This is a genomic window from Rhizobacter sp. P2_D12 (assembly GCF_056404395.1).
This window is the reverse complement of the sequence record NZ_JBFUEB010000027.1, coordinates 1-56,400: the sequence shown is the minus strand read 5'-3', so window position 1 is coordinate 56,400 and position 56,400 is coordinate 1. Positions and strand designations below refer to the sequence as shown.

Annotated in this window: 52 protein-coding genes, 1 other RNA gene and 1 pseudogene (1 of these 54 only partly in view); 41 read left to right on the top strand and 13 right to left on the bottom strand. The window is 67.6% G+C overall.

The annotated features are described in order from the left end of the window. The 10 genes from AC1DYN_RS11780 to AC1DYN_RS11735 form a co-directional block, all read left to right on the top strand. Nucleotides 1–311, top strand: partial view of a type IV pilus inner membrane component PilO gene (locus tag AC1DYN_RS11780; protein ID WP_477959578.1) — the 3' portion only. The gene continues 379 nt to the left of window position 1, outside the view; 311 of the gene's 690 nt are visible here — the last part of the coding sequence; its start codon lies beyond the left edge, outside the window; it ends in the stop codon at nt 309–311. After that, nucleotides 308–856 (top strand): pilus assembly protein PilP, encoded by a 549-nt coding sequence (locus tag AC1DYN_RS11775; RefSeq protein WP_477959575.1) that lies wholly within the window; start codon nt 308–310, stop codon nt 854–856. The genes AC1DYN_RS11780 and AC1DYN_RS11775 overlap by 4 nt, the downstream gene beginning before the upstream one ends. A 23-nt stretch (nt 857–879) precedes the next feature. After that, nucleotides 880–3,030, top strand: a complete 2,151-nt coding sequence (locus AC1DYN_RS11770; RefSeq protein ID WP_477959573.1) for a type IV pilus secretin PilQ — start codon at nt 880–882, stop codon at nt 3,028–3,030. Between the two features lie 67 nt (nt 3,031–3,097). Continuing rightward, nucleotides 3,098–3,499: a hypothetical protein gene (locus tag AC1DYN_RS11765; RefSeq protein ID WP_477959571.1), complete on the top strand. Its 402-nt coding sequence runs from the start codon at nt 3,098–3,100 to the stop codon at nt 3,497–3,499. A gap of 69 nt (nt 3,500–3,568) precedes the next feature. Then, complete coding sequence (locus AC1DYN_RS11760) at nt 3,569–4,105, top strand: shikimate kinase (RefSeq protein ID WP_477959593.1); 537 nt, start codon at nt 3,569–3,571, stop codon at nt 4,103–4,105. 32 nt (nt 4,106–4,137) lie between these two features. Then, a complete protein-coding gene (gene aroB, locus AC1DYN_RS11755; protein WP_477959569.1) occupies nt 4,138–5,229 on the top strand; it encodes a 3-dehydroquinate synthase in 1,092 nt (363 codons plus the stop codon). 2 nt (nt 5,230–5,231) lie between these two features. After that, a complete protein-coding gene (locus AC1DYN_RS11750; protein WP_477959567.1) occupies nt 5,232–6,398 on the top strand; it encodes a deoxyguanosinetriphosphate triphosphohydrolase in 1,167 nt (388 codons plus the stop codon). A gap of 4 nt (nt 6,399–6,402) precedes the next feature. After that, the gene (locus AC1DYN_RS11745) at nt 6,403–7,068 is read left to right on the top strand and encodes a transposase (protein WP_477959565.1); all 666 of its coding nucleotides are present in this window, start codon (nt 6,403–6,405) and stop codon (nt 7,066–7,068) included. Nucleotides 7,069–7,209: 141 nt separating this feature from the next. Beyond that, on the top strand, nt 7,210–11,982 hold the full coding sequence (locus tag AC1DYN_RS11740; RefSeq protein ID WP_477959563.1) for a glutamate synthase-related protein: 4,773 nt from the start codon (nt 7,210–7,212) through the stop codon (nt 11,980–11,982). Nucleotides 11,983–12,020: 38 nt separating this feature from the next. Further along, nucleotides 12,021–13,499, top strand: a complete 1,479-nt coding sequence (locus AC1DYN_RS11735) for a glutamate synthase subunit beta (RefSeq protein ID WP_477959561.1) — start codon at nt 12,021–12,023, stop codon at nt 13,497–13,499. 83 nt (nt 13,500–13,582) lie between these two features. Here AC1DYN_RS11735 and AC1DYN_RS11730 read toward each other — a convergent pair whose 3' ends face one another. The 6 genes from AC1DYN_RS11730 to AC1DYN_RS11705 are packed head-to-tail and all read right to left on the bottom strand — an operon-like array spanning nt 13,583 to nt 20,609. Next, complete coding sequence (locus AC1DYN_RS11730) at nt 13,583–14,017, bottom strand: type IV pilin protein (RefSeq protein ID WP_477959559.1); 435 nt, start codon at nt 14,015–14,017, stop codon at nt 13,583–13,585. A gap of 53 nt (nt 14,018–14,070) precedes the next feature. Beyond that, nucleotides 14,071–17,892, bottom strand: a complete 3,822-nt coding sequence (locus AC1DYN_RS11725; protein ID WP_477959556.1) for a pilus assembly protein — start codon at nt 17,890–17,892, stop codon at nt 14,071–14,073. Between the two features lie 33 nt (nt 17,893–17,925). Further along, the gene (locus AC1DYN_RS11720; protein ID WP_477959554.1) at nt 17,926–18,390 is read right to left on the bottom strand and encodes a pilus assembly PilX family protein; all 465 of its coding nucleotides are present in this window, start codon (nt 18,388–18,390) and stop codon (nt 17,926–17,928) included. Next, nucleotides 18,387–19,556, bottom strand: a complete 1,170-nt coding sequence (locus AC1DYN_RS11715; protein WP_477959552.1) for a PilW family protein — start codon at nt 19,554–19,556, stop codon at nt 18,387–18,389. Before AC1DYN_RS11715 ends, AC1DYN_RS11720 begins: the two co-directional genes overlap by 4 nt. An 11-nt stretch (nt 19,557–19,567) precedes the next feature. Then, complete coding sequence (pilV, locus tag AC1DYN_RS11710; protein WP_477959550.1) at nt 19,568–20,020, bottom strand: type IV pilus modification protein PilV; 453 nt, start codon at nt 20,018–20,020, stop codon at nt 19,568–19,570. A gap of 16 nt (nt 20,021–20,036) precedes the next feature. Further along, on the bottom strand, nt 20,037–20,609 hold the full coding sequence (locus tag AC1DYN_RS11705; protein WP_477959548.1) for a GspH/FimT family pseudopilin: 573 nt from the start codon (nt 20,607–20,609) through the stop codon (nt 20,037–20,039). A 213-nt stretch (nt 20,610–20,822) separates the two neighbouring features. On the opposite strand from AC1DYN_RS11705, the gene AC1DYN_RS11700 reads away from it, so the two are divergent. The 6 genes from AC1DYN_RS11700 to AC1DYN_RS11675 all read left to right on the top strand — a co-directional run bounded on the left by AC1DYN_RS11700 (nt 20,823) and on the right by AC1DYN_RS11675 (nt 24,826). Beyond that, nucleotides 20,823–21,656 (top strand): ABC transporter ATP-binding protein, encoded by an 834-nt coding sequence (locus AC1DYN_RS11700; RefSeq protein ID WP_477959546.1) that lies wholly within the window; start codon nt 20,823–20,825, stop codon nt 21,654–21,656. Next, entirely contained in the window at nt 21,653–22,435 is a 783-nt protein-coding gene (gene mlaE / locus AC1DYN_RS11695) for a lipid asymmetry maintenance ABC transporter permease subunit MlaE (RefSeq protein ID WP_477959544.1), read from the top strand. Before AC1DYN_RS11700 ends, mlaE begins: the two co-directional genes overlap by 4 nt. A 14-nt stretch (nt 22,436–22,449) precedes the next feature. Then, nucleotides 22,450–22,953, top strand: coding sequence for an outer membrane lipid asymmetry maintenance protein MlaD (gene mlaD / locus AC1DYN_RS11690; protein WP_477959542.1), 504 nt, complete (start codon nt 22,450–22,452; stop codon nt 22,951–22,953). After that, complete coding sequence (locus tag AC1DYN_RS11685) at nt 22,950–23,771, top strand: MlaA family lipoprotein (RefSeq protein WP_477959540.1); 822 nt, start codon at nt 22,950–22,952, stop codon at nt 23,769–23,771. Before mlaD ends, AC1DYN_RS11685 begins: the two co-directional genes overlap by 4 nt. A gap of 151 nt (nt 23,772–23,922) precedes the next feature. Then, nucleotides 23,923–24,540, top strand: coding sequence for an MlaC/ttg2D family ABC transporter substrate-binding protein (locus tag AC1DYN_RS11680; RefSeq protein ID WP_477959538.1), 618 nt, complete (start codon nt 23,923–23,925; stop codon nt 24,538–24,540). Nucleotides 24,541–24,547: 7 nt separating this feature from the next. Further along, nucleotides 24,548–24,826 carry an STAS domain-containing protein gene (locus AC1DYN_RS11675; protein ID WP_477959536.1) on the top strand — a complete coding sequence of 93 codons (279 nt, stop codon included), beginning with the start codon at nt 24,548–24,550 and terminating at the stop codon, nt 24,824–24,826. A gap of 79 nt (nt 24,827–24,905) precedes the next feature. Here AC1DYN_RS11675 and AC1DYN_RS11670 read toward each other — a convergent pair whose 3' ends face one another. Together AC1DYN_RS11670 and zwf are read right to left on the bottom strand one after the other, a co-directional pair. Next, a complete protein-coding gene (locus AC1DYN_RS11670; RefSeq protein WP_477959534.1) occupies nt 24,906–25,775 on the bottom strand; it encodes a MurR/RpiR family transcriptional regulator in 870 nt (289 codons plus the stop codon). A 20-nt stretch (nt 25,776–25,795) separates the two neighbouring features. After that, complete coding sequence (gene zwf, locus AC1DYN_RS11665) at nt 25,796–27,241, bottom strand: glucose-6-phosphate dehydrogenase (protein ID WP_477959531.1); 1,446 nt, start codon at nt 27,239–27,241, stop codon at nt 25,796–25,798. 231 nt (nt 27,242–27,472) lie between these two features. Here zwf and tal point away from each other — a divergent pair, with 231 nt between their 5' ends. From tal to AC1DYN_RS11650, 3 genes are read left to right on the top strand one after another with little or no spacing between them, the layout of a single operon-like run. Next, nucleotides 27,473–28,423 (top strand): transaldolase, encoded by a 951-nt coding sequence (tal, locus tag AC1DYN_RS11660; RefSeq protein ID WP_477959530.1) that lies wholly within the window; start codon nt 27,473–27,475, stop codon nt 28,421–28,423. Next, a complete protein-coding gene (gene pgi / locus AC1DYN_RS11655) occupies nt 28,420–30,018 on the top strand; it encodes a glucose-6-phosphate isomerase (RefSeq protein ID WP_477959528.1) in 1,599 nt (532 codons plus the stop codon). Before tal ends, pgi begins: the two co-directional genes overlap by 4 nt. A gap of 10 nt (nt 30,019–30,028) precedes the next feature. After that, nucleotides 30,029–30,655: an HAD-IA family hydrolase gene (locus tag AC1DYN_RS11650; protein ID WP_477959526.1), complete on the top strand. Its 627-nt coding sequence runs from the start codon at nt 30,029–30,031 to the stop codon at nt 30,653–30,655. On the opposite strand, the gene AC1DYN_RS11645 is transcribed toward AC1DYN_RS11650, so the two are convergent. Further along, nucleotides 30,646–31,146 carry a glycine zipper 2TM domain-containing protein gene (locus AC1DYN_RS11645; protein ID WP_477959524.1) on the bottom strand — a complete coding sequence of 167 codons (501 nt, stop codon included), beginning with the start codon at nt 31,144–31,146 and terminating at the stop codon, nt 30,646–30,648. The two genes, AC1DYN_RS11650 and AC1DYN_RS11645, sit on opposite strands and share 10 nt — an antisense overlap. A gap of 96 nt (nt 31,147–31,242) precedes the next feature. Continuing rightward, nucleotides 31,243–31,800, bottom strand: coding sequence for an HNH endonuclease (locus AC1DYN_RS11640; RefSeq protein ID WP_477959522.1), 558 nt, complete (start codon nt 31,798–31,800; stop codon nt 31,243–31,245). Between the two features lie 270 nt (nt 31,801–32,070). Here AC1DYN_RS11640 and AC1DYN_RS11635 point away from each other — a divergent pair, with 270 nt between their 5' ends. From AC1DYN_RS11635 to AC1DYN_RS11595, 9 genes are read left to right on the top strand one after another with little or no spacing between them, the layout of a single operon-like run. Continuing rightward, nucleotides 32,071–32,763, top strand: a complete 693-nt coding sequence (locus AC1DYN_RS11635) for a TetR/AcrR family transcriptional regulator (protein ID WP_477959520.1) — start codon at nt 32,071–32,073, stop codon at nt 32,761–32,763. A 36-nt stretch (nt 32,764–32,799) separates the two neighbouring features. Then, on the top strand, nt 32,800–34,590 hold the full coding sequence (locus AC1DYN_RS11630; RefSeq protein ID WP_477959518.1) for an acyl-CoA dehydrogenase C-terminal domain-containing protein: 1,791 nt from the start codon (nt 32,800–32,802) through the stop codon (nt 34,588–34,590). 47 nt (nt 34,591–34,637) lie between these two features. Further along, nucleotides 34,638–35,081, top strand: a complete 444-nt coding sequence (locus AC1DYN_RS11625; protein WP_477959516.1) for a DUF2147 domain-containing protein — start codon at nt 34,638–34,640, stop codon at nt 35,079–35,081. 33 nt (nt 35,082–35,114) lie between these two features. After that, nucleotides 35,115–37,499 carry a 3-hydroxyacyl-CoA dehydrogenase/enoyl-CoA hydratase family protein gene (locus AC1DYN_RS11620; protein WP_477959514.1) on the top strand — a complete coding sequence of 795 codons (2,385 nt, stop codon included), beginning with the start codon at nt 35,115–35,117 and terminating at the stop codon, nt 37,497–37,499. A gap of 14 nt (nt 37,500–37,513) precedes the next feature. Continuing rightward, nucleotides 37,514–38,722: an acetyl-CoA C-acyltransferase gene (locus tag AC1DYN_RS11615; protein ID WP_477959512.1), complete on the top strand. Its 1,209-nt coding sequence runs from the start codon at nt 37,514–37,516 to the stop codon at nt 38,720–38,722. Nucleotides 38,723–38,758: 36 nt separating this feature from the next. After that, on the top strand, nt 38,759–39,643 hold the full coding sequence (locus AC1DYN_RS11610) for an alpha/beta hydrolase family protein (RefSeq protein WP_477959510.1): 885 nt from the start codon (nt 38,759–38,761) through the stop codon (nt 39,641–39,643). Continuing rightward, the gene (locus AC1DYN_RS11605) at nt 39,640–40,404 is read left to right on the top strand and encodes an enoyl-CoA hydratase (RefSeq protein ID WP_477959508.1); all 765 of its coding nucleotides are present in this window, start codon (nt 39,640–39,642) and stop codon (nt 40,402–40,404) included. Before AC1DYN_RS11610 ends, AC1DYN_RS11605 begins: the two co-directional genes overlap by 4 nt. Nucleotides 40,405–40,427: 23 nt before the next feature. After that, nucleotides 40,428–41,210: an SGNH/GDSL hydrolase family protein gene (locus AC1DYN_RS11600; RefSeq protein ID WP_477959506.1), complete on the top strand. Its 783-nt coding sequence runs from the start codon at nt 40,428–40,430 to the stop codon at nt 41,208–41,210. Continuing rightward, nucleotides 41,207–42,043, top strand: coding sequence for an SDR family oxidoreductase (locus AC1DYN_RS11595; RefSeq protein WP_477959504.1), 837 nt, complete (start codon nt 41,207–41,209; stop codon nt 42,041–42,043). Before AC1DYN_RS11600 ends, AC1DYN_RS11595 begins: the two co-directional genes overlap by 4 nt. Nucleotides 42,044–42,103: 60 nt before the next feature. Here the strand turns inward: AC1DYN_RS11595 and AC1DYN_RS11590 are convergent, their stop codons facing one another. Together AC1DYN_RS11590 and AC1DYN_RS11585 are read right to left on the bottom strand one after the other, a co-directional pair. Then, entirely contained in the window at nt 42,104–43,009 is a 906-nt protein-coding gene (locus AC1DYN_RS11590) for a delta(1)-pyrroline-2-carboxylate reductase family protein (RefSeq protein ID WP_477959502.1), read from the bottom strand. 2 nt (nt 43,010–43,011) lie between these two features. Then, nucleotides 43,012–43,356 carry an acyl-CoA thioesterase gene (locus AC1DYN_RS11585; protein WP_477959591.1) on the bottom strand — a complete coding sequence of 115 codons (345 nt, stop codon included), beginning with the start codon at nt 43,354–43,356 and terminating at the stop codon, nt 43,012–43,014. Nucleotides 43,357–43,492: 136 nt separating this feature from the next. On the opposite strand from AC1DYN_RS11585, the gene AC1DYN_RS11580 reads away from it, so the two are divergent. From AC1DYN_RS11580 to AC1DYN_RS11545, 8 genes are all read left to right on the top strand, one after another. Beyond that, nucleotides 43,493–45,319: an ABCB family ABC transporter ATP-binding protein/permease gene (locus AC1DYN_RS11580; RefSeq protein WP_477959500.1), complete on the top strand. Its 1,827-nt coding sequence runs from the start codon at nt 43,493–43,495 to the stop codon at nt 45,317–45,319. A 176-nt stretch (nt 45,320–45,495) separates the two neighbouring features. After that, nucleotides 45,496–45,975 (top strand): hypothetical protein, encoded by a 480-nt coding sequence (locus tag AC1DYN_RS11575; protein ID WP_477959498.1) that lies wholly within the window; start codon nt 45,496–45,498, stop codon nt 45,973–45,975. Between the two features lie 133 nt (nt 45,976–46,108). Next, nucleotides 46,109–47,032 (top strand): LysR substrate-binding domain-containing protein, encoded by a 924-nt coding sequence (locus AC1DYN_RS11570; RefSeq protein WP_477959496.1) that lies wholly within the window; start codon nt 46,109–46,111, stop codon nt 47,030–47,032. 302 nt (nt 47,033–47,334) lie between these two features. Then, nucleotides 47,335–48,213: an amino acid ABC transporter substrate-binding protein gene (locus tag AC1DYN_RS11565; RefSeq protein WP_477959589.1), complete on the top strand. Its 879-nt coding sequence runs from the start codon at nt 47,335–47,337 to the stop codon at nt 48,211–48,213. 108 nt (nt 48,214–48,321) lie between these two features. Beyond that, entirely contained in the window at nt 48,322–49,224 is a 903-nt protein-coding gene (locus AC1DYN_RS11560; RefSeq protein ID WP_477959495.1) for a transporter substrate-binding domain-containing protein, read from the top strand. A gap of 161 nt (nt 49,225–49,385) precedes the next feature. Beyond that, complete coding sequence (locus AC1DYN_RS11555; RefSeq protein ID WP_477959494.1) at nt 49,386–50,093, top strand: amino acid ABC transporter permease; 708 nt, start codon at nt 49,386–49,388, stop codon at nt 50,091–50,093. Continuing rightward, nucleotides 50,090–50,755 carry an amino acid ABC transporter permease gene (locus tag AC1DYN_RS11550; protein ID WP_477959493.1) on the top strand — a complete coding sequence of 222 codons (666 nt, stop codon included), beginning with the start codon at nt 50,090–50,092 and terminating at the stop codon, nt 50,753–50,755. Before AC1DYN_RS11555 ends, AC1DYN_RS11550 begins: the two co-directional genes overlap by 4 nt. Nucleotides 50,756–50,770: 15 nt before the next feature. Beyond that, the gene (locus tag AC1DYN_RS11545) at nt 50,771–51,505 is read left to right on the top strand and encodes an amino acid ABC transporter ATP-binding protein (RefSeq protein ID WP_477959492.1); all 735 of its coding nucleotides are present in this window, start codon (nt 50,771–50,773) and stop codon (nt 51,503–51,505) included. A gap of 520 nt (nt 51,506–52,025) precedes the next feature. On the opposite strand, the gene AC1DYN_RS11540 is transcribed toward AC1DYN_RS11545, so the two are convergent. After that, nucleotides 52,026–52,412, bottom strand: a complete 387-nt coding sequence (locus AC1DYN_RS11540) for a VOC family protein (protein ID WP_477959490.1) — start codon at nt 52,410–52,412, stop codon at nt 52,026–52,028. Nucleotides 52,413–52,498: 86 nt separating this feature from the next. Here AC1DYN_RS11540 and pyrC point away from each other — a divergent pair, with 86 nt between their 5' ends. The 5 genes and pseudogenes from pyrC to AC1DYN_RS11515 form a co-directional block, all read left to right on the top strand. Beyond that, complete coding sequence (gene pyrC / locus AC1DYN_RS11535) at nt 52,499–53,536, top strand: dihydroorotase (RefSeq protein WP_477959488.1); 1,038 nt, start codon at nt 52,499–52,501, stop codon at nt 53,534–53,536. Further along, nucleotides 53,533–54,384, top strand: a complete 852-nt coding sequence (locus AC1DYN_RS11530; RefSeq protein WP_477959486.1) for an NYN domain-containing protein — start codon at nt 53,533–53,535, stop codon at nt 54,382–54,384. The genes pyrC and AC1DYN_RS11530 overlap by 4 nt, the downstream gene beginning before the upstream one ends. Nucleotides 54,385–54,393: 9 nt before the next feature. Further along, nucleotides 54,394–54,739, top strand: an RNA gene (gene rnpB / locus AC1DYN_RS11525) — RNase P RNA component class A. A gap of 41 nt (nt 54,740–54,780) precedes the next feature. Beyond that, nucleotides 54,781–56,007, top strand: a complete 1,227-nt coding sequence (locus AC1DYN_RS11520; RefSeq protein ID WP_477959484.1) for a multidrug effflux MFS transporter — start codon at nt 54,781–54,783, stop codon at nt 56,005–56,007. A 55-nt stretch (nt 56,008–56,062) separates the two neighbouring features. Next, a pseudogene (locus AC1DYN_RS11515) lies at nt 56,063–56,400 on the top strand (hypothetical protein); the annotation flags it as partial.

The following is a 56,400-nucleotide window of genomic DNA, read 5'->3' as shown; positions in this document are numbered from 1 at the left end:
GCCTGGGCCGTGGCCTGCAGTTCGAGCTGTTTCGTCCGGGCCAGGTGCTGGTCAAGGACTACTACGCCGAACTTCCGATCTCGATCCGCGTGACCGGGCGGTACCACGACATCGGCGCCTTCGCGGCCGACGTCGCCAACCTGTCGCGCATCGTCACGCTTCACAACATGACAATCGCCAGCGCCGGCGGCAAGGATGCAACGGGGTTGCTGGGCATGGACGCCACGGCCAGAACCTATCGCTACCTCGACCCGGCCGAGGTCAGCGCACAGCGCCAGGCGGCAGCCAAGGCAGCGGGAGCGAAGAAATGACGGGCACCACAGTGCGCCTGGCAGCGGCAATGAGCGCATGCGCCTTCGCGGCGCTGTCCCTGACCGCCTGCGGCGATGCGCAGGATGAACTGCAGCAATGGATCGAGCAGCAGCGGCGGGAGGCGAAGCCGAGCGTGACGCCGCTGTCGCCGCCCAAGAAATTCAACCCGCAGCCCTACTTGGCTGGTGCCGGCGTCGAACCGTTCAGCACGCAGAAGCTGACGGTGGCCATCAAGCAGGAATCGCGGCAGCCCAATTCGCTGCTGGCGGCCGAAATCAATCGCCGCAAGGAGCCGCTCGAGGCGTATCCGCTGGACAGCATGTCGATGGTCGGCAGCGTGACCAAGCAGGGGCGCCCCTATGCGCTGCTGCGGGTCGACAACCTGCTGTACCAGGTCAAGGCGGGTGACTACCTGGGCCAGAACTACGGCAAGGTCACCAAGATTACCGAGACGGACATCTCGCTGCGCGAAATCGTGCAGGACGCAGCGGGCGAATGGATCGAGCGGACGAGTTCCCTTCAGCTTCAGGAACGGGCGCGGTGAAGAACATGCAGGAGAAACAGATCATGGGTAAGTGGCAAGTTCGAAGCGTTGCGCTCGCGTTGCTCTTCGGCGCGTCCTTGTCTGCCTGGGCGCAGAACGCCATCCAGTCCATCAACAGTTCGCAGCAGGCGGGCGCCGAGGTCGTGCGCATCGAGCTGTCTGAACCGTTGGCGGCCGTGCCGACCGGCTTCACGGTTCAGACGCCGCCGCGCATCGCGCTGGACCTGCCGGGTGTTGGCAATGCCATGGGCAAGTCCAACCTGGACATCAACCAGGGCAACATCCGCTCGGTCAACATTGCGCAGTCCGGCGATCGCACGCGCCTGGTGCTGAACCTGAAGCAGGCGTCCAACTACCGGGCCCAGCTCGAGGGCAAGGTGCTGGTGGTGGTGATGGAAACTGCAGCGCCCGCCGGTGCTGCGGTGGCTGCGGCGAAGCCCGGCATTTCCACCGAAACCCACTTCGCGGACAACCTCAACGACGCACCGCTGCCGCTGAAGGGCATCGACTTCCGCCGTGGCCAGGATGGTGCCGGACGGGTCGTCGTCGACTTGGCGAACAACCAGGTCGGCGTCGACATTCGCCAGCAGGGCCAGAGCCTGGTGGTCGAGTTCCTGCGCTCGAACCTGCCGGAGAACCTGCGCCGCAAGCTCGACGTGACCGACTTCGGCACGCCGGTCCAATCGGTCTCCACGTTCCAGAACGGCGATCGCGTCCGCATGGTGGTCGAGCCGCGTGGCGCCTGGGAGCACAGCGCCTACCAGACCGACAACCAGTTCGTGCTCGAAGTGCGCCAGCAGAAGCAGGACCCGAACAAGCTGGTCCAGGGCCCCGGCTATGCCGGCGAAAAGCTGTCGCTGAACTTCCAGAACATCGAAGTGCGCGCGCTCCTGCAGGTCATCGCCGACTTCACCAACTTCAACGTCGTCACCAGCGACACTGTCACCGGCAACGTGACGCTGCGCCTGAAAGATGTGCCGTGGGACCAGGCCCTCGACATCATCCTGCAGGCCAAGGGCCTCGGCCTGCGCAAGTCGGGCAACGTGATCTGGATCGCACCCAAGGACGAACTGGCCTCGAAAGAGAAGATCGACCTGGAAGCCAAGGCGCAGATCGCCAACCTGGAGCCGGTGCGCACGCAGTCGTTCCAGCTGAACTACACCAAGGCCGAAGAGGTCGCCAAGGGCCTGACGGGCCAGACGAGTGCCGGCGGCGGCGGAACGGCGGGGCAAACCTCGCGCATCCTGACCAACCGGGGCAGCGTGATCTTCGAGACCCGAACCAACCAGCTCTTCGTCAGCGACATCCCGTCGAAGCTGGAGGAGATCCAGGCGATGATCGCCAAGATCGACGTGCCGGTTCGCCAGGTGCTGATCGAGGCGCGCATTGTCGAAGCGAATGACTCGTTCGGCCGCTCGCTGGGTGCCAAGCTCGGCTACGCGGACACGCGCGGCCTGAACGGCGGCGTGGCGGGCTTCAACGTGGGCGGCAACACCCGTGTCGGGATCGGCGGCAACTACAACGCGATCGGCGCGCAGACAGGCCAGTCCGGCACCGCGCTGACCTACAGCAACACCAACTTCGTCAACCTGCCGGCGGTCGGCCAGAACGACTACGGCGCCGCCACCTTCGCGCTGTCCTTGTTCGGCGTCGGCGCCAACCGCTTCCTGAACCTTGAACTGTCGGCGCTGGAAGCCGAGAACAAGGGCAAGATCCTGTCCAGCCCGCGGGTCATCACCGCCGACCAGGTGAAGGCCTTGATCGAGCAGGGCACGGAATTGCCGTACCAATCGGCAACGTCCAGCGGCGCAACGGCCATCCAGTTCCGCAAGGCCAACCTGAAGCTCGAGGTGACGCCGCAGATCACGCCGGAAGGCAACGTCATCCTCGACCTGGACGTCACCAAGGACAGCGTCGGGCAGGTCACGGCCCAGGGCCTGGCCATCGACACCAAGCACGTGCGCACGCAGGTGCTGGTCGAAAATGGCGGCACGGTCGTGATCGGCGGTATCTTCACGCAGGACGATCAGGACACCGTGACGAAGGTGCCGTACCTCGGCGACATTCCGTTYCTGGGCAACCTGTTCAAGGTGAAGACGAGGTCGTCGAAGAAGACCGAACTGCTGATCTTCATCACGCCGAAGGTGGTCAGCGACCGGTCTGCGGTTCGGTAAAAATAGTCTGCAATCACGGGAGGGGGCGACCCGCAGCCCGCCCGTCTTCGCCAACCAGGATATTCAGGTGCTCGATATGAAATTGCCTTTGCTGAACCGCGTTGCTCTGGCCTTGATCTCTGTTGCCGCGCTCGCCTCGTGTGGCGGCGGAGGAAGCGAAGACAACGAAGCGGGTGYGCCCGCTGCCTTCAATGTTCAGCCGGCGGAAATCACGGTGAAGAATCTGAAAGGAACCTGCACCACCGATTTGACGACCGAAGTATTCGTGTATGGCGGAACAGCGCCTTACTACATCAACAACACCTTCCCGACCGGGCTCGTGTTGAACAAGACCAAGGTCGATTCTGCAGGCGGCAGTTTCACCATCACGCTCATCGGAAAGTGCATGGACCCGGGGCTGGTGGTTGTGAAGGACAAGTTGAACCGGACTGTCACGGTCTCGGTTTCCAGCCCGTTCGAGGAGCCCTGAGCGGGTCGGCTCCGAATCGATACATCGGTGTCCCCCGGCCCGACGTCCAGGCCACTGGCATTGATCGGCATGCCCGGGGGCGGCAAGTCCACCGCCGGCCGGCAGATCGCGAAGCGAACGCAGCGCCGGTTCATCGACAGTGATGCCGTGATCGAAGCCCGGATCGGTGAACCGATCCGCAGCTTCTTCGAACGCGAGGGCGAGTCCCGTTTTCGCGACCTCGAAGCCGAGGTCATCGACGAGTTGTCGCACGCCGGCCCCATGGTGATCGCGACCGGTGGCGGCGCGGTCCTGCGGGCGGAGAATCGAACCCGGCTGCATGGGCGCTGCGATGTCGTCTACCTGCGCTCCACGCCGGAAGAGCTGTACCGGCGCCTGCGCCACGACACCCAGCGGCCACTCCTCCAGGTGGCAGACCCGCTGGCCCGCCTGCGCGAGCTGTACCAGCAGCGCGACCCTCTCTATCGCGAGACGGCCCATTTCGTCATCGACACGGGCCGGCCGACAGTGCACACCCTGGTGAACATGGTGCTGGCCCAACTGCAACTCGCAGGCATCCTCGTGCTGACTGACGATGCGGGAAGCGAGCCTTCGCCTCCCCACTGAGCACGCCAGGTCGCCGCGCTAAACTGCCGGCCATGAATTCGCGGCATGAAGACGTGACGATCGAGCTGGGGGAGCGCAGCTACCAGATCCGCATTGGGGCCGGCCTGCTCGCCGATCGGACGGCGCTCGATGGCGTGCCGCACGGGCACACGGCGGTCATCGTGACCAATCCGACGGTCGCCCCCTTGTACGCGCAGCGACTGCAGGCGCTACTGCGTTCCGCGGTGGCCCAGTGCCTGGTCGTCGAACTCCCCGACGGCGAGATCCACAAGGACTGGGCTTCGCTGGAGCGCATCTTCGGCACGCTGTTGCGCGCAGGAGCCGACCGCAAGACCGTGCTGTACGCGCTCGGCGGCGGCGTGATCGGCGATGTCACCGGCTTTGCCGCGGCCTGCTACATGCGCGGCGTGCCCTTCGTCCAGGTGCCGACCACCTTGTTGGCGCAGGTCGACTCGTCGGTGGGCGGCAAGACCGCCATCAACCACCCGCTCGGCAAGAACATGATCGGCGCGTTCTACCAGCCCTTGCGCGTGATCGCCGACCTGGACACGCTGGACACGCTGCCCGATCGGGAGATTTCCGCCGGGCTGGCCGAGGTCATCAAGTACGGCCCGATCGCCGACGACGCCTTCCTGGACTGGATCGATGCGAACCTCGATGCCCTGCGCGCGCGCGACAAGCAGGCACTGGCCTACGCCGTCAAGCGTTCGTGCGAGATCAAGGCGTGGGTCGTCGGGCAGGACGAACGCGAGGCGGGCCTGCGCGCCATCCTGAACTTCGGCCACACCTTCGGCCACGCGATCGAGGCCGGTCTGGGCTTCGGCACCTGGTTGCATGGCGAGGCTGTCGGTTGCGGCATGGTGATGGCGGCCGACCTGTCGCAGCGCCTGGGCCTGATCGACGGTGCTTACGCGCAGCGCATTGCACGCCTCGTCGAGCGGGCAGGGCTGCCGGTGCGCGGCCCGCAGCTGGGCGCGGAGCGCTATCTCGAGCTGATGCGTGTCGACAAGAAATCCGAGGCGGGCGAGATCCGCTTCGTCGTCATCGAGGCCCCCGGCCGCGCCGCGCTGCGATCGGCACCCGACGACCTGGTGCGCGAGGTGCTGGCGGCGAACACGGTCTGAGCATGGTGGCTGACGCGTCGCCGCCGCCGGGTCTGAAGCCCTACGCCTGCGACCCGCGCCGATCGCGCGGGCGCCGCTTGGCCGAACCGGCCGCGCCGACCCGCAGCGAATACCAGCGCGACCGCGACCGCATCGTGCACAGCACGGCCTTCCGCCGGCTGGTCTACAAGACGCAGGTGTTCCTGAACCACGAAGGCGACCTGTTCCGCACGCGGCTCACGCATTCGCTCGAGGTGGCCCAACTGGGGCGTTCGATCGCCCGCAGCCTCGGCCTCAACGAGGACCTGGTGGAGGCGATCGCGCTGGCGCACGACCTCGGTCACACGCCGTTCGGCCATGCCGGCCAGGATGCCCTGGACGACTGCCTGCGCGCGGCCGATCCGGCGAGCGGGGGCTTCGAGCACAACCTGCAAAGCCTGCGTGTCGTCGACAGCCTCGAAGAGCGCTACCCGGCGTTCGACGGCCTGAACCTCACGCTCGAAACACGCGAGGGCATCCTGAAGCACTGTTCGCGCGAGGCTGCGCAACAGCTCGAGGCACGCGAGCCGGGTGGTGTCGCGCACCGCTTCCTGTCACGCCAGCGGCCGAGCCTGGAGGCACAGCTGTGCAACCTCGCCGACGAGATCGCCTACAACGCGCATGACGTCGACGACGGCGTGCGCTCCGGGTTGTTGAGCCTTGCACAGCTGGACGAGGTGCCCTTGTTCGCGCGCTACAAGTCCGAGGCGCTGGCCGAGCACCCCGGACTGAAGGGGCGTCGCCTGCTGTTCGAGAGCATCCGCCGCATGCTGTCGGCCCAGGTCTACGACGTGCTCGATGCCAGCCAGGCGGCGATCGGCGCACACCGCCCCACCAGTGCGGACGAGGTCCGGGCCGCACCGCCGCTGATCTGCTTCAACCCGCAGATGGTGGCCGACAGCGCCGGGCTGAAGCGCTTCCTGCGCCACAACCTCTACCGCCATCCGCAGGTCGTCGCCACCACCGACCGTGCGAAGCAGGTGGTGCAGGAGCTGTTCGACATCTACCGCCAGCGGCCAGCCGAGTGGGTGCCGGACGACGCTGGGGCGCCCGCCACGCTGCGCCAGCTGGCCGACTACATCGCCGGCATGACCGACCGCTATGCGCTGCGCGAGCACCAGCGCCTGACGGGCCGCCGGCTCTTCGATTGACCCGATGGCGCGCCTCGCCCGCCTGTGCATCCCGGGCCATCCCCATCTCGTGTTGCTGCGCGGCCACAACGGCCAGCCGGTGTTCGTGGACGATGCCGACCGGGCCCGTTTCCTGTCGCTGCTGGCCGAGTCGGCCAAGGCCCATGGCGTCGCGATCCACGCCTATGGCCTCGCGACCGGGGAAGTCCAGCTGCTGGCAACACCGGATGCCACCGATGCATTGAGCCGGATGATGCAGTCGCTCGGCCGGCGCTACGGCCTGATGTTCAACCGCCGGCACGCACGCTCCGGCAGCCTGTGGGATGGCCGTTTCCGCGCCGTGCCGATCGAAGCGGAACAGCACTTGCTTGCGGCGATGCGCTACGTCGAGGCGGCGCAGCCGCCGCGCGACAGCTCCAGCGCCGCGCACCATCTTGGACGGCTCACCGATCCAGTTGTGAGCGACCACTCTCTCTATTGGGCATTGGGCAACACGCCTTTCGACCGGGAGATGAAATACCGCGCATGGTTTGAACAAGGCACCTCCTCCAACGAAGCCGAGCGGTTCCAGCGTGCGCTTGCACAGGGATGGCCGCTTGGATCGGCGGCGTTCGTCGCCCACTTGTCATCGACCACGGACCGCCGCTTGGCCGCCAAGCCGCGCGGCCGCCCGCCGAAGCATCGCGTTTGATCTGTCCCTATTTAATTTGCGCGACACCAGCACCCTTCAAAATATGGTGCCTGACCCCATTTATTTTGATTGAAGCCCTTGCTGCGCTGCAGTATTCTTCGGGCCGATCCCAGGTTTCCAAGTCTTCTGACGGAGTGCGCCATGACAACCCAGGCCGACCACGGTGGGGCTTCTCCCGCTGAACTGCAGCAATCGGCCGAGCACGGCCTGTACAGCCCGGCGCACGAGCACGATGCCTGCGGCGTCGGCTTCGTCGCCCACATCCGCGGCCACAAGGCGCACAGCATCGTCGAGCAGGGCCTGAAGATCCTGGAGAACCTCGACCACCGCGGCGCCGTCGGTGCCGACAAGCTGATGGGCGACGGCGCCGGCATCCTGATCCAGATCCCCGACGAGTTCTACCGGGCCGAGATGGCGGCCAAGGGTGTCGAGCTGCCGCCGCCCGGCGAGTACGGCGTCGGCATGATCTTCATGCCCAAGGAGCATGCGTCGCGCCTGGCCTGCGAGCAGGAGGTTGAACGCGCGGTCAAGGCCGAAGGCCAGGTGCTGCTGGGCTGGCGCGAGGTGCCGGTCGATGCCGAGATGCCGATGTCGCCGACCGTGCGCGCCAAGGAGCCGATCATCCGCCAGGTCTTCATCGGCCGCGGCCCTGACGTGATCGTGCCGGACGCGCTGGAGCGCAAGCTCTACGTGATCCGCAAGACCGCGTCCAGCGCGATCCAGCGCCTGAAGCTGACGCACAGCCGCGAGTACTACGTGCCCAGCATGAGCTGCCGCACCATCATCTACAAGGGCCTGCTGCTGGCCGACCAGGTCGGCAAGTACTACAAGGACCTGCAGGATCCGCGCGTCACCTCGGCGCTGGCCCTGGTGCACCAGCGCTTCTCCACCAACACCTTCCCCGAGTGGCCGCTGGCCCACCCGTACCGGATGGTGGCGCACAACGGCGAGATCAACACCGTCAAGGGCAACTTCAACTGGATGCGCGCGCGCGAAGGCGTGATGAAGTCGCCAGTGCTCGGCGAAGACCTGAACAAGCTGTACCCGATCACCTTCGAAGGCCAGTCCGACACCGCCACCTTCGACAACGCGCTCGAACTGCTGACGATGAGCGGCTACTCGCTCGCGCACGCCGCGATGATGATGATCCCCGAGGCCTGGGAACAGCACGCGACGATGGACGAGCGCCGCCGCGCGTTCTACGAGTACCACGCCGCGATGATGGAGCCGTGGGACGGCCCGGCCTCGATGGTGTTCACCGACGGCCGCCAGATCGGAGCCACGCTCGACCGCAACGGCCTGCGCCCTTCGCGCTACATCGTCACCGACGACGACCTGGTCGTGATGGCCTCCGAATCCGGCGTGCTGCCGATGATCCCGGAGAACAAGATCATCAAGAAGTGGCGCCTGCAGCCGGGCAAGATGTTCCTGATCGACTTCGACCAGGGCCGCATCATCGACGACGAGGAACTGAAGAACCAGTTCGCGCTCGCCAAGCCCTACCGCCAGTGGATCGAGAACGTGCGCATCCGCCTCGACTCGATCGAGCTGACCGGCGAACCGCGCGCGTTCAGCGAATCGCTGCTCGACCGCCAGCAGGCCTTCGGCTACACGCAGGAAGACATCAAGTTCCTGCTGAGCCCGATGGCCCAGGCGGGCGAGGAAGGCACCGGCTCGATGGGCAACGATTCGCCGCTGGCGGTGCTGTCGGACAAGAACAAGCCGCTGTACAACTACTTCAAGCAGCTGTTCGCCCAGGTCACCAATCCGCCGATCGACCCGATCCGCGAGGCGGTCGTGATGTCGCTGGTGTCCTTCATCGGCCCGAAGCCCAACCTGCTGGACATCAACGCGGTCAACCCGCCGATGCGCCTGGAGGTGTCGCAGCCCATCCTCGACTTCGCCGACATGGAACGCCTGCGCGAGATCGAGAAGCACACGCACGGCAAGTTCAAGAGCCACGTGATCGACATCACCTACCCGCTCGGCTGGGGCGATGAAGGCGTCGAGGCCAAGCTCGCGTCGCTGTGCGCCGAAAGCGTCGACGCGCTCAAGAGCGGCCACAACATCCTGATCATCAGCGACCGCGCGATGGACCGCGACAACGTCGCGATTCCCGCCTTGCTGGCGCTGTCGGCCATCCACCAGCACCTGGTGCGCGAGGGCCTGCGCACCACCGCCGGCCTGGTGGTCGAGACCGGCTCGGCGCGCGAGGTGCACCACTTCGCGGTGCTGGCCGGCTATGGCGCCGAGGCGGTGCACCCGTACCTCGCGATGGAGACGCTGCTCGGCCTGCACAAGGAACTGCCGGGCGAGCTGTCGGCCGACAAGGCGATCTACAACTACGTCAAGGCGATCGGCAAGGGCTTGTCGAAGATCATGTCCAAGATGGGCATCTCGACCTACATGTCCTATTGCGGCGCGCAGATCTTCGAGGCCATCGGCCTGGACAAGCAGCTGATCGACAAGTACTTCCGCGGCACCGCCAGCCAGGTCGGCGGCATCGGCGTGTTCGAGGTCGCCGAAGAGGCGATCCGCATGCACCGTGCCGCCTTCGGCGACGACCCGGTGCTGGCCGGCATGCTGGATGCCGGCGGCGAGTACGCCTGGCGCGTGCGTGGCGAAGAGCACATGTGGACGCCGGACGTGATCGCCAAGCTGCAGCACAGCGCGCGCGCCAACAAGTTCGACACCTACAAGGAATATGCGCAGCTGGTGAACGACCAGTCGCGGCGCCACATGACGCTGCGCGGGCTGTTCGAGTTCAAGGTCGACCCGGCCAAGGCGATCCCGCTCGACGAGGTCGAGCCCGCGGCCGAGATCGTCAAGCGCTTCGCGACCGGCGCGATGTCGCTCGGCTCGATCTCCACCGAGGCGCATGCGACGCTGGCCGTCGCGATGAACCGCATCGGCGGCAAGTCCAACACCGGCGAGGGCGGCGAAGACCCGGCGCGCTACCGCAACGAGTTGAAGGGCATCCGCATCAGCGCCGGCACCAAGGTCAGCGACGTGATCGCCAACAAGGTCATCGAGGCCGACTACGAGCTGCAGGAAGGCGACTCGCTGCGCTCGAAGATCAAGCAGGTGGCGTCGGGCCGCTTCGGCGTCACGGCCGAGTACCTGTCGTCGGCCGACCAGATCCAGATCAAGATGGCGCAGGGCGCCAAGCCGGGCGAGGGCGGCCAGTTGCCGGGCGGCAAGGTCACCGACTACATCGGCTTCCTGCGCTACTCGGTGCCGGGCGTCGGGCTGATCTCGCCGCCGCCGCACCACGACATCTATTCGATCGAAGACCTGGCGCAGCTGATCCACGACCTGAAGAACGCGAACCAGCGCGCGGCCATCAGCGTGAAGCTGGTGTCCGAGGTCGGCGTCGGCACCATCGCCACCGGCGTGGCCAAGGCCAAGGCCGACCACATCGTGATCGCCGGCCACGACGGCGGCACCGGCGCTTCGCCGTGGAGCTCGATCAAGCACGCCGGCACGCCGTGGGAGCTCGGCTTGGCCGAGACGCAGCAGACGCTGGTGCTGAACCGCCTGCGGGGCCGCGTGCGCGTGCAGGCCGACGGCCAGATGAAGACCGGGCGCGACGTCGTCATCGGCGCGCTGCTGGGCGCCGACGAGTTCGGCTTCGCGACCGCGCCGCTGGTGGTCGAGGGCTGCATCATGATGCGCAAGTGCCACCTGAACACCTGCCCGGTGGGCGTGGCCACGCAGGACCCGGTGCTGCGCAAGAAATTCCAGGGCCGGCCCGAGCACGTGGTGAACTTCTTCTTCTTCATCGCCGAGGAAGCGCGCCAGATCATGGCCCAGCTGGGCATCCGCAAGTTCGACGACCTGATCGGCCGGGCCGACCTGCTCGACACTCGCAAGGGCATCTCGCACTGGAAGGCGCAGGGGCTGGATTTCTCGCGCATCTTCCACCTGCCTTCCGCGCCGGCCGACGTGGCGCGCCGCCAGGTCGAGGAGCAGGACCACGGCCTGGCCCGCGCGCTCGACGTCAAGCTGATCCAGAAGTGCATGCCCGCGCTCGAGCGCGGCGAGAAGGTGCAGTTCATGGAAGAGACGCGCAACGTCAACCGCACGGTCGGCGCGATGCTGTCCGGCGAGCTGGTGCGCCGCCATCCCGAGGGCCTGCCCGACCACACCATCTTCATGCAGATGGAAGGCACCGGCGGCCAGAGCTTCGGCGCCTTCCTGGCCAAGGGCATCACGCTGTACCTGATCGGCGATGCGAACGACTACACCGGCAAGGGCCTGTCCGGTGGCCGCGTCGTGGTGCGCCCGAGCATCGACTTCCGCGGCGACGCGACGCGCAACATCATCGTCGGCAACACCGTGCTGTATGGCGCGACCAGCGGCGAGGCCTTCTTCCGCGGCGTCGCCGGCGAGCGCTTCGCGGTGCGGCTGTCGGGTGCGACCGCGGTGGTCGAAGGCACCGGCGACCACGGCTGCGAGTACATGACCGGCGGCACGGTGGCGGTGCTCGGCAGGACCGGGCGCAACTTCGCGGCCGGCATGAGCGGCGGCGTGGCCTACGTGTTCGACGAGGACGGCCAGTTCGCCAAGCGCTGCAACACCGCGATGGTGCAGCTCGACAAGGTGCTGGGCGCGGCCGAGCAGGAGGCCACGGTCGACAAGGCGGTGTGGCACCTGGGCCAGACCGACGAGGCGATCCTGCGCAAGCTGCTGGACGACCACCACCGCTGGACCGGCAGCCTGCGCGCGCGAGAGATCCTCGACACCTGGGCCGAATCGCGCGGCCGCTTCGTGAAAGTGTTCCCGAGCGAGTACAAGCGCGCGCTCGGCGAGATCAATGCCGCGAAGCAGGCCGACGACACGATCGCGAAGGCGAAATCGCCTGAGAAGAGCGCCCCCGAGAAGAGCGGCGCCAAGAGCCGCACCAAGGCCTGAGCAGGCCCCAGCCCAACCGTCCGGAGTAGCAAGAGATCATGGGAAAAGTCACCGGCTTCATGGAGTACGAGCGCCTGGAAGAGGGCTACGCGCCCGTGCAGGCGCGCCTGAAGAACTACAACGAGTTCGTGATCGGCCTGAAGACCGATGATGCGAAGATCCAGAGCGCGCGCTGCATGGACTGCGGCACGCCGTTCTGCAACAGCGGCTGCCCGGTCAACAACATCATCCCGGACTTCAACGACCTGGTGTACCGCAACGACTGGCGCAATGCCATCGAGGTGCTGCACTCGACGAACAACTTCCCCGAGTTCACCGGCCGCATCTGCCCCGCGCCCTGCGAGGCGGCCTGCACGCTGAACGTCAACGACGACGCGGTCGGCATCAAGAGCATCGAGCACGCGATCATCGACCGCGCCTGGGCCGAGGGCTGGGTGCAGCCGCGCGTGCCGAAGGCGAAGACTGGCAAGAAGGTGGCGGTGGTCGGCTCCGGGCCGGCGGGCCTGGCGGCCGCGCAGCAGCTGGCGCGTGCCGGCCACGACGTGACGGTGTTCGAGAAGAACGACCGCATCGGCGGCCTGCTGCGCTACGGCATCCCCGACTTCAAGATGGAGAAGTCGCACATCGATCGCCGCGTCGAGCAGATGCAGGCCGAGGGTGTGCAGTTCCGCACCGGCGTGATCGTCGGCAAGCTGCCCGAAGGCAGCAAGGTCACCAACTGGGCCAAGGAAAGCATCACGCCCGACGAGCTGAAGGCGCAGTTCGACGCCGTCGTGCTGGCCGGTGGCGCCGAACAGTCGCGCGACCTGCCGGTGCCGGGGCGCGACCTGGACGGCGTGCACTTCGCAATGGAGTTCCTGCCGCAGCAGAACAAGATCAACGCCGGCGACAAGCTGAAGAGCCAGTTGCGCGCCGATGGCAAGCACGTGATCGTGATCGGCGGCGGCGACACCGGCAGCGATTGCGTGGGCACTAGCAACCGCCACGGCGCGAAGAGCGTCACGCAGTTCGAGCTGATGCCGATGCCGCCGGTCGAAGAGAACAAGCCGCTGGTCTGGCCCTACTGGCCGATCAAGCTGCGCACCAGCTCCAGCCACGAAGAAGGCTGCGAGCGCGAGTTCGCGATCGCCACCAAGGAGTTCATCGGCGGCGAGGGCAAGGACAAGGGCAAGCTGAAGGCGCTGAAGGCGGTGCGCGTCGAGTGGCAGGGCGGCAAGATGACCGAGGTGGCGGGCAGCGAGCAGACGCTGCCGGCCGACCTGGTGCTGCTGGCGATGGGCTTCGTCAGCCCGGTGGCCAGCGTGCTCGATGCGTTCGGCGTCGACAAGGATGCGCGCGGCAACGCGCGCGCCAGCACCGAGTTCACAGGTGGTTACGCGACCAACGTCGACAAGGTGTTCGCCGCCGGCGACGTGCGGCGTGGGCAGTCGCTGGTGGTCTGGGCCATCCGTGAAGGGCGCCAGGCTGCGCGGGCGGTGGACGAATTCCTGATGGGCGCGAGCGACCTGCCGCGCTGATCCGCGGCGGCCGTGGCCCGAAGGCAAAAAAGGGCGGCAGCGCCGAAACGCTGCCGCCCTTCATGCTTTCTTCTGGCTGTCGACTACCGGTTCCAGCAGCCGTCCAGGCCCGGCGTGCCGGACACGGTTGCCACGCCCTTGCTGTCGAGCGACATGTTGCCGCACCGGTCGTTCGCCATTGCGCCGCGGGGCACCACGCGCAGCCAGTAGGCCGAGGCCGACGGTGCCGAGGCGGCGGCAGCCGTGCCGAGCGACAACGTGTAGTAGTTCGACAGAGGCGACTTCAGCGCCGGCAGGGACGAGTCGGTGACGGCCGCATAGCTGCTGCTGACCGTGTACTGCCGTTCCATCCACTGCGCCGCGTCCATCAGGGCCGCCTTGGCGTCGGCCCGCCGGCTGCGGGCGATCTGTTCGGTGTAGGCCGGGTAGGCGATGGCGGCAAGGATGCCGACGATCGCCACCGTGATCATCAGCTCCATCAAGGTGAAGCCGGCGGCGCTGGTTCGATAGCGGTGCATCGTGGGGTGCATCATGGAAGTCCCTGAAGTCTCGGTTCGGTCGATGGGGTGGCTCATCGGATCTGGCGCCAGGTCACGCGGGCCTTCCCGTCGCAGGTCTTGACGCTCTCGCTGGTCGTGCTCGTGTCCGACACGCCGGCCACGAGCGTGCCGGTGCCGCCGCCGGTGCAAGGCACCGTCTTGTTGGCCTCGACACCGCCCAGGTTGGCGCCCGTCTGGCCCCGGCTGGTGGCAGCTTCGAGCGTGACGCCGGTGCTGCCCTGCTTGCCAAGGATCTTCGGCAGCGACAGGATGCCGCCGGCGACCTGGCGCACGTTGGCGCCGGCATCCGAGCTGTTGATCGAGCTGTCGCGGTTGGCATCGAACACGCTGAAGGTGGGTGCCTGGCCGGTGATCGGGTCCAGCGTGAAGATGCGCGCCGTACCACCGGCGCTGCAAGGCTGGGTCGACGGCGTGTTCGCCACCACGAACAGCACGCGGCCCTGCTGTTGCGGATTCACGTTGACGCGTTCACCGGTTGCCGCCGTCAGGTTGATGTACCAGCCGCGCTTGGTGGCCCAGTCGACCGTGTTCGAGCTGGTGCCCTGGAATCCGGTGAAGCTGGTCGCTGCCACGGTCTGCGCCACCAGCGTCGAGTTGCCGCTGATGCCGGCGGTCGCCCCCGGCTTGTCCCAGATGCCGTAGATGGCCTGGGTGTTCAGGTTCACGTTCGTCGCCACGCTGGTGGCCGTGTCTTCCGTCTCGTAGAGCTTGCCGGTGCCGAACGTGATCAGTTGGCCGCCGGCGCTCGTGTGGAAGCTGATCTCCGGCATCACCGTGATCGGTTGGTTGGCGCTGCCCGCGAACAGCGGCTGGCCGCTGAACGCCACCTTCCAGTTGGTGCGGACTGCGTCGTCCACGTCGAACTTCCACAGGTTGCCCTTCAGGTCGCCGGCGTAGATCGCCGTGACTTCGCGGTTCGCGTTCAGCACGAAGTTCGGCTGGCTGAGGCCGTTGCCGGTGTTGGCGGTGCCGACCGGCTGCTGCCACACGATCGCGCCGGTCTGCAGGTTCAGCAGGAACAGCGTGGCCTGCCCGTTGGTGCTGTCGTAGCCGTTGCCGAACATCGCGACCCAGGTGCCGTCGCGCATCTGCGCCACGTGCGGATAGGCGATCACGCTGCCCATGTAGCCGGCGCTCGTGTTGGTGCTGTCGTCGCCGGAGAACTCCCACAGGACGTTGCTGGCACCGAAGCCGCCGGTACCGACGGCCGGGTTGGTGACGTCCACCCCGAACACCGAGCGCGCGCCGGCGCCGGTGGAGCCCACCAGCACCGTTTTCCAGGCCGTCGAGAAGTAGGCGTCTGCCAGCTGCGGCGGGCCGTTGACGGTGAACAAGTGGGTGTAGGACGGGTCGGTCAGGGCCTTCAACTTCTGCACCGTCTGCACGGTGCCCGAGTACAGCGTGCGGGGCACGGTGAAGACGGAGTTGGGGACGAAGGCGAAGCGTTCGGCGCCGTCGGCTGTACTGACAGCGTGCAGCATGCCGTCATTGGCACCGAAGAACAGCGTCGCGCGCATGTTGTCCAGCGCCGTCGACGAGGTCGAGCGGAACGCCGCGTAGCTGTCCTGGCCCGGCGTGCCGGCCTTCATGCGCTGGTAGCCGCCACCGTCGTCGGGGCCCTTGATCGGGCTGCCGCCGACGATGTCGCCCAGCACGCCTGCCGTGGCGGTGTCGCGCACGCGGTCGCGCAGCGAGCCGCCGTTCTGCGCCTCCTTGGCATCGCTGCCGCGCAGCCAGTCCAGCAGGGTCTGGTCGTTGTTCAGCGCGCTGCGCTGGGTGCCGTTGAGCCCGGCCCAGGTGAACGGCGCGGCCGTCTTCGGCACCGCGAGCGGATTCCAGGTGAAGATGTTGCGGTTGGCCGGGGTCGGCATGGCCTTGGACACCTCCCAGTTCGCCTTTGTCGGGTCGGTGTTCACCGTGCCGTCGGCGGCCAGCGAGAACGAGTACACGCGGCCCGACCAGCCATAGGGGTTGTAGATCGCCTGGAACACCTGGGTGCCCGCGGCCGCCGAGCCGGTGCTGGTTTCGAGGTTGGCGGTGGCCTGCGGCTGGTTGACGGCCTCGCTCAGCGCCGAAGCGATGCCGGTCGACAACTCGGTCGGGTTGGTGGCCGAGAAGTAGCGCCCGTGGCCGTTGATCGATGCGTGGATCAGGTCGTCACCGGTTGCGGCGGAATCGGCGGTCGCTTGCGTCCAGATCATCTCCACCTTGTCCTTGACCAGCAGGTCGCGCAGGCCCTGCGACGACAGCCAGGTCTGGCCACGGTACGGGTAGTAGGCCGACGCCGAGGAGGTGGTCAGCGGCACGATGTACTGCCCGAGCGCATTGGTCTCGGTCGCGGCCGTCTTCGGACGGACCTTGCCGGTGCCGGTGATGCCCAGGCCGACCGTGAAGGTGGTCAGGTGCTGCCAGAACGCCGGGTCTCGCGTCGAGGCCGAGATCCGGTTGTCGACGCCGGTTTGCAGGTCGGTCTTCCAATAGTAGGCGGCGACGTCGGCGAGCGTGTTGGTGTTGGCCGCGTTGTTGTCGTTGAACGGGCTGACCGAGAAGCGGCCCGCCAGCGTTCCCGCGGTGCCGGTGTCGGTGTAGGTGTAGCCGACCGTTCCGCCGTACGGCACCGGTGTCGACCCGGTGAAGTTGTCGTTGTTGTTGTTGGCGGGGGAACTGGCGTCGTCGCCGTTCCAGAAGCCGTCGGTGCTCATGATGTGGAAGGAGCGGCGGCATGAGTCCGCGCTTCCCGCCAGCGTGGCAGTGTCCTCGGCCCACGGGCTCGTGGTTGCCGTGCCCTCGAAATACTTGCCAACGTTGTCCATCGCCTCGCGCAACGGCGTGCTGCCGTTGTTGCCGATCTTGTACAGCTCGCCGTAGAACCCGCTGCGGTTGGTGCCGCTGAACTGGGCGACTGCCCGGCGCGGGTTCGAGCTGTTCCTGTTGATGGTCGTGAAGCCGACGCGCAGGTTCGTGCCCTGCAGCGCGAACGCTGCCGACACGCCGCCCTTGGCCATCAGCATGCGGCTGCGGTAGTACTGCAGCCAGTTGGCGAAGTTCTGCAGCTCTTCGGCATAGGTGCAACCCGTCGCACCGACGGCACCGCTGCAATCGGTTCGCGCGGCATCGCGCGGGTACGCAGTGACGCCGGGCTTCACTTCGTACTTGACGAACTTCGACTCCATGTTGAGGGTCGTGTTCGGGTTGGCCGCAGGCAGCGGATTGGCTGCGTCGTCGGTGTAGACGTAGTAGGTCGCGAGCCAATAGCTGTCGTTCTGGCTGGTCGATCCGACGTTGCCCTGCTGCACGGTGAGGTCGAGCTGGCGGCCGGTCTGGGTCGGATCGAGGGAGTCGATGTTCACCGCCTTGACGTTGGCCTTCGTCATCCGCTTGGTGTCGTCGGATGCGTCGGGCCAGGGCAGGTAGGCGACCTTCGGGTTGTAGTAGAGCGGGTTGCCGGACGACGAGCGCATGTAGCGCGCGATGGCATTGTCGCTGCGGTAGTAGGTGGTGGACAGGTAGCCCGAACCGTTCTTCCACATGGAAGGCAGTTGGGATCCGTTGCCGGCCTCGTTGCGGGTGCCGCAGTTGCTGCTGTCGGTCAGCGACGAGCTGTTCGGCATGCCGGCGGTGCAGCGGACGAAGTCCGGGATGGCATCCGAGGTCATCGAGCCCGAATCGTCCAGCGTGTACATCACGTTGGGCAAGGGCGGCGCGACGTAGATGCCGGGGTTCTGCGACACCGTGGCATAGGCGGGGAACACGGCGTGTGCCAGCAGCACTTCCAGGATCACCGCGGCGACGACGCGCTTCGGCTGCATCCAGTGGCGGGAGGGGGTTTTCATCATCGTTCTCCGTTGGGGCGACCGGGCTTGCGCTCAGTCCGTCGAATAGGTGGCTTGCAGCATCACGACGCTGAGGTCCGAGCCGCCGACCGCGCGTGCGGTGACCCTGAAGCTGGTGCCTCCGCCGATGTTCTCGACCAGGCAGCGTGGGTTGGACGCCAGGCCGGCACCGGTCATCGTCACGTCGACGCCGTTGGCCGTCCACGTCGCTTCGGTGTCCCAGTTGGCCGCCGTCGGCGGCGCGGTCGGCGTCAGGATCTTGGCAGTGGGGTAGGTGGCGGGCGATGAGGTCACCTGCAGCAGGCAGGCGCGAACCGCCGCTTCGGCGGCCTGCAGGGCCTTGTTGCGGTCGCGCGCATTGCCGGCCATGCGCTCGTCCATCGCCGTCGAGCGCAGGCTCGACACCGTGATCAGCGTGATCAGGACCAGCATCACCATCATGATGATCAGGATCGCGCCCTGCTGGGGACGGGCGGCCTTCACGTGCTTGAGTTTCATGGCGACGCGTATGTGATCTTGTTGCGGACGGCGACCGTGGTGCTGAACACGCGGCGGTCGAAGCGGGTCCCGGTGGTCGGGTAGGTGACGGTCACGTCGGACACCTTGCCGGTGGTCGGCAGCGTGACGTCGGCTTCCGCAGCGGCTGGGCCGTGCGTCAGCAGGCTCATGCGCACCGCGATCACGCGCGACCAGTCGCCGACCGCACTGGCGGCCACGTAGTTGCCATCGATGACGCCGTCGGGTTCGGCGGTGGTGTCGAGGCCGAAGCGCACCTGGAGGTTCTCGACGCCTTCGATCAGCTCCTGTTCGACCCCTGCATCCGTGCCTGTCGAATCGCCGTCGAAGGTGCGCCGGTAGAGCGACGTGGTGTTGCCGCTGACCGAGCGCTTGACGTAGTAGACGACGGTCTGCAGCGGAAACACCTCGGACGAGGCCTGCGGATAGACGTTGCTGGCGCTCAGGCCACCGCTGACCCCGAGGGTGGTGCCGGCGGCCGACACCTGGAATGCCTGGGCCGCCGAGCAGTTGGCGATCAGCGCATAGCTTCGGGCGCACAGGCCCGACACCTTGTCGGTCGTGCCGTCGCGGCACTTGCCCGCCGTGCCGTTGTTCTCGATGCTCAGCGTCGTGGCCGAGCCCACGGCCGCCGCCGTCAGGCGGATCGGCGGGCCGGAGATGGTCCGGATCACGAGCACGTCGCTGCCGGGCGTCAGGCCGACGCTGGAGATCGACGTGATGGGAATGGTGTTGCTGGTGCCCGTGGTGTTGTTCTCCCACGAGGCCGCCGTGGTGATATCGGCCGGGTTGCTGCTGCTCAGCGTCAGCGCCGAGCCGGTGATGGCGTACTTGTAGCCCTCGATGCCGACGGCGAAGTTGGTGCCCAGGCCGACGGCCAACGAGTTCGTGAAGCCGGTCGTGCGGTTCGTGAAGCAGCCCTGGTAGCCCACCATGCGCGCGTCCGACGACAGGAACTGGAAGGCCAGGCGCACGTTCTGCTGCAGCGTGCTCAGTTGGTCGACGCGGCGCACGGCGTTCTTGCTCGTCAGGTAGATGGAGGTCATCACGCCGGTGAGCACGAGGCCCAGCGTGAGGGCCACCATCATCTCGACCAGCGAGAAGCCGGTCTGGCGCAGCCGCGACGGCGCGGAAGTCTGCAATGTCATGGGGAACCCTTTCAAAGCCGGCTCACGGTGGTGAAACTCTGGCGCGGCGAATCCGCATTGCGGTTGTCGAGCCACTCGATCTCGATCGTCACCGACCGGTCGTTGGCCACGCTGATCCGGCCCTTGCCGTCCGGCAGCAGGGCCTCGATCTGCTCCTTCCAGTCCTTCAGGTCCGTCTGGTAGATGAAGGTCAGCGGCGTGATCGACGACGACGTGCTGGCCAGTTCGGTGTTCCAGCGCAGGGCGAGCGCGTTGTCGCGGTCGACGCGCATGCGGTCGAGGATGTCGTCCGCCAGCGCCGTCGCCTGCGAGCGGAACAGCGAGCTCTGGTTGTACGAGAGCGTCCTGCTCTGCAGGCCGGCCAGGCCCAGCATGCCGAACGAGAAGATCACGAACGCGACCAGCAGTTCGATCATGCTGACGCCCGATTGGCGCCGTTTGCGGGGGCTGCGATTCAGCTGCATGTCAGTCCAGTCCTTGTCACGGGCAAGAAACGTTGTTGGCATAGAGGGCGGCCCGCCCGACCATCGACACCTGGATGACGCGGCCCGGCAGCGACGGGATCGACGCATCGCAGACCTTGAAGTAGGCGATGGCACCGGAATACTTTCCGCCGAGGGCATTGAACGTCAGGTACAACCGGTCGGGAACGGCGGAGGCGGTGGCCGTGGTGTACGTCGAGCCGCTCAGCGTCACGCGCGTGATCGTGGTCTGGCCGGTCACCGCCGCGCTTTCGCGGATCACGTTGCCGTCCGCAGCGGTCGATCCCTTGGCGCCGTCGCCATCCGCGTCGGTGAAGATCTGCCAGCCGGACTGGAACACCGGACTGGCGGTGGCGGTGGCCAGCAGCGTCACCGGCTGCCCGCGGCGCGTGGCCTCGGATCGGGCCAGGTTCAGCGCGAGGATGAATTCGTTGGTCTGGCTGGTCAGCCGGTTCGACGCGATCAGCCTGCTGAACGACGGCGCGGCGATCGTGACCATGATGGCCATGACAACCAGCGTGACCAGCAACTCGATCAACGTCACACCGAGGTCACGCTGGGGGTATCGCATGCGGTAATTTGTGTTGGAGTGTGTGGTGGCCATGGGTCGTCCTCTGCGCAAATTATCCGTGTTGCCCCCTGCGAGAAGGGCACCGGATGTCGGCCCGAAGTCGCCGCCTGTCCGTGAAACCCTGCGACGGACGGCAAGCGCGGGCTGCGGGCTTTCCCCTATCATTCGGGCTCCGCATCAGACGTCGCCCCAACGGGCCGCCGGTTCCGATCCATGTCGACCCCCCCCTCCGCGGCGCCCGCCGCGCCTGTGTTCATCGAGTTGCGCGACGTGACGTGCGGCTACGGCGACCGGGTCATCCTCGAGAACGTCAACCTCAGCGTGCCGCGCGGCAAGGTGCTCGCGCTGATGGGCACCTCGGGCGGCGGCAAGACCACGGTGCTGCGGCTGATCGGCCGCCAGCTGCAGCCGATGAAGGGCCAGGTGCTGTTCGACGGCGTCGACATGGCGACGCTCGACGAGGCCGGCCTGTACGCCGCGCGGCGCCGCATGGGCATGCTGTTCCAGTTCGGCGCGCTGTTCACCGACCTGTCGGTGTTCGACAACGTCGCGTTCCCGCTGCGCGAGCACACCAACCTCGGCGAGGCGATGATCCGCGACCTGGTGCTGATGAAGCTCAACGCGGTCGGGTTGCGCGGTGCGCGCGAGCTGCTGCCGTCGCAGGTGTCGGGCGGCATGGCGCGCCGCGTCGCGCTGGCCCGGGCGATCGCGCTGGATCCCGACCTGATCATGTACGACGAACCCTTCGCCGGCCTGGACCCGATCTCGATGAGCGTCGCCGCGACGCTCATCAAGGACCTGAACCACGCGCTCGGCGTCACCAGCATCGTCGTCTCGCACGACGTCGACGAGACCTTCCTGATCGCCGACCACGTGGTCTTCATCGCCAACGGCAAGATCGCCGCGCAGGGCACGCCGGCCGAGATGCGGGCCAGCGACGACCCGCTGGTCAAGCAGTTCGTCAACGCGCAGGCCGACGGCCCGGTGCGCTTCCACTACCCGGCGGTGTCGGTGGAAGAAGACTTCAGCGCGGGAGCGGCACGATGAGCTGGTACAACCCGGCCGACGTCGGCTTCTCGGTGCGCAGCAAGCTGGCCGACATCGGCGATGCGGCGCGCCTGTTCTTCCGCCTGTTCCGCCTCGGCAGCGCGAGCTTCGGCAGGCCGCGCCTGGTCAGCGACCAGGTGTTCTTCCTCGGCAACCACTCGCTGTCCATCATCACGGTGTCGGGGCTGTTCGTCGGTTTCGTGCTGGCGCTGCAGGGCTACTACACGCTGCAGCGCTACGGCTCGGCCGAGGCGGTGGGGCTGCTGGTGGCGCTGTCGCTGGTGCGCGAGCTGGGGCCGGTGGTGACGGCGCTGCTCTTCGCCGGCCGCGCGGGCACCTCGCTCACCGCCGAGATCGGCCTGATGAAGGCGGGCGAGCAGCTGTCGGCGATGGAAATGATGGCGGTCGATCCGGTCAGGCGCGTGCTGGCACCGCGCTTCTGGGGCGGCGTGATCGCGATGCCGCTGCTGGCGGCGGTCTTCAGCGCGGTCGGCATCGTCGGCGGATGGCTGGTGGCGGTGCCGCTGATCGGCATCGACGCCGGCTCGTTCTGGTCGCAGATGCAGGGCGGCGTCGACGTGTGGGCCGACGTCGGCAACGGCGTCATCAAGAGCCTCGTGTTCGGTTTCACCGTCACCTTCATCGCGCTGCTGCAGGGCTACAACTGCAAGCCGACGCCCGAAGGCGTCTCCGCCGCCACCACGCGCACCGTCGTGATGGCTTCTCTTGCAACGCTGGGGCTCGACTTCGTGCTCACGGCGATGATGTTTTCGATCTGAGGAAAGAGGCGACGATGCAAAAATCTCGTCATGACGTGTGGGTGGGGCTGTTCGTGCTGATCGGCGCGGCGGCGGTCTTGTTTCTCGCGCTGAAGGCCGGCAACCTGCTGAGCCTGAACTTCGACGAAACCTACCCGGTGATCACCAAGTTCGACAACATCGGCGGGCTCAAGCCGCGCGCGGCCGTCAAGAGCGCCGGCGTGGTGGTGGGCCGCGTCGAGTCGATCGGTTTCGACGACAAGAGCTACCAGGCCCGCGTGACGCTGCAGCTCGAGAAGAAGTTCGCCTTCCCGAAGGACAGCTCGGCCAAGATCCTCACCTCCGGCCTGCTCGGCGAGCAGTACATCGGCCTGGAGGCCGGTGCCGACGAGAAGAACCTGGCGGCCGGCGACGTCATCTCGCAGACGCAGTCGGCGGTGGTGCTCGAGAACCTGATCAGCCAGTTCCTCTACAGCAAGGCGGCGGATTCGGGCTCGCCCGCGGCCGCCGCGGCCCCCGCCAGCGGAGCGAAGAAGTGAAGCTGCACGGCTTGCGCACCGCCTTCGCGGCGCTGGCCGTGGCGTGGCTGGCGGCCATGACCGGTTGCTCGACGATGGCCCCCGGCCCCGACGGCAAGCCGGTGCAGCGGGTCGATCCATGGGAGAGCTGGAACCGCAAGGTCTACAACTTCAACGACGCGCTGGACACCGCGGTGCTGAAGCCGGTGGCCACCGCGTACCGCGACACCGTGCCTCAGCCCACGCGCCGCGGCATCGGCAACATCTTCGGCAACGTGTCCGACCTGTGGTCGGCGTTCAACAACATGCTGCAGGGCAAGGTCGACTCCGGCATGCAGGACGTGATGCGCGTGACCACCAACACCATCTTCGGGTTGGGCGGCTTCTTCGACGTCGCCACCGAGATGGGCCTGGACCGCCACAACGAGGACCTGGGCCAGACGTTCGGCCGCTGGGGCATCGGATCCGGGCCGTACGTGGTGTGGCCGTTCTTCGGCCCGTCGACGCTGCGCGATTCGTTCGCACTGCCGGTCGATCGCTCGGTGTCGCCGGCATTGTTCATTGCCGACAGCCCGGCGCGCTATGCGGTGACCGGGCTCGGCTTCGTCAACGACCGCGCGGCGCTGCTGGGCGCGAGCGGCATGCTCGACGACATCGCGCTCGACAAGTACACCTTCATCCGCGATGCCTACCTGCAGCGCCGGCGCAGCCTGGTCTACGACGGCGAGATCCCCGAGTCGAAGGACGAGCGCTACGACCAGGACGAGGCACCGGCTGCGCCCGACGATGCCGGCAAGCCGCCGGCGCCCGCAGCGGCGGCGTCGCAGCCCAGGCCCTGAACGCCCACGAACCAACTTCACATGCAGCAACACGGCGGCGGCCAACCGACAGACAGCGCAGGCCGTTGAGGCTGTGTCGAGAGACAACAGGGCGAACTCCGGAAGCGATCCCTGCTCCAATCGGCTTCGCTCTCCAGAAAGGAAGAATCAGATGCTCAGCAAACGTTTTGTCACATGGATGTCCGCCGCCACGCTCGTGGTGGCCAGTGCCGCCGCGATGGCGCAACAGGCCCCGGACCAGCTGGTGAAGCAGGTTTCCGGCGAGGTGCTCGAGGCGGCCAAGGCCGACAAGTCGATCCAGGCCGGGGATGTGAGGCAGGTCTCGGCGCTGGTCGAATCCAAGGTGATGCCGCACGTGAATTTCCAGCGCATGACCGCGTCGGCGGTTGGCCGCTACTGGCGCCAGGCGACGCCCGAGCAGCAGAAGAAGCTGCAGGACGAGTTCAAGACGCTGCTGGTGCGCACCTATTCGGGCGCGCTCGCCCAGGTGCGCGACCAGACCGTGCAGCTCAAGCCGATGCGCTCGTCGCCGGAGGACAAGGAGGTCATCGTGCGCACCGAGATCCGCGGCAAGGGCGATCCGATCCAGCTCGACTACCGCCTCGAGAAGGCCGCTGACGGCTGGAAGATCTACGACGTCAACGTGCTCGGCGTGTGGCTGGTCGAGAACTACCGCAACAGCTTTGCACAGGAGATCGGTGCTGGCGGCATCGACGGCCTGATCGCCAAGCTGGTCGAGCGCAACAAGGCTGCGGCCGGCAAGAGCTGAGGCGCCCATGCTGCTGCTGCCTGCCACCATCACCCTGCGTGAGGCCCGCGACACGCAGCGCATGCTGTCGCAGGCCTTGCAGCAGGAAGCGAAGACCCAGGCCGAGGCGACCGTCACGGTGGACGCTTCGGGCCTGACGCAGTTCGACTCGGCCGCGCTCGCGGTGCTGCTCGAATGCCAGCGCCTGGCGCAGGCCTTCGGCAAGGGCTTCGCGGTGCGTCATGCACCATCCAAGCTGGCCGAATTGGCGCGGCTGTACGGCGTCGACACGCTTTTGCTCAAGTAGCCCGGATGCCAATCCGGGATGCACGCACAAAGCCGTTGGTTCGGCGAAGGCGCACCCCGCCGGCCCGCCCGCGCCTTCGCTACTCGGCCGAAGCGTAGCGCTTGGCCCGCAGGTTGCGCTTGATCTCCTGCAGCATCGGGCGCAGCTCGCTGCCCAGGCGCAGCGCGACGCCGGTGGTCAGGATGTCGATCACGATCAGGTGCAGCAGCCGCGACACCATCGGGCTGTAGCGGTCGTAGTCTTCCGGGTGGTCGGCGGCCAGCAGGATCTGGTTGCTGCCGGTCTGGCCGATCTGCGCCAGCGGCGAACCGCTGGCGGTGATCACGATCGTCGTCGCACCCTTCTTGCGCGCGATCTCGGCCACGTCGATCAGGTCGCGGCTGCGGCCCGAGTTCGAGATGATCACCACGCAATCGCCCGGCTGCAGCATCGTCGCGCTCATCACCTGTACGTGGCCATCGCTGATGGCCAGCGCATTGACGCCCAGGCGGAAGAACTTGTGCTGCGCGTCCTGCGCCACGATGCCCGAATTGCCGACCCCGTAGAACTCGATGCGGCGCCCGGCCCGCCCGGCCTCGGCCAGCGCCGAGATCGCGCGGTCGAAGGCCAGGCCGGCGGCATCGTTGCGGTACTTCAGCAGCGCACTGACCGCGTTGTCGACCACCTTGACGACGATGTCGCCCGGCTTGTCGTCCTCGTCGACCGCGCGGTGCACGAAGGGCACGCCCTCGTTGACGCTGCCGGCCAGCTTGCGCTTGAAGTCGGCCAGCCCGTCGTAGCCGACGCTGCGGCAGAAGCGCACCACCGTCGGCTTGCTGACATGCGCCCGGTCGGCCAGCTCGCTGACCGGCAGGCTCGCGAAGCTGCGCGCATCGGCCAGCACCAGCTTGGCCACGCGCTGTTCAGCAGGCGGCAAGGCCGGGATCGAGGCACGGATGCGGTCCAGCATGGGAGGCGGCCCGGTGCGAATTACTGCTCTTCCGACCAGGCGAAGCCGTCGCGCGCGACCAGCGCGCTCGCGGCAGCCGGGCCCCAGGTGCCGGCGGCGTACGGCCGCGGGCCGGTGTTGTCCTTGCTCCAGGCATCGAGCACCGGCTCGACCCAGCGCCAGGCCTGCTCCTGCTCGTCGCTGCGCACGAACAGGTTCAGCCGGCCGGCGATCGCGTCGAGCAGCAGGCGCTCATAGGCACCGACGCGGTTCTCGGCAAACGCCTTGTCGAAGTCCAGGTCGAGCGACACCGGGGCCAGCTGCTCCTGCTGCCCCGTGCCCTTGGCGGCCAGCAGGTGCAGCTCGAGCCCGTCTTCCGGCTGCAGGTTGATCACCAGCTTGTTCGGCTGGTTGTGGCCCGGGAAGATGCTGTGCGGCGTGGGCCGGAAATTGACGACGATCTGCGCATCGCGCGCCGCCAGCCGCTTGCCGGTGCGCAGGTAGAAGGGCACGCCGGCCCAGCGCCAGTTCTGCACCTCGGTGCGCAGCGCGACGAAGGTCTCGCACTGGCTGCCCGCCGGCACCTTCACCTCCTGCAGGTAGCCGACCACCGGCTGGCCGCCGGCCGTGCCGGCACGGTACTGGCCGCGCACCACGTCGCGGCCGACGCTCTCTTCGGTGAAGGGCTTCAGCGAGCGCAGCACCTTCAGCTTCTCGTCGCGGATCGCATCCGCATCGTTGCGCGACGGCGGTTCCATCGCGATCATCGTCAGCAGCTGCAGCGCATGGTTCTGCACCATGTCGCGCAACGCGCCGGTGCGGTCGTAGAAGTCGCCGCGCGTGCCGACGCCGATGGCCTCGGCCAGCGTGATCTGGATGTTGGCGATGCTCTCGCGGCGCCACAGCGGCTCGAACAGCGCATTGCCGAAGCGCAGCGCCATCAGGTTCTGCACCGAGGGCTTGCCGAGGTAGTGGTCGATGCGGAAGGCCTGCGTCTCGCTGAACACCGAGCGCACGACACGGTTGATCTCCTGGGCGCTCTGCAGGTCATGGCCGAGCGGCTTCTCCAGCACGACGCGGATGCGCGGCGTGTTGAGCCCGGCCACGCCCAGTTGCTCGCAGATCTGCGGAAACAGGTGTGGGCTGGTCGCCAGGTACAGCACCGCGGTGTCCGCGTTGCGCTCCTCGAGCCACTGCTTCAGCCCGGCGTAGTGCTCAGGCTTGGACAGGTCCATGCGCCGGTAGTGCAGCATGTCGGCGAAGCGGGCGAACTCTTCATCGGTCGGCCGCTTGGCGCCTTCGACCTCCTGGAAGCGGTCCTTCAGCCAGCCGCGGTACTTGTCGTCGCTCTGCTCGTCGCGCGCCACCGCCAGGATGCGGCCGCCGCTCGGCAGCTTGCCGTGGCGGAAGGCCTGGAACAGCGCCGGCATCAGCTTGCGCCATGTCAGATCGCCCGTGCCACCGAAGAAAACAAGATCGAAAGACATGCCGGAACCTTGTGGAATTTGACCTGGGGATGTAATTTAGTTTCACGCGGATGATGCCCAAGTTTCCGGGCAGCGTCAACGAAACCCGGGTTGCACGAGGGCTGGCGCCAGGGTGCATCATGCGGGCGATGGAACCGCGGGTTACTTTCTGAAAACAAACCGATGGTACGAGGCGGATGCCGCGCGTCTGCCGGGTTCTAATTTCTTCCCTGTGCTCAACAGCGTCTTGCCATGAATCAACTCGACCAGATCAAGCAGTTCACCACCGTTGTCGCCGACACGGGCAACTTCAAGCAACTGGCGCAGTTCGCCCCGAAGGACGCGACGACCAATCCGTCGCTGATCCTGAAGGCGGTGCAGAACGCCGACTACGCGCCGCTGCTCACCGAGGCGGTGGCGCAGCACAAGAGCCTGCCGCTGGAGGGCATCGTCGACCAGGTGCTGGTGCGCTTCGGGCTGGAGATCCTGAAGGTGGTGCCGGGCCGGGTGTCGACCGAGGTCGATGCGCGGCTGAGCTTCGACACCGCCGCCAGCGTGGCGCGGGCGCGCCGCATCATGGAGCTGTACGAGGCCGCCGGCATCGGCCGCGAACGCGTGCTGATCAAGCTGGCGTCCACCTGGGAGGGCATCCAGGCCGCGCGCATCCTGCAGCGCGACGGCATCAACTGCAACCTGACGCTGCTGTTCTCGTTCAGTCAGGCGGTGGCCTGCGGCGATGCCGGCGTCAAGCTGATCTCGCCCTTCGTCGGGCGCATCTACGACTGGTACAAGAAGTCGGCCGGCAGCCAGTGGGACGAGGCGGCCAACGCCGGCGTCAACGACCCGGGCGTCAAGTCGGTCGCGCACATCTACAACTACTTCAAGAAGTTCGGTGTCGCCACCGAGGTGATGGGCGCGAGCTTCCGTAACGTCGGCCAGATCATCGCGCTGGCCGGCTGCGACCTGCTGACGATCAGCCCCGAGTTGCTCGCGCAGTTGCAGGGCAGCGAGGCGCCGATCCCTCGCCTGCTCGATCCGGCGAAGGCGAAATCGGCCGACGTGCATGCCGCCACCTTCAACGAGCCGAGCTTCCGCTTCGCACTCAACGACGACGCGATGGCGACCGAGAAGCTGGCCGAGGGCATCCGCACCTTCGCCGCCGATGCCATCAAGCTCGACAAGCTGATCGAAGGGATGAAATGAGCACCTTCCCGCGCTGCGACCGCACCTCGGCCTGGGCTGCACTGGCCGGGCATTTCGAGGCCCATGGCCGCGATTTCGACATCCGCGAGGCGTTCGCGCGCGACGCCGGCCGCTTTGCCGCGCTGAGCTTCGAGGCGCCGGAGATCTTCGCCGACCTGTCGAAGAACCGCATCGACACCGCGACGCTGCAGTTCCTGCTGTCGCTGGCACGCGAATGCGGCATCGAGCCGCAGCGCGACGCGATGCTGCGCGGCGACCCGGTCAACGTGACCGAGGGCCGCGCGGTGCAGCACGTGGCGCTGCGTGCGCCCGAAGGCGCGTCGCCGTTCGGGCGCGAGGTGCATGCGGTGCTCGACGCGATGCTGGCCTATGCCGAGACGGTGCGCGACACCGCCGCCAGCGGCATCCGGCACGTGGTGAACATCGGCATCGGCGGCTCCGACCTCGGCCCGCAGATGGTCGTGCCGGCGCTCGACAGCTTCGTGCACCCGGGCATCGCGTTCCACTTCGTCTCCAACGTCGACGGCCACGACATCGCGCCGGTGCTGCGCCGCGTGAAGCCCGAGGAGACGCTGTTCATCGTCGCCAGCAAGACCTTCACGACCCAGGAGACCATGGCCAACGCGCACGCGGCCAAGGCCTGGTTCCTTGCACAGGGCGGCGAAGACATCGGCAAGCATTTCGTCGCGACCACCACCAACGTGAAGGCGGCGGCCGAGTTCGGCATCCACACCACCTTCGGCTTCTGGGACTGGGTGGGCGGGCGCTACTCGCTGTGGTCGGCGATCGGCCTGCCGATCGCGCTGGCCATCGGCGCCGACAACTTCCGCTCGCTGCTGGCCGGTGCGCATGCGATGGACCAGCACTTCGCGCAGGCGCCGCTCGAGCGCAACCTGCCGGTGCTGCAGGGCCTGGTCGACGTCTGGTACCGCAACTTCCACCGCTTCACCAGCCGCAGCATGGCGCCGTACCACCAGGGCCTGAAGCGCCTGCCGGCCTACCTGCAGCAGCTCGAGATGGAAAGCAACGGCAAGCGCGTCGACATCGATGGCGAGCCGCTGCCCTTCGGCACCAGCCCGGTGGTGTGGGGCGAGCCGGGCACCAACGGCCAGCACGCCTACTTCCAGATGCTGCACCAGGGCACCGACGTGATCCCGGTCGAGTTCCTGCTGGTGCGCCGGCCGACGCATTCGCTGAGCGACCTGCACACCAAGCTGCTGGCCAACGGCCTGGCGCAATCGCAGGCGCTGATGCTCGGCAAGACCACCGAGCAGGCGATGCAGGAGAAGGCGCCCACCGCGTCGGCCACGCTGGATGCGTTGACGCTCGCGAAGCACCGCACCTTCCCCGGCAACCGCCCGAGCACGACGCTGGTGCTCGACGAACTGACGCCGCGCAGCCTCGGGTCGCTGATCGCGCTGTTCGAACACCGCGTGTTCGTCAGCGGTGCGCTGTGGCGCATCAACAGCTTCGACCAGTGGGGGGTCGAGCTCGGCAAGGCCTTGTGCAACGAGCTGCTGCCGAAGCTGGCCTCGGGCGACACGAGCGGCCTGGACGGCTCGACGGCCGGGCTGCTGGCGCGCCTGCGCCGCTGACCCGCCGGCGATGCGGCTGGTCTTCGATTTCGGCGGCGTCGTCTTCCGCTGGAGACCGCACGAGCTGCTGCAGCGCATGCTGCCGCAGCGCGGCCTCGACGACACGGCGGCGCGGGCGCTGGCCGCGGTGTTCTTCCAGGGGCATGGCGACGGGTTGTGGGCGGCGTTCGACCGCGGCAGCGTGACACAGGACGAGCTGGTGCCGCTGCTGGCGGCCCGGACCGACGTCGACGCGGCCTCGGTGCGCCGCATCATCGCCGAGGTGCCGGCCGAACTGCGGCCGCTGCCCGACACGGTGGCCTGGATCGAACGCCTCAGCGAGGCCGGGCACGTGTTGCACTACCTGTCGAACATGCCGGCGCCGATCGCGGCCCACCTGCTGCGCGCGAACCCGTTCCTGGCGCGCTTTCGCAGCGGCGTGTTCTCGTCGCACGTGTCGCTGATCAAGCCCGAGGCAGCGATCTATGCCCTGGCGCAGCGCGCGTTCGGTGCGCAGCCCGGCGAGCTGCTGTTGCTGGACGACACGGCAGTCAACATCGAAGCGGCGGCCGCCGCCGGCTGGCAGGCACAGCTGTTCAGCGATGCGCCGTCGTGCCAGGCCGCGCTGTCGCAGCGCGGCCTGCTGCCTCAGCCCTGAGCGGGCGGCGTGGCCGGCACCGGAGCCGGCTGGGTGACCACCGGGGCCCGCATCACGCGCGTCTTGCCGTTCGACGACACGAGGATCACCGGCTCGCCCGGCACCAGCGTCTCGGTGCCCTTGGCCTGCACGATGGAGCGGCGTTCGCCGTTGCGCAGTTGCACCAGGATCTCCAGCGCTTCCTCGCGCGTGCCGGCACGCTCGATCGCGTTGCCGACCACCGCGCCGGCCACCGCGGCCAGCACGCCGACGGCCACCGCCTCGCGGTGTCCGCCGACCGAGGCGCCGGCCACGCCGCCGACGACACCGCCGGTGACGGCGCCCGCGCCGGACTGCGAACCGTCGATCACGACCGGCCGCACCGACAGCACGGTGGCATCCTGGATCTGCGACAGCCGCTGCGCTTCATTGCGCGACACGACGTCGGGGCTGCTGGTCGCGCAGGCGCTCAAGGCGGCTGCGACGGCCACGGCGATCAAAAGCTTGTTCATGGGGTCACTCCTCGTTGCTCGTCTGCATGGACGAGCCAGCCGTGCGGCAAGTTCCGCGGCGGCGATGTAAAGAAAGCAGAAGCCCTGGACCGGCGCTCAGGCCCGCAAGCGGCTGTGCCGCGGCACGCTGGCCAGCAGGAACTCCATCTGGTCTGCCAGTATGCGCCGGCCGCGCAGGATCATGTCCTCGTGCAGGCTCGGCACGTAGGGCAGGTACAGCAGCGACATGTGCGCTTCTTCCGGCATCCGGTTGCCCTTGTGCCCGTTGCAGGCGCGGCAGGCGGTGATGCAGTTCATCCAGCTGTCGTTGCCGCCGCGCGAGGTCGGCACGATGTGCTCGCGCGTCAGGTCATCGGCATGGAAGCGCCCGCCGCAGTAGGCGCAGACCTGGCGGTCGCGGGCGAACAGCTTGGGGTTGGACAGCGCCGGCGTCTGCCGCCAGGCCCGGCTCGGCACCGCGCCGCGCACCGCGATGATCGGGTGCACCTCGATGCGCGATTGCAGCCCGGTGCGCCGCTGCATGCCGCCGCGCAGCACGTAGAAGGCGTCGCCCAGCGTCCATGCGACGCCGTCGCTGGCATAGATGACGGCCGCCTCCTTGGCTGAAATCCAGGATTGGGGTCGACCGGACACATCGAGCTGGAGCACTTCCACGGATGATCTCCTTCCTCGGAGAGTAATCCAATCAGCGCGGTTCGCTCAATAGGTGGCGCGAATACTGCAGTGCGCCGACGCCACAGGCCTCGCTGTCACACGCCCATCACCGGCTGCGGCGATAACACGTGATTCGGGTTAACCCCCGGATCACGCGCCCTGTCGTCGCTTTCTAGGCACTAAACCCTAGAAAAACACCGGGCTTGCTCGAAATTGCAGCGCGGGATCTGCACGGAGCCTGCAAAATAGAACGACCGTTCGATTTTGTGGATGCGCCCCGTGACCGACACGACCGACACCCCTGTGACCGCCCGCCCGGCCCGCGACGTCTCGAAGACCCTGCAGAAGGGCCAGCAGACGCGCGCGACCATTCTCGAAGCCGCACTCGGCCTGGCCTCGTCGATGGGGCTGGAAGGCCTGTCCATCGGCGCACTGGCCGAGGTCACGCAGATGAGCAAGTCCGGCGTGTTCGCGCACTTCGGGTCGCGCGAGGAACTGCAGATCTCCGTGATCCGCGAGTATCACGCGAAGTTCGAGGAAGAAGTGTTTTTCCCTGCTGTGCGTGAGGCCCGCGGGCTGCCGCGGCTGCAGGCGCTGTTCGAGCGCTGGGTCAAGCGGGTGTCGATCGAGCTGGATTCGGGCTGCATCTACATCAGCGGCGCGGTCGAGTTCGACGACCGGCCGGGCCCGGTGCGCGACGCGCTCGCGACCATGGTGCAGGCCTGGCACACCGCGCTGCAGAAGGCGATCCGCATCGCGATCGACGAGGGCCAGCTGCGCCCCGACACCGACCCGCTGCAGATGCTGTTCGAGATCCACGGCCTGATCCTGGCGCTGCACCACGACGCACGCTTCCTGCGCATCCCCGGTGCGCTCGACCGGGCCCGCACCGGCTTCGACCGCGTCGTCAGCTACTACGCGGTCGCCCCCACCGACAAGGCGGCGCGCCCGGCGCGCCGCTGAAACCTGTTCTCTCAATTTCCCCAAGGAGTTTCCCCGATGGCCCAGTACACCCCGCCGCTGCGCGACATGCAGTTCCTGATGAGCGAAGTGCTGAACGTGGTCGATGAATTGAAGGCGCTGCCGGCACATGCCGACATCGATCTCGACACGATCAACGCCGTGCTCGAAGAAGGCGGCAAGTTCGCGTCGCAGGTGGTGTTCCCGCTGAACCAGGGCGGCGACGAAGAGGGCTGCACGCTCGACAAGGGCACGCACGAGGTCCGCGCGCCGAAGGGCTTCAAGGAAGCGTACGCGCAGTACGTCGAGGGCGGCTGGCCGGCGCTGAGCTGCGACCCGGCCTTCGGCGGCCAGGGCCTGCCGCACGTGGTGAACCAGTGCTTCTACGAGATGCTGAACTCGGCCAACCAGGCCTGGACCATGTATCCCGGCCTGTCGCACGGCGCCTACGAGGCGCTCCACGCGCACGGCACCGACGCGCAGAAGGCGCTGTACCTGCCCAAGCTGACCAGCGGCGTGTGGACCGGCACGATGTGCCTGACCGAGCCGCACTGCGGCACCGACCTCGGGCTGTTGCGCACCAAGGCCGAACCCCAAGGCGACGACACCTACAAGCTGACCGGCAACAAGATCTTCATCTCGGCCGGCGAGCACGACCTGGCCGAGAACATCGTCCACCTGGTGCTGGCGCGCCTGCCGGATGCGCCGGCCGGCTCGAAGGGCATCTCGCTGTTCGCCGTGCCCAAGTACAACGTCAACGCCGACGGTTCGCTGGGCAGCCGCAACGGCATCTGGTGCGGCGGCCTGGAGCACAAGATGGGCATCCACGGCAATGCCACAGCGCAGATGGTGCTCGAAGGCGCGGTGGGCACGCTGGTCGGCCAGCCGAACAAGGGCCTGGCGGCGATGTTCGTGATGATGAACGCGGCCCGCCTGGGCGTCGGCATGCAGTCGCTGGGCCTGACCGAGGTGGCCTACCAGAACGCCGTCGCCTACGCGAAGGACCGCATCCAGATGCGCGCGCTGTCGGGCCCGAAGAACCCGGACAAGCCGGCCGACGCGATCATCGTGCACCCGGACGTGCGCAAGATGCTGCTGACCGCGCGCGCCTACGCCGAAGGCGGCCGCGCGCTCGCGATGTGGACCACGCTGCAGCTCGACAAGGAGCTGGCCTCGGACGACGAGGACGTTCGCAAGGACAGCGCCGACCTGGTCGCGCTGATCACGCCCATCATCAAGGCCTTCATCACCGACAACGGCTGGATCGCCACCTCGCACTGCATGCAGGTGTTCGGCGGCCACGGCTACATCAAGGAATGGGGCATGGAGCAGTACGTGCGCGATGCCCGCATCAACATGATCTACGAGGGCACCAACACGATCCAGTCGCTGGACCTGCTGGGCCGCAAGGTGCTGAGCGACAACGGCGCCAAGCTGAAGAAGTTCGGCAAGCTGGTGCAGGAGTTCGTCGAGGACGAAGGCACCAACGAGGCGATGCAGGAGTTCGTCAACCCGCTGGCCGACCTGGGCGACAAGGTCACCAAGCTGACCACCGAGCTGGGCATGAAGGCCTTCGGAAACYCCGACGAAGTGGGCGCGGCCGCGGTCGACTACCTGCGCGTCGCGGGCCACCTGGTGTTCGCGTACTTCTGGGCGCGCATGGCCAAGGTCGCGCTCGCCAAGGTGGATGGCGGCGATCCGTTCTACAAGGCCAAGCTCGCGACGGCGCGCTTCTACTTCGCCAAGCTGCTGCCCGAGACCGCGTCGCTGATCCGCACCGCGCGCAGCGGCCTGAAGCCGCTGATGGAGATGGACGAGGCGCTGTTCTGAGTCCGCCCGTTTCCGCGACGAATCACGACAACCAGGAGAGACAAGCGATGAAGAGACTGCTGCTGGCGCTGGCCGCCGCGCTGACCGTGTCGGGCGCGTTCGCGCAGGGCACGCCCGCCGGCCTGTGGAAGACGATCGACGACAGCACGAAGAAGGAGCGCTCGCTGGTGCGCATCGCCGAGAGCGACGGCGTGCTCAGCGGCAAGCTCGAGAAGCTGCTGGACCCGGACGCGAAGCAGGACGCCGTCTGCGACGAATGCAGCGACGAGCGCAAGGGCCAGCCGCTGGTCGGTCTCTCGATCATCCGCGGCGTGAAGAAGAGCGCGGACACCGACGGCCTGTGGGACGGGGGCACCATCCTCGACCCGGCCAACGGCAAGACCTACAAGCTGCGGCTGAAGCCGGTCGACGGCGGCAAGAAACTGGAAGTTCGAGGCTATGTCGGCGCGCCGCTGTTCGGGCGCACCCAGACCTGGGTCCGGGTCGAGTAGGCCTCTGTTCAAACTACGCAAAGGAGAAGAAACATGAGTCGCTTCAACGTCCGCAAGGTCGCCGTCCTCGGTGCCGGCGTGATGGGCGCGCAAATCGCCGCCCACCTGGTCAACGTCAAGGTGCCGGTCGTGCTGTTCGACCTGCCCGCGAAGGAAGGCCCCAGGAATGGCATCGTCACGAAGGCCGTCGACGGCCTGAAGAAGCTGAAGCCGTCGCCGCTGGGCATCCCGGAAGACGCCGCGCTGATCCAGCAGGCCAACTACGAAGAGCACAGCGAGCTGCTGAAAGACTGCGACCTGATCATCGAGGCCATCGCCGAGCGCATGGACTGGAAGCTCGATCTGTACAAGAAGATCGCGCCCTTCATCGCGCCGCACGCCATCGTCGCGAGCAACACCTCGGGCCTGTCGATCACCAAGCTGTCCGAAGTCCTGCCCGAAGAGATCAAGCCGCGCTTCTGCGGCATCCACTTCTTCAACCCGCCGCGGTACATGTACTTGGTGGAGCTGATCCCGACCCCGACGACGCGGCCTGAGATCCTCGACCAGCTCGAGAGCTTCGTCACCACCGCGGTCGGCAAGGGCGTCGTGCGCGCGAAGGACACGCCGAACTTCATCGCCAACCGCGTCGGCATCGCCGGCATGCTGGCAACGATCAAGGAAGCCGAGAACTTCGGCCTGGCGTACGACGTCGTCGACGACCTGACGGGCAAGAAGATGGGCCGGGCCAGCTCGGGCACCTTCCGCACCGCCGACGTGGTGGGCCTGGACACGATGGCGCACGTCGTCAAGACGCTGCAGGACAACCTGAAGGACGATCCGTTCTTCCCGAGCTACGCGACGCCGCCGGTGCTCGCCAGGCTGATCGAGCAGGGCGCGCTGGGCCAGAAGAGCGGTGCCGGTTTCTACAAGAAGGTCGGCAAGGACATCCTGCGCCTCGACCCGGCCAAGGGCGACTACGTGCCGGCGGGCGGCAAGGCCGACGAGATCGTCGCGCGCATGCTGAAGAAGGCCGCGCCCGAGCGCCTGAAGCTGCTGCGCGAATCGAGCAACCCGCAGGCGCAGTTCCTGTGGGCCATCCTGCGCGACAGCTTCCACTATGTCGCGGTGCACCTGGCCGACATCGCCGATTCGGCGCGCGAGGTCGACTTCGCGATGCGCTGGGGCTTCGGCATGCAGCAGGGCCCGTTCGAGCTGTGGCAGGCAGCCGGCTGGAAGCAGGTCGCCGAGTGGGTCAAGGCCGACATCGAGGCCGGCAAGGCACTCAGCAAGGCGCCGCTGCCGGCCTGGGTGTTCGACGGCCGCGATGGCGTCCACGCCGCCGAAGGTTCGTGGAGCGCCGCGCAGAAGACATACATCCCGCGCAGCACGCTGCCGGTGTACCAGCGCCAGCATTTCCCCGAGAGCGTGCTGGGCTCGGGCGCCGCCGAGCCGCTGAAGGCCGGCACCGAGGAGTTCAAGAACGAGGAAGTGCGCGTCTGGTCGCTCGACGGCGAGGTGCTGATCGCCAGCATCACCGCCAAGCTGCACCTGATCAGCCCGACCGTCACCGAAGGCCTGCTGAAGGCGGTCGAGATCGCCGAGGCGAAGTACAAGGGCCTGGTGATCTGGTCGCCGGACGATGTGTTCTCGGCCGGTGCCAACCTCGAGGCGCTGATGCCGGTCTTCATGAAGAGCGGCGCCAAGGGCATCGCGCCCGAAGAGAAGAAGCTGCAGGACGCGATGCTGCGCATCCGCTACGCGCAGGTGCCGGTGGTGTCGGCGATCCGCGGCATCGCGCTGGGCGGTGGTTGCGAGCTGGCCGTCCACTCGGCGCGCCGCGTCGCGGCGATGGAAAGCTACGTCGGCCTGGTCGAAGTGGGCGTCGGCCTGATCCCGGGCGGCGGCGGCCTGGCCTACATCGCACGCCGCGCGGCCGAGATGGCGAGCGCCGCGAATGCGAACGCCGACATCCTGAAGTTCCTGACCGACGGCTTCACCAACGCCGCGATGGCCAAGGTGGGCACCAGCGCGATCGAGAGCCGCAAGCTCGGCTACCTGCTGTGGAGCGACGTGGTCGTGCCGAACAAGGACGAGCTGCTGTTCGTCGCGATCCAGCAGGCCAAGTCGATGTTCGACAGCGGCTACCGCGCACCGGCGAAGACGCTGTTCCCGGTGGCCGGCCGCAACGCCATCGCCACCATCAAGGCGCAGCTGGTCAACATGCGCGACGGCGGCTTCATCAGCGCGCACGATTTCCACATCTCGGCGCTGATCGCCCACGTGGTGTGCGGCGGCGACGTCGATGCCGGCTCGCTGGTCAGCGAGGAGTACCTGATGGCGCTGGAGCGCAAGCACTTCTGCGGGCTGCTGGAGCACCCGAAGACGCAGGAACGGATCATGGGGATGCTGCAGACCGGCAAGCCCGTTCGCAACTAAGCGGAGAACAGAACATGAGCAAGCAAGTGCAAGACGCCTACATCGTCGCCGCCACCCGCACGCCGATCGGCCGTTCGGGCCGGGGCTACTTCAGGAACACGCGCCCGGATGACCTGCTGGTCGCGGCCATCCGCAGCGCGATGACCCAGGTGCCGACGCTGGACCCGAAGGCCATCGAGGACGCCATCATCGGCTGCTCGTTCCCCGAGGGCGAGCAGGGCATGAACATGGCCCGCATCGCGGTCGCGCTGGCCTTCCCGCAGCCGGTGGGCGGCGTGACGGTGAACCGCTTCTGCGCGTCGGGCGTGACGGCCATCCAGATGGCGGCCGACCGCATCCGCGTCGGCGAAGCCGACGTGCTGATCGCCGGCGGTGCCGAATCGATGAGCCTGGTGCCGATGGGCGGCAACAAGCCGTCGTTCAACCCCGAGGTGTTCGCCAAGGACGAGAACGTCGGCATCGCCTACGGCATGGGCCTGACGGCGGAGAAGGTCGCGGCGCAATGGAAGGTCAGCCGCGAGGCGCAGGACGCGTTCGCGTACGAGTCGCACATGCGCGCGCTGAAGGCGCAGAAGGCGGGCGAGTTCAGCGACGAGATCACGCCGATCGACGTCGTCGAGCGCTTCCCGAACCTGGCGAACTTGGGACAAGCCGGCGAGCAGGGCGCCAAGACCCGCACCGTGACCCTGGACGAAGGCCCGCGCCCCGACACCTCGCTCGAAGGCCTGGCCAAGCTGAAGACGGTGTTCGCCGCCAAGGGCAGCGTGACGGCCGGCAACAGCTCGCAGACCAGCGACGGCGCCGGCGCGCTGATCCTGGCCAGCGAGAAGGCGGTCAAGCAGTTCGGCCTGAAGCCGCTGGCGCGCTTCGTCAGCTTCGCAGCGCGCGGCGTGCCGCCCGAGATCATGGGCATCGGACCGATCGAGGCGATCCCGGCCGCGCTGCGCTATGCCGGCCTGAGCCTCAAGGACATGGACTGGATCGAGCTGAACGAGGCCTTCGCCGCGCAGTCGCTGGCGGTGATCAACAGCGTCGGCCTGGACCCGTCCAAGGTCAACCCGATGGGCGGCGCGATCGCGCTGGGTCACCCGCTGGGCGCCACCGGTGCGATCCGCGCCGCGACCGTCATCCATGCACTGCGCCGCCACAACCTGAAGTACGGGATGGTGACGATGTGCGTGGGCACCGGGCAGGGCGCGGCCGGGATCTTCGAACGCGTCTGATCGCCGCATCCGGGCCACGGCCCTTCGGAGGTGAGCATGGAGACTCGGCAACTCGAGAACGACGACGGCAGCCGGCTGTCGTTGCGCCTGTACCGCCCCGAGGGCGCCGCGACGGCCGCGGTGCTGATCGGCGGCGCGATGGGCGTGCGCCAGGACTACTACCAGCCGTTCGCGCAATGGCTGGCCGGCCAGGGCTACGCGGTCGCGACCTTCGACTACCGCGGCATGGGCGAGTCGCGCATGTCGCGTTCGCTGCGCGGCGTCGAGGCCGACCTGTTCAGCTGGGCGCGCGACTACGACAGCGCGATCGACGCGCTGCGCGACAGCGCGCCGGGGGTCCCGCTGTACCTGGTGGGCCACAGCCTGGGCGCACAGCTGCCCGGCATGCTGCGCAACCGCGGCCGGGTCGACGGCCTGATCTCGGTCGCGGCCGGCAGCGGCTACTGGCGCGACAACGCGCCGCCGCTGCGCCGCATGATCCTGTACTTCTGGTACGTGCTGGTGCCGGTCGCGGTGGCGCTGTGCGGCTACTTCCCCGGCAAGCGCCTGCGCAAGGTCGGCGACCTGCCCAAGGGCGTGATGCTGCAGTGGCGGCGCTGGTGCCTGAACCCGCGCTACCACGTCGGTGCCGAGGGCGCGGCGGTGCGCGAGCAGTTCGAGGCGGCGCGCTTCCCGCTGGTGGCGCTGTCGATCACCGACGACGAGCTGATGACCGAGCGCGGCACGCGCGTGCTGGTCGATTGCTACCCGAACGCGCCGCGGCGCATCGAGCGCATCGCGCCGCAGGACGTGCAGGCGAAGCGCATCGGTCATTTCGGCCTGTTCCGCGAGCAATTCCGCGCGACACTGTGGCCGCGCATGACGGCCTTGCTGCAGGGCTTCGCCCCGGCTTCACTGAACCCCCTGAAGGAGATGACATGAGCATCAAGACCGCCGTGCTGAACGGCGTATTCACGCTGGAGATCGCGCGCCCGGAGAAGAAGAACGCGATCACCATCGACATGTACCAGGCGATGGCCGACGGCCTGAAGGCCGCGCAGGCCGACCCGGCGGTGCGCTCGGTGCTGATCGTCGGCCAGCCCGGCATCTTCACGTCGGGCAATGACCTGGAAGACTTCATGAAGCGCCCGCCGAGCGGCATGGACTCGCCGGTGTTCGCGTTCATGCAGGCGCTGATCGGCTGCGACAAGCCGGTCGTGGCCGCCGTCACCGGCGCCGCGATCGGCATCGGCACGACGCTGCTGCTGCACTGCGACCTGGTCTACGTGGCCGACGAGTCGCGCCTGGCGATGCCGTTCGTGAGCCTGGGCCTGGTGCCCGAGTTCGCATCCAGCCTGCTCGGGCCGCAGCTGCTGGGCCGCGTCAAGGCGGCCGAGAAGATCCTGCTCGGCGATCCGTTCACCGCCGCCGAGGCGGTCGAGTTGGGCATCGCCAACGCGGTGCTGCCGAGCGGCGAGGTCGCGCTGCATGCGCGCCGCGTGGCCGAGCGCTTCAACGGGCTGCCGCCGGGGGCCGTGCGCGAGACCAAGAAGCTGTTGCGTCGCGCCGGGGCCGAGGCGACGCTCGCGACCATCCAGGCCGAGGCGGCGATCTTCGGCGAGCGCCTGGCGAGCCCCGAGGCGCGCGAGGCCTTCAGCGCGTTCTTCCAGAAGCGCAAGCCGGATTTCTCGCAGTTCTCGTGAACGCGCGTTCCTGAGCCGCCCCGTTGACGCTGTCCGCCGCCATGGTCCATGCCGCCAAGCTTGCGCTCGCGCCGCTGCTGGTGTGGCAGGGCGCGCGGGTGCGCCGCGGCGCGCTGCGCCTGCCCGAGGCCGAGGGTCCGCGCGAAGGCGTGGCCGGCACCGGCCGGGTGCGCTTGCGCGTGCTGATCGTGGGCGATTCGTCGGCGGCCGGCGTCGGCGCGCAGACGCAGAGCCAGGCGCTGGCCGGTCGCCTCAGCGAGGCCTTGTCGCAGCGGCTGGGCGGCGCGGTCGTGTGGCAGCTGATGGCGCACACCGGGGACACCACGCGCGATGCGCTGATCGCGGTCGAAAGCGCCGCGCTGCACCCGGCCGACGTGATGGTGACCGCGCTCGGCGTCAACGACGTGGTGTCGCAGGTGCCGGTGCAGCGCTGGCTGCAGCAGCTCGATGAGCTGGACCGCATCGCGGTCGAGCGTGCCGGCGTGCGCCAGATCGTGCACAGCGGCGTGCCGCCGATGCATGCCTTCCCGCTGCTGCCCAATCCGCTGCGCTGGGTGCTGGGGCGCGATGCGCGGCGCTACAACCAGGCGCTGGCCGGCTGGATCAAGCGCTGGCCGGAACGCTGGTGGCTGCCGGTGCCGTTCCAGAACGAGATCGTGTCCGACAGCGTGCTGATGGCCGACGACGGCTTCCATCCCGGGCCCGCGCTGTATGCGCTGTGGGCCGAACAACTGGCCGGCATGATCGCGACGCAGCTGGTGCCGCGCCTGCCCGCCACCACCCCGACGAGGAGACAGATCCCATGACCGCTTCGCTGGCAGGCAAGACCTTGTTCATCACCGGCGCGTCGCGCGGCATTGGCCTGGCGATCGCACGGCGCGCCGCGGCCGACGGCGCGCGCATCGTGATCGCGGCCAAGACCACCGAGAGCAACCCCAAGTTGCCTGGCACCATCCATTCCGCCGCGGCCGAGATCGAGGCCGCCGGCGGGCAGGCGCTGCCGATCCAGACCGACATCCGCGACGAGGCCAGCGTGCTGGCGGCGGTGGAACAGGCGGTGGCGCGCTTCGGCGGCATCGACATCCTGGTCAACAATGCGAGCGCGATCAGCCTGACGCCGACGACGGCGACGCCGATGAAGCGCTTCGACCTGATGTTCGGCGTCAACGTGCGCGGCACCTACCTGGTCACGCAGGCCTGCCTGCCGCATCTGGCGAAGGCGGCGCAGGCGGGGCGCAACCCGCACGTGCTCAACATGTCGCCGCCGCTGTCGATGCGCGAGCGCTGGTTCAGCCCGCACGTGGCGTACACGATGGCCAAGTACGGCATGAGCGAGTGCACGCTGGGGCATGCGGGGGAGTTCCGGCCGCTCGGGATCGGCGTCAACAGCCTGTGGCCGCGCACCGCGATCGCGACCGCGGCGCTGCAGATGATCCCGGGCGTCGACGTCGCGCGCTGCCGCACGCCGCAGATCCTGGCGGATGCGGCGTACCTGGTGCTCACCAGCGATGCGCGGGCGACGACGGGCAACTTCTTCATCGACGACGAGCTGCTGGCGCGGCATGGGGTGACGGATCTGGAGCAGTACAGCGTGACGCCAGGGACGACCGAGTTCGTGCCGGACTTTTTTGTGGATTGATCCCCGGATTGGCATCCGGGCGACACGGCTCGTAGCCCGGATGGGAATCCGGGTCGGCCTTCAACAGGTGCTCAGCCGGTCCCAGGCCAGCCGCGCCGCGGCCAGGTCCCACGCCGCGCTGCCGACGCTCTTGAAGACCACGGGCCGCACGCCGGCGTCCTCGAATACCGACCCGAGTTCGCGCACCTGCGACCAATCGACATCGGCTTGAATGAGGTCCCCCGCCTCGACCCGCGCGCCTGCGTGTTCGTCGACGATCACCACCGCCCGTCGCACCAGCGCCGCCGGCAACTCGCACATCGCCGGCGTGAACGCGCCCACCGCGAACACCCGCACCCCAGGCTGCAACGCTTCCGGAATCACCGCCATCCGGCTCGTCGTCGCGGTGACGATCAGCCCGCAATGGCCTGCTTCGGCGTCGATGTCGTCCACCGGATGCGCCGTCACGCCTTGCGCTGTGAGGGCGGCCACGAGCCCCTCGGCCGACGTGCGCGAGCGTGCAGCGATGCCGATCCATGCCGGGGCCAGCACGGCATCGAAGGCCAGCGCGTGCGCCAGCGCCTGTGCGCCGGCGCCAACGATCAGCAAGCGCTCACCGGCCGGAACCTTCAGCGCCAGCGCCGCGGCCAGTGAAACCGCTGCGGTGCGCCGCCCCGTCAGCGTGACGCCGTCGAACAGCGCCAGCCGCTCGCCGGTCGCGCGGTCCATCAGCAGCACCTCGCCCTGGACGCGCGCGCGGCCGAGACCCGGATTGCCATGGTTCACCGTCACCAGCTTGACGCTCGCGAAATAGTCGTCGCTGGCCGGCATCAGCAGCAGCCTGTCGTCGCCCGACAACGGGAAGCTGCTGCGCAGCGGCGCATGCAGCCGCCCGGCGGCTCGATCCTTCGCGGCGCGGGCGATCGCGTCCGCCAGCGGCCGCCACGGCAGCAGGGCGGCCGTCTGTTCCGCGTCGACCAGCCGCATGCTCACTCTTTCGGGATCACCCGCGGCTGCCCGTCGCGGTCGATCGCGACATAGGTCAGGCTCGCCTCGGTCACCTTGACCACCTTCAGGTCGGCCGGGTTGCGCTCGGCATACACCTCGACGTGCACCGTCACCGACGTGCGGCCGACCCGCTCGACCCGGGCGTAGAAGCTCAGCAGGTCGCCGACCGACACCGCCTGCTTGAAGACGAACTCGTTGACCGCCACCGTGACGATGCGGCCCTTGGCGATGCGCGCCGGCAGCACCGAGCCAGCCAGGTCGACCTGGGCCATGATCCAGCCGCCGAAGATGTCGCCGTTGCTGTTGGCATCCGCCGGCATCGGCATCACCCGCAGGACGAGATCCAGGTCTTTGGGCAAACTCACCTCCTTCGCGGGGGCGGGATCGCTGCTGGGCCGGTCGGGCTGGCTTGAATTCGCACTCATTGGACTTCACCTGTGTCGGGCCCCCGATTCTTTCACGATGCGCTCCCTGTCCTCCCCTTTGCCTGCCACCGACGCGGCGGCGCCTGCCGCGCCGCGCTCCGACCTGGCCACCCTGCGCAAGCTGCTGCCCTACCTGTGGCAGTACCGCTGGCGGGTCTCGATCGCGCTGTCGTTCATGGTCGGCGCCAAGGTCGCCAACGTCGGCGTGCCGCTGCTGCTGAAGCGGCTGGTGGACAGCCTGTCGTTCAAGCCGGGCGACCTGCAGGCGGTGCTGGTGGTGCCGATCGGGCTGCTGGTGGCCTACGGGCTGCTGCGCCTGTCGACCTCGCTGTTCACCGAGCTGCGCGAGCTGATCTTCGCCAAGGCCACCGAAGGCACCGCGCGCAGCATCTCGCTCAACGTGTTCCGCCACCTGCATGCGCTGAGCCTGCGCTTCCACCTCGAGCGCCAGACCGGCGGCATGACGCGCGACATCGAGCGCGGCACGCGCGCGGTGCATTCGCTGATCTCGTACTCGCTCTACAGCATCGTGCCGACGCTGGTGGAGATGGTGCTGGTGCTGTCGCTGCTGGCCGTCAAGTTCGACGCCTGGTTCGCCGGCATCACGCTGGTGGCCCTGGTGGTCTACATCGGCTTCACGATCGTCTTCACCAACTGGCGCACGCAGTTCCGCAAGCAGATGAACGAGCTCGACTCGACGGCGCATTCGCGCGCCATCGACTCGCTGCTGAACTACGAGACGGTCAAGTACTTCAACAACGAGGACTTCGAGGCGAAGCGCTACGACGACAGCCTCGAGAAGCTGCGCCGCGTGGCGCTGAAGTCGCAGACCACGCTGTCGATGCTGAACACCGGCCAGCAGCTGATCATCGCCACCGGCCTGGTCGCGATGCTGTGGCGGGCCACGCAGGGCGTGGTGGGCGGCCACATGACGCTGGGCGACCTGGTGATGATCAACGCCTTCATGATCCAGCTCTACATCCCGCTCAACTTCCTGGGCGTGATCTACCGCGAGATCAAGCAGAGCCTGACCGACCTCGACAAGATGTTCGTGCTGCTGGAGCGCGAGCGCGAGGTGGCCGACGCGCCCGAGGCCTTGCCCTTGCAGGTGCCGCACGGCCACGTGCGCTTCGACCACGTCGACTTCGCCTACGAGCGCGATCGCCTCATCCTGCACGACGTCAGCTTCGAGATCCCGGCCGGCAGGACGGTGGCGGTGGTGGGCCCGTCGGGTTCGGGCAAGAGCACGCTGGCGCGGCTGCTGTACCGCTTCTACGACGTGCAGGGCGGCGTGATCACGATCGACGACCAGGACCTGCGCTCGGTCACCCAGGCGAGCGTGCGGCGGCAGATCGGCATCGTGCCGCAGGACACCGTGCTCTTCAACGACAGCGTCGCCTACAACATCGCCTATGGCCGGCCGGGGGCGAGCCAGGCCGAGGTCGAAGGGGCGGCGCGCGCGGCCCGCATCCACGACTTCATCGTGTCGACGCCCAAGGGCTACGAGACCACGGTGGGCGAGCGCGGCCTGAAGCTGAGCGGCGGCGAGAAGCAGCGCGTCGCGATCGCGCGCACGCTGCTGAAGGATCCGCCGATCATGATCTTCGACGAGGCCACGTCGGCGCTCGATTCGGCCAACGAGCGCGCGATCCAGGCCGAGCTGCAGGGCGTGGCGCGCAACAAGACCGCGCTGGTCATCGCGCACCGGCTGTCCACCGTCGTCGATGCGCACCAGATCCTGGTGATGGAGCAGGGCCGCATCGTCGAACGCGGCACCCACGCCGAGCTGCTGGAGCGCGACGGCCGTTACGCGGACATGTGGCGATTGCAACAGCAGAACGCGCCCGAGGAAGCCACGGCGTGACTTCTTGCCGGCGCCCGTGTGACGCCTGTAGGACAGTCGGGAAAGTTTCTGCGCGACCCGTGAAATACGAGCGTGAAGCGTTCGTCAATTGTGAACAAAAGTTACCGGGCTGGCGAGCACACATCTTGTTGCACTTCTAGAGTCGCGGCACCGATTCACCCACAAGGACGGATGCCATGACTGCTCACAAGACTGCTTCCCTTTTCGCGATGCTGGCGCTGGCCGGCGCGGCTGCGGCCGCCACGCCCGATGCAGCATCGCTGCGCCTGCCCGACGCCAAGGTGGTGTGGGTCGACAACGAGAGTTTCGCCTTCGACACCTGCTCGGCGGCCGGCAGCGAGCATGTGGCGGCGGTGATGGGCACGCTGCGCGACCGTTTGATGGGCGACCTGGGTCCGATGATGCTGAGCAACGGCGTCACGCCGGCGAGCCAGCAGTTCGTCACGCTGACGCCGGTGGAAGGCGGGCAGAACTGCAACACGCTGGCCAGCCGCGTGGTGTTCCGCGTCTCGGGCGTGAGCAAGAAGTCGGGTGGCGTGTGGAGCGCCGACGTCGTCGCACAGACGGCCGGCCCGACGGCGGATTCGCGCCAGGCGTCGACGCAACTCGTGAACGACCTCGTGCATGAGTTGGATGTCACCCTGAGCAGCAAGTGAGGGACGATCCCCGGATTGGCATCCGGGCTACCAGTGTTCGTACCCCGGATGCCAATCCGGGATCTCCGCACCAAGCCGCTGGTTCGGCGAAGGCGCCGATGGCGCCCCCCAACCCCTCGCTACACTCCCGCCCGTGGAAACCAAGTGGCTTGAAGACTTCGTCAGCCTGGCCGAGACGCGCAGCTTCTCGCGTTCGGCCCAGATGCGGCACGTGACGCAACCGGCGTTCTCGCGCCGCATCCAGGCGCTCGAGGCCTGGGCCGGGCTGGACCTGGTCGACCGCTCGTCGTACCCGACCCGCCTGACGCCCGCCGGCGAGACCTTCCATTCGCAGGCGCTCGACATCCTCGGCGCGCTGCAGACCACCCGCAACATGATGCGCAGCCACCAGGTGGCGGGCCAGGACATGATCGAGTTCGCGGTGCCGCACTCGCTCGCGTTCAGCTTCTTCCCGCACTGGGTGATGGACCTGCGCAAGCGCTTCGGCGCGCTGAAGAGCCGCCTCATCGCGCTCAACGTGCACGACGCGGTGATGCAGCTCACCGAAGGCAGCTGCGACCTGCTGATCGCCTACCACCACCCGTCGCAGCCGCTGCAGCTCAACCCGGACCGCTACGAGATGCTGAGCCTCGGCCACGAGACGCTCGCCTGCTACGCCAAGGCCGATGCGCAGGGCCAGCCGATGTTCCGCCTGCCCGGCGGCCCCGGCGAGCGCGTGCCCTTCCTCAGCTACGCGGCCGGCGCCTACCTCGGACGCATGGTCGAGCAGATCGTCAAGCTCGCGCCGGCCCCGCTGCAGCTCGACCCCATCTACGAGACCGACATGGCCGAAGGCCTGAAGGCGATGGCGCTCGAAGGCCATGGCCTTGCTTTCCTGCCGGTCAGCTCGGTCAAGAAGGAGCTGAAGAGCCGCCGCCTGGTGCGCGCGTCCGACCCGGAGACGCTGGAGCTGACGATGGAAGTGCGCATCTACCGCGAACTGCCCGACATGGCACGCCACAACCACAAGCCCGGCGCGCAGGCGCTGTGGGATTTCCTGCGCGACTCGAAACGCTGACGCTGAATCTGGGAGCCGCGGCCACGGGGTTTTCCCTGGGCACCCCATGCAATCGGTGCATGGCCGCCCCGCGAATCCGCATTGGCATTGCGCTGCGCTCACGCATAGAGTGCGCGCCCAGGCACACTCGTGTGTTGCCGGCACCCCGTGCGACCGGTCCCTGAAACCCACACCGCTCACAAGGCTGGTGGCATGAAGGTTGCGAGATTCCATCCATGAAGTACCCGACCCGCATCGAATCAGCCCCCCGTCGATCCGCCTTGCTGGCGGGTGCTTCGCTGCTGCTCGTGGCCGCCGCGCTGATGGCGGCCGCGTTGTCCGCGAAGGCCGCGCCGCCGGCCATCGCGCCGGTGCCCACCGGCCCGGTGCTCGACCACATCCGGCAGACCGGCAAGATCGTCATCGCGCACCGCGAGTCGTCGGTGCCGTTCTCGTACCTCGATGCCGACAAGAAGCCGGTGGGCTATGCGGTCGACCTGTGCCTGAAGCTGGCCGAGGCGGTGCGCAAGCGGCTGGACATGAAGACCATCACGCCGGAGTACCTGCTGGTGACCGCCGGCAACCGCATCCAGATGGTGGCCGAGGGCAAGGCCGACCTCGAATGCGGCTCCACCACCAACAACGCCGAGCGCCGCCAGAAGGTGGCCTTCACGATCCCGCACTACATCACCGGCGCGCGCTACATGGTGCTGGCCGACAGCCCGATCTCCGAGCTGCCGATGTTCGAGGGCAAGAAGCTGGTGTCGACCAAGGGCACCACGCCGCTGAAGGAAGTCGACCGCGCCAACCGCGAGCGCCTGCTGCGCATCACCGTGCTCGAGGCGCCCGAGCATGCCAAGGCGATGCAGATGGTGCTGGCCGGCGAGGCCGACGGCTTCGTGATGGACGACGTGCTGCTGTACGGCCTGATCGCGTCGAGCGCCGACCCGGCCAAGCTGAAGGTGGTGGGCAAGTTCCTGACCATCGAGCCGCTCGCGATCATGATGCGCAAGGACGATCCCGAGTTCAAGAAGATCTGCGACGAGGAGATGAAGCGGCTGATCTACAGCCGCGAGGCCTACGCCGTCTACGATCGCTGGTTCAGCAAGCCGATCCCGCCGAAGAACCTGCCGCTGAACCTGCCGATGAACTACCTGCTGCGCGACTTCTGGAAGTACCCGTCGGACCAGGTGCCGGGTTGAAGACCTGACGCATGTCCCGGGTCTACGTGGAACTGCGTAGGCCTTGCATCCCTAGAATTTCGTTGTGGGTGGGTTCCACCATCCCGTTTCCAACCTGAAGGAGATCGTATGAAAAAAGCATGGCTGAGCGCCGCCGTCCTGTTGGCCGTCGCGGGCATCGCGCAGGCACAGCAGAGCGACACGCTGAAGAAGATCAAGGACAGCGGCACCGTGACCATGGGCGTGCGCGAGTCGTCCGGGGCCCTGGCCTACACGCTGGGCGACGGCAAGTACGCCGGCTTCCACTACGACGTCTGCCAGAAGGTGCTGGCCGACGTGCAGAAGCAGCTGGGCCTGGCCAAGCTGGACATCAAGTACCAGCCGGTCACGTCGCAGAACCGCATCCCGCTGGTGCAGAACGGCACCGTCGACATCGAGTGCGGCTCGACCACCAACAACGCGACGCGCCAGAAGGACGTCGCCTTCGCCGTCACGACCTACGTCGAGGAAGTGCGCATCGCGGTGAAGGCCAACTCGGGCATCACCGCCATCGCACAACTGGCCGGCAAGACGGTGGCCACCACCACCGGCACCACGTCGGTCCAGACGCTGCGCAAGCATGAGCGCGCCACCGGCCTCGACTTCAAGGAAGTGTTCGGCAAGGACCACGCCGACAGCTTCCTGCTGCTCGAATCCGGCCGTGCCGATGCCTTCGTGATGGACGGCCAGATCCTGGCCGGCAACATCTCGCGCGCCAAGAATCCGGCCGACTTCAAGATCGTCGGCGAGGTGCTGAGCGTCGAGCCGATCGCGATCATGCTGCGCAAGGACGACCCGGCCTTCAAGAAGGCGGTCGACGACAGCATCAAGGCGCAGATCAAGTCGGGCGACCTGGCCAAGACCTACGACAAGTGGTTCAACCAGCCGATCCCGCCGAGCAACACGAAGGTCGGCCTGCCGCTGTCGGACGCCACCAAGGCGGCCTGGGCGAACCCGAACGACAAGCCGATGGAAGACTACGCCAAGAAGTAAGGCGCGGTCGGCGATGGCTCGGGACTGAGGTAAGCCCTAGCGCCGCTGGGCGCGACACTTGCTTACAGTCCCCCCAGCGCGGCGCAGGGTGACCCGCGTCGCGCTTTTTCTTGGGGCAGCGCAAAGGTGGTGCGACCCCTCACAAGAATTGGAGCAATGCCTTGGGCAAGTGGGACTGGCAGGTATTCCTGCAAGACACGGGGGGCGGGCAGACCTACCTGGAATGGTTGATGTCTGCCTGGGGCTGGACGCTGTCGGTGGCATCGCTGTCGCTGCTGGTGGCGTTGCTGGTGGGTTCCTTGATGGGCATCCTGCGCACGGTGCCGAGCAAGACGCTGGTGTTCATCGGCAATGCGTGGACCGAGCTGTTCCGCAACATCCCGCTGCTGGTGCAGGTGTTCCTCTGGTACCACGTGATCCCGTCGCTCTTCCTGAGCCTGCGTGCGATCCCGAGCTTCGTGCTGGTGGTGTTCGCGCTCGGCTTCTTCACGTCGGCGCGCGTGTCCGAGCAGGTGAAGGCGGGCATCCAGGCGCTGCCCAAGGGCCAGCGCTATGCGGGCCTCGCGATGGGGCTGACGCTGCCGCAGACCTACCGCTACGTGCTGCTGCCGATGGCCTTCCGCATCGTCATCCCGCCGCTCACCAGCGAGTCGATGAACATCATCAAGAACTCGTCGGTGGCGTTCGCGGTGAGCATCTCCGAGATGACGATGTTCGCGATGCAGGCGCAGGAGGAAACCTCGCGCGGCATCGAGGTCTACCTGGCCGTGACCGGGCTGTACTTCATTTCCGCGTTCGCGATCAACCGCCTGGCCCTGTTCATCGAGAACCGGGTGCAGGTGCCCGGCATGATCGGGGGTGGCAAATGAACCTCGACTTTGCCTTCCTGAACTGGAACGTCGTCTCCGCGTTCATTGCCAAGGGCATGATCTTCTCGGTGCAGCTGACGCTGGTCGCGATGATCGGCGGCATCGCGCTGGGCACGCTGCTCGCGCTGATGCGGCTGTCGGGCAAGAAGTGGCTGGTGCTGCCGGCGGCGTTCTACGTGAACACGCTGCGCTCGATCCCGCTGGTGATGGTGATCCTGTGGTTCTTCCTGCTGATCCCGCTGCTGATCGGCCGGCCGATGGGCGCCGAGCTGTCGGCCATCATCACCTTCACGGTGTTCGAGGCCGCCTACTACTCGGAGATCATGCGGGCCGGCATCCAGAGCGTGCCGCGCGGGCAGGTGTATGCCGGCTATGCGGTGGGCATGACCTACCGCCAGACCATGCAGCTGATCGTGCTGCCGCAGGCCTTCCGCAACATGCTGCCGGTGCTGCTGACGCAGACCATCATCCTGTTCCAGGACACGTCGCTGGTGTATGCGATCGGCGCGTACGACCTGCTGAAGGGCTTCGAGGTGGCCGGCAAGAACTTCAACCGCCCGGTCGAGACCTACCTGGTCGCCGCCGTCGTCTACTTCGTGATCTGCTTCAGCCTGTCGATGCTGGTTCGTCGCCTGCAGAAGAAGATCGCCATCATCCGCTGAACCCGGGGATTTCCCATGATCAAGATCAACAACGTTTCCAAGTGGTACGGCAGCTTCCAGGTGCTGACCGATTGCACGACCAGCATCGCCAAGGGCGAGGTGGTCGTGGTGTGCGGCCCGTCGGGTTCGGGCAAGTCGACGCTGATCAAGACGGTGAACGCGCTGGAGCCGATCCAGAAGGGCGACATCGTGGTCGACGGCATCTCGATCTCCGACCCGAAGACCAACCTGCCGAAGCTGCGCAGCCGGGTCGGCATGGTGTTCCAGCATTTCGAGCTGTTCCCGCACCTGACGGTGACCGAGAACCTGACGCTGGCGCAGATCAAGGTGCTGGAGCGCAAGCCCGAAGAGGCCAAGGTGCGCGGCCTGAAGATGCTCGAGCGCGTGGGGCTGAGCGGGCACAAGGACAAGTTCCCAGGCCAGCTGTCGGGCGGCCAGCAGCAGCGCGTGGCGATCGCCCGCGCGCTCAGCATGGACCCGATCGTGATGCTGTTCGACGAGCCGACCTCGGCGCTCGACCCCGAGATGGTGGGCGAGGTGCTGGACGTGATGGTGCAGCTGGCCAACGAGGGCATGACGATGATGTGCGTCACGCACGAGATGGGCTTCGCGAAGAAGGTCAGCAACCGCGTGATCTTCATGGACGCCGGCAAGATCGTCGAGGACTGCACGAAGGAGAGCTTCTTCGGGAATCCGGAAGAGCGTTCGCCTCGCGCCAAGGATTTCCTGTCGAAGATTCTTCAGCACTGAATCGCGTCGGCGCGCGCGGGCGAAGGCGCGGGCGGGCAGGCTGGGGCGCGCCGGATGGGGCGGTCATCGCCCTGGCGGGCGATGACTGCCCTGCGCTGCCTGCTTTCAAGGCCCGTCGCCGAAACTCCCGCCGCTCGCTTCGCTCGCTGTGGTCAAACAGTCGGCGACAAGTCAGATCACGATCGCGCTTCGCGCGGGGCCATGAAAGCAGCCAGCTCCGGCGCCCCCTCCTGATTGGCGCGCCCCAGCCTGCCCGCCCGCGCCTTCGCCGAACCAGTGGCTTGGTGCGGAGATCCCGGATTGGCATCCGGGCTACCCAGTGTTCGTAGCCCGGATGCCAATCCGGGACAGAGCAAGCGCCCCATCAAGCTACGCGCCAGGGAACTGGCTTTGCCAGGCCCCTGGCGTGGCGCCTGCCGCCAGAGGCGTCAGGCGTTCGTGCCGTCCAAGTCCGCGCAGGCGGACTTGGAGCCGCGGCACTCACCCCCTCGGGGGCAGGAGCGATAGCGACTGGGGGGCTCTACAAATTCTGGTGGAGGCAGAGGATGTTGCCTTCCGGGTCCTCGAACCACGCCGCCTTCTCCGAGCCGAGCACGCAGACATGGTCGGTGGTCTTCAGCCCGGGCAGGTCGTAGTCGGCGAACTGCACGCCGCGCGCTGACAGCTCGGCGACTGCCGTCCCGATCTCGTCGACCTGGAAGCTCAGCGCCGTGTGCTGCGCCTTCGTGCCCTCGGGTTTCGGAAACAGCGCGATCTCGGTGCCGCCGCAGCGGTAGACGAACTTGCCATCCGGCTTGCCGCCCACCACCGGCAGCCCCAGCACCGTCTCGTAGAACCGGCGCGCCCGGTCCATGTCCTTGACCGGCAGGATGCAGGTGGCGTGCGTGCTCGGGAACGGGGTGTTCATCGCAATCTCCTCGAGCGCCCTTGCAGGGAGGGGCGGCACAACCTAGTCTAGGCGTCCGCGCGGCAGGGCAATGAGAAAATCGACGGATGACCGATTCCCTGACCCTCACCCGCCCCGACGACTGGCACCTGCACCTGCGCGACGGCGCCGCACTCGCCGCGGTGCTGCCCGACACCGCCCGCCAGTTCGCGCGCGCGATCGTGATGCCCAACCTGCGCCCGCCGGTCACCACCGCGGCCCAGGCCGTGGCCTACCGCGAGCGCATCCTCGCGGCGCTGCCCGACGGCGCGGCCTTCGAGCCGCTGATGACGCTGTACCTGACCGACCTGCTGCCGCCCGATGAAATCAAGCGGGCCAAGGACGCCGGCGTCGTCGCCGTCAAGCTCTACCCAGCCGGTGCCACCACCAACAGCGATGCCGGCGTGACCGACCTGCGCAAGACCCACAAGACCCTCGAAGCGATGCAGCGCGAAGGCCTGCTGCTGCTGGTGCACGGCGAGGTCACCGACCCGGCGGTCGACGTGTTCGACCGCGAGGCCGTCTTCATCGACAGCGTGATGCAGCCGCTGCGCCGCGATTTCCCCGAACTCAAGGTGGTGTTCGAGCACATCACCACGCGCGAGGCGGCGCAGTACGTCGCGCAGGCCGACGCGCACACCGCCGCCACCGTCACCGCGCACCACCTGCTGTACAACCGCAACGCGATCTTCCAGGGCGGCTTGCGGCCGCACTACTACTGCCTGCCCGTGCTCAAGCGCGAAGTGCACCGCCAGGCGCTGGTGCAGGCCGCCACCTCGGGCAGCGCGAAATTCTTCCTCGGCACCGACAGCGCCCCGCATGCGTCGCAGATGAAGGAACAGTCGGTGTGCGGCGCCGGCTGCTACACCGCGCTGTCGGCGCTGGAGCTGTATGCCGAGGCCTTCGAGGCCGCGGGCGCGCTCGACAGGCTCGAAGCCTTCGCCAGCTTCAACGGGCCGGCCTTCTACGGCCTGCCCCGCAACACGCAGCGCGTGACGCTGCGCCGCGAAAGCTGGACACTCCCCGAGTCCCTGCCGTTCGGCGAGGCCCGTCTGAAGCCGCTGCGCGGCGGCGAGACGCTGAACTGGAAACTGGAGACCGCATGACCCTGCTCGACAAGCCCGCTCGCATCGCCCTGCTGATCGATGCCGACAACTCGCCCGCCAGCAAGATCGACGTGATCCTGGCCGAGCTGGCCAAGGTGGGCGTCGCGAACATCCGGCGCGCCTATGGCAACTGGAAGAAGGACGGGCTGAAGGGCTGGGAGGCGGTGCTGCACGAGTACGCGATCCGGCCGGTGCAGCAGTTCGACTACAGCAAGGGCAAGAACGCGACCGACATGGGCATGGTCATCGAGGCGATGGACCTGCTCTACACCGACCAGCCCGACGCCTTCGGCATCGTCTCGTCCGACAGCGACTTCACGCCGCTGGTGATGCACCTGAAGGCCAAGGGCGCGCTGGTCTATGGCTTCGGCGCGAAGAAGACGCCGATGCCGTTCGTCAACGCCTGCTCGCGCTTCCTGTACCTCGAGAACCTCGGGCAGGTGGTAGGCGACGTGGCCGAAGCCGAGGCGCCGACCAAGGCCGCGAAGGCCAAGCCGGCCGCGGGGCGCAAGACGCGGGGCGGCGGCAAGGCCGAGGCCAAGGTCGAACCCGCACCGCCCGCGGCCGAGCCGGCGGCCCCGCTGCGCCAGGACACCGCGGCGCTGAAGCAGGATGCGCGGCTGGTCTCGCTGTTGCGCAATGCGGCCGAATCGGCGGCCGGCGAGGACGGCTGGTCGGCGCTGGGCGCCGTGGGCCAGCAGATCGGCAACCAGGCCTCGTTCGACCCGCGCAACTACGGCTACCGCAAGCTGATCGACCTGATCGAGGCGACGCAACTGTTCGAACTGGACCGGCGCGGCAGCCAGGTGGTGCTGCGCGACAAGCGCCTGGCCAGGAGCAGGGGATAATCCCCCGGTGAAGCGGACCAGACCGCCGCTGGTGCAAGGCCCGAAAGGGCGCACTGGAGGAAGGTCCGGACTGCACAGGGCAGCGTAGCAGCCAACGGCTGTCCACCGCGAGGTGAGGATCAGAGCAACAGAGACGAGTCGCTGCATCGGCCGCAAGGCCGGCGCAGCGGGTGAAACGGGCAATCTCTACGCGCAGCAATACCAAATAGGCACACGTTGATTCGGCCCGAGGAGTGTGCGGGTAGGTAGCACCGAGCCGGGCAGCGATGCCCGGCCCAGAGGAATGGCGGTCACGGCTCTCGATTCGCAAGGATCGGGGGACGCACAGAATCCGGCCTATCGGTCCGCTTCACACTATCTCCCGGATTGGCATCCGGGCTACAGGACTGGGGGCCCATGAATCCCGACGCACAACAACTCTGGCGCGCACCGCGCTGGGCCTTGGCCGCCTTGCTTGCCTGCCTCGGCATGCTCGGCCCCTTCTCGATCGACACCTACCTGCCGGCCTTCACCGGCATCGCGCAATCCATCGGCGCGACACCGGTCGAGATGCAGCAGACACTGTCGGCCTACCTGTTCGGCTTCGCGGTGATGAACCTGTTCCATGGCGCGCTGTCCGACAGCCTCGGCCGCCGCCCTGTCGTGCTGTGGGGCATTGCGGTCTTCACGCTGGCGTCGGCCGGCTGCGCCATGTCGCAGCACATCGGTGCGCTGGTGTTCTTCCGCGCGCTGCAAGGCATGTCGGCCGGTGCCGGCATCGTGGTCTCGCGCGCGGTGATCCGCGACATGTTCCCGCCCGCCGACGCCCAGCGTGTGATGTCGCAGGTGACGATCTATTTCGGCATCGCGCCCGCCATCGCACCGATGGTCGGCGGCTTCCTGTTCGTGCACGTCGGCTGGCACGCGATCTTCTGGTTCCTCACTGCCGTCGGCATCGCGCTGTGGATCGGCAACTGGCGGCTGCTGCCCGAGACGCTGCACGCGTCGCAGAAGCAGCCGTTCAACGTGCGCCACCTGATGCGCGGCTACCTGCAGCTGGGCGCCAACCCGCGCTTCCTGATGCTGGCGCTGGCCAGCGGCATCCCGTTCAACGGCATGTTCCTGTACGTGCTGTCGGCGCCGGTGTTCCTCGGCGACCACCTGCACCTGCACCCCGGCCAGTTCTTCTGGTTCTTCCTGATGACCATCAGCGGCATCATGGGCGGCGCCTGGTTCTCCGGCCGGCTGGCCGGGCGCATCAAGCCGCACCACCAGATCCGCCACGGCTTCCTGATCATGCTGGTGGTGTCGGTCGTCAACCTGGCGCTGAACCTGCTGTTCACGCCGAATGCCTGGTGGGCGCTGCTGCCGATCGGCATCTTCGCATTCGGCTGGGCGCTGATGGTGCCGGTGGTCACGCTGATGACGCTCGACCTGGTGCCCGAGCGGCGCGGCATGGCCTCGTCGTTCCAGGCCTGCATCGGCAGCCTGGCGAACGGCTTCGTGGCCGGCGTGATCGCGCCGCTGGTGATGCATTCCACGGTCTGGCTGGCCACCGCCTCGCTGCTGATGATGAGCATCGGCGTCTTTGCGTGGATCTGGGTCAAGCCGCGCGTCGTGGTGAAGCTCAAGCCGGCCGCCTGACGGCCGATATCGCGGCAGGCGCCCCGAGTTCCGGCGGCGCGCGTGGAGCGTTCCCATGTTCATCCTGTCCTGCCGCGTCGCCGTGGTCTCCGCCTGCCTGGGCCTGTGCGCCATCCCGTCGCTGGCCTCCGATGTGCATGCGCCGGACCCGCGCAACTCGCCGGCCAAGCCGATGAAGGATGCCGAGGCCGACAAGGCGCCTGCGCCGAAGGCGAAGGCGCGCGGTTTCGAAGACCCGATGGACCGCTTGCGCCAGCGCCTGGCCGAGAAGCTGGGCGCGCAGCAGAGCGAGCCGGCCAACCCCGACGTGGTGCGGGTCGTCAGCCGCCCCGGCACGCCGGCGACCGCGCCGGTGCGTTCGGCGGCCCCGCAGTCCGGTGGCGGCGGCAGTGC

Excerpts from the sequence above, each read along its gene's own strand:
- AC1DYN_RS11610 (WP_477959510.1), top strand. The coding sequence starts at position 38,759 with ATGGAGACTCGGCAACTCGAGAACGACGACGGCAGCCGGCTGTCGTTG.
- AC1DYN_RS11700 (WP_477959546.1), top strand. The coding sequence starts at position 20,823 with ATGTCGACCCCCCCCTCCGCGGCGCCCGCCGCGCCTGTGTTCATCGAG.
- AC1DYN_RS11675 (WP_477959536.1), top strand. The coding sequence starts at position 24,548 with ATGCTGCTGCTGCCTGCCACCATCACCCTGCGTGAGGCCCGCGACACG.
- AC1DYN_RS11760 (WP_477959593.1), top strand. The coding sequence starts at position 3,569 with ATGCCCGGGGGCGGCAAGTCCACCGCCGGCCGGCAGATCGCGAAGCGA.
- AC1DYN_RS11725 (WP_477959556.1), bottom strand. The coding sequence starts at position 17,892 with ATGAAAACCCCCTCCCGCCACTGGATGCAGCCGAAGCGCGTCGTCGCC.
- mlaD (WP_477959542.1), top strand. The coding sequence starts at position 22,450 with ATGCAAAAATCTCGTCATGACGTGTGGGTGGGGCTGTTCGTGCTGATC.
- AC1DYN_RS11605 (WP_477959508.1), top strand. The coding sequence starts at position 39,640 with ATGAGCATCAAGACCGCCGTGCTGAACGGCGTATTCACGCTGGAGATC.
- AC1DYN_RS11680 (WP_477959538.1), top strand. The coding sequence starts at position 23,923 with ATGCTCAGCAAACGTTTTGTCACATGGATGTCCGCCGCCACGCTCGTG.
- pyrC (WP_477959488.1), top strand. The coding sequence starts at position 52,499 with ATGACCGATTCCCTGACCCTCACCCGCCCCGACGACTGGCACCTGCAC.
- AC1DYN_RS11620 (WP_477959514.1), top strand. The coding sequence starts at position 35,115 with ATGAGTCGCTTCAACGTCCGCAAGGTCGCCGTCCTCGGTGCCGGCGTG.
- AC1DYN_RS11540 (WP_477959490.1), bottom strand. The coding sequence starts at position 52,412 with ATGAACACCCCGTTCCCGAGCACGCACGCCACCTGCATCCTGCCGGTC.
- AC1DYN_RS11520 (WP_477959484.1), top strand. The coding sequence starts at position 54,781 with ATGAATCCCGACGCACAACAACTCTGGCGCGCACCGCGCTGGGCCTTG.
- AC1DYN_RS11615 (WP_477959512.1), top strand. The coding sequence starts at position 37,514 with ATGAGCAAGCAAGTGCAAGACGCCTACATCGTCGCCGCCACCCGCACG.
- zwf (WP_477959531.1), bottom strand. The coding sequence starts at position 27,241 with ATGTCTTTCGATCTTGTTTTCTTCGGTGGCACGGGCGATCTGACATGG.
- pilV (WP_477959550.1), bottom strand. The coding sequence starts at position 20,020 with ATGCAGCTGAATCGCAGCCCCCGCAAACGGCGCCAATCGGGCGTCAGC.
- AC1DYN_RS11550 (WP_477959493.1), top strand. The coding sequence starts at position 50,090 with ATGAACCTCGACTTTGCCTTCCTGAACTGGAACGTCGTCTCCGCGTTC.
- AC1DYN_RS11730 (WP_477959559.1), bottom strand. The coding sequence starts at position 14,017 with ATGCACCGCTATCGAACCAGCGCCGCCGGCTTCACCTTGATGGAGCTG.
- AC1DYN_RS11740 (WP_477959563.1), top strand. The coding sequence starts at position 7,210 with ATGACAACCCAGGCCGACCACGGTGGGGCTTCTCCCGCTGAACTGCAG.
- AC1DYN_RS11560 (WP_477959495.1), top strand. The coding sequence starts at position 48,322 with ATGAAAAAAGCATGGCTGAGCGCCGCCGTCCTGTTGGCCGTCGCGGGC.
- AC1DYN_RS11705 (WP_477959548.1), bottom strand. The coding sequence starts at position 20,609 with ATGCGATACCCCCAGCGTGACCTCGGTGTGACGTTGATCGAGTTGCTG.
- AC1DYN_RS11545 (WP_477959492.1), top strand. The coding sequence starts at position 50,771 with ATGATCAAGATCAACAACGTTTCCAAGTGGTACGGCAGCTTCCAGGTG.
- AC1DYN_RS11635 (WP_477959520.1), top strand. The coding sequence starts at position 32,071 with ATGCGCCCCGTGACCGACACGACCGACACCCCTGTGACCGCCCGCCCG.
- AC1DYN_RS11715 (WP_477959552.1), bottom strand. The coding sequence starts at position 19,556 with ATGACATTGCAGACTTCCGCGCCGTCGCGGCTGCGCCAGACCGGCTTC.
- AC1DYN_RS11625 (WP_477959516.1), top strand. The coding sequence starts at position 34,638 with ATGAAGAGACTGCTGCTGGCGCTGGCCGCCGCGCTGACCGTGTCGGGC.
- AC1DYN_RS11650 (WP_477959526.1), top strand. The coding sequence starts at position 30,029 with ATGCGGCTGGTCTTCGATTTCGGCGGCGTCGTCTTCCGCTGGAGACCG.
- AC1DYN_RS11720 (WP_477959554.1), bottom strand. The coding sequence starts at position 18,390 with ATGAAACTCAAGCACGTGAAGGCCGCCCGTCCCCAGCAGGGCGCGATC.
- AC1DYN_RS11750 (WP_477959567.1), top strand. The coding sequence starts at position 5,232 with ATGGTGGCTGACGCGTCGCCGCCGCCGGGTCTGAAGCCCTACGCCTGC.
- AC1DYN_RS11670 (WP_477959534.1), bottom strand. The coding sequence starts at position 25,775 with ATGCTGGACCGCATCCGTGCCTCGATCCCGGCCTTGCCGCCTGCTGAA.
- AC1DYN_RS11530 (WP_477959486.1), top strand. The coding sequence starts at position 53,533 with ATGACCCTGCTCGACAAGCCCGCTCGCATCGCCCTGCTGATCGATGCC.
- AC1DYN_RS11565 (WP_477959589.1), top strand. The coding sequence starts at position 47,335 with ATGGCGGCCGCGTTGTCCGCGAAGGCCGCGCCGCCGGCCATCGCGCCG.
- AC1DYN_RS11735 (WP_477959561.1), top strand. The coding sequence starts at position 12,021 with ATGGGAAAAGTCACCGGCTTCATGGAGTACGAGCGCCTGGAAGAGGGC.
- aroB (WP_477959569.1), top strand. The coding sequence starts at position 4,138 with ATGAATTCGCGGCATGAAGACGTGACGATCGAGCTGGGGGAGCGCAGC.
- AC1DYN_RS11745 (WP_477959565.1), top strand. The coding sequence starts at position 6,403 with ATGGCGCGCCTCGCCCGCCTGTGCATCCCGGGCCATCCCCATCTCGTG.
- pgi (WP_477959528.1), top strand. The coding sequence starts at position 28,420 with ATGAGCACCTTCCCGCGCTGCGACCGCACCTCGGCCTGGGCTGCACTG.
- AC1DYN_RS11595 (WP_477959504.1), top strand. The coding sequence starts at position 41,207 with ATGACCGCTTCGCTGGCAGGCAAGACCTTGTTCATCACCGGCGCGTCG.
- AC1DYN_RS11645 (WP_477959524.1), bottom strand. The coding sequence starts at position 31,146 with ATGAACAAGCTTTTGATCGCCGTGGCCGTCGCAGCCGCCTTGAGCGCC.
- AC1DYN_RS11775 (WP_477959575.1), top strand. The coding sequence starts at position 308 with ATGACGGGCACCACAGTGCGCCTGGCAGCGGCAATGAGCGCATGCGCC.
- AC1DYN_RS11590 (WP_477959502.1), bottom strand. The coding sequence starts at position 43,009 with ATGCGGCTGGTCGACGCGGAACAGACGGCCGCCCTGCTGCCGTGGCGG.
- AC1DYN_RS11575 (WP_477959498.1), top strand. The coding sequence starts at position 45,496 with ATGACTGCTCACAAGACTGCTTCCCTTTTCGCGATGCTGGCGCTGGCC.
- AC1DYN_RS11580 (WP_477959500.1), top strand. The coding sequence starts at position 43,493 with ATGCGCTCCCTGTCCTCCCCTTTGCCTGCCACCGACGCGGCGGCGCCT.
- AC1DYN_RS11585 (WP_477959591.1), bottom strand. The coding sequence starts at position 43,356 with ATGCCGATGCCGGCGGATGCCAACAGCAACGGCGACATCTTCGGCGGC.
- tal (WP_477959530.1), top strand. The coding sequence starts at position 27,473 with ATGAATCAACTCGACCAGATCAAGCAGTTCACCACCGTTGTCGCCGAC.
- mlaE (WP_477959544.1), top strand. The coding sequence starts at position 21,653 with ATGAGCTGGTACAACCCGGCCGACGTCGGCTTCTCGGTGCGCAGCAAG.